We start from the raw sequence: 47,022 nt of genomic DNA, 5'->3' as shown, positions 1-47,022 counted from the left end.
GCCACGAGTGCCGCCCGGCCGACGGGGCGGTACCCGCGCGCCACCGGTCAGACCCCGGCGGCGTGCTCCTCCTGACTCCTTTCCCCCACCGACAGCAGAGGAGAACCAGAGATGAAGATCGCAGTGGACGAGGACAAGTGCTGCGGCGCCGGCCAGTGCGTCCTGCTGGCACCGGACGTCTTCGACCAGCGCGACGAGGACGGCATCGTCGTCCTCCTGCAGGGAATGCCCGAAGCGGAACAGCACGAGGCGGTTCGTGAGGCGGCCGCCGTCTGCCCAGCCGCCGCCATCGAGCTGAGCGAGGAGGCGTGAGCGCACCCCGCAGCATCCTGGTCGTCGGAGCGTCGGCGGCGGGGCTGGCAACAGCGGAGGCACTGCGCCGCAAGGGGTTCCACGGCTCGCTGAACCTGCTGGACGCCGACGCCCATCCTCCCTACGACCGGCCTCCGCTGTCCAAGCAGTACCTCGCCGGCACCTGGGAGACCGAACGGTTGCGATTGCGTGGAGACGAGCAACTCGCCTCCCTCGACGCGACCTTCGTACGGGAAGACACCGCCGTGGCACTCGACACCGGCGAGCGGCGTGTCCGCACAGCATCGGGACGCACGTACGGAGCCGACGCCGTGGTCATCGCCACCGGGCTCGTGCCCCGCTCACTGCCCGGCACCGCTGGTCTGGCGGGAGTGCACCGGCTGCGCGGACTCGACGACGCCGCCAGGCTGCGCACGGCCCTGACGGCGGACGGCCCGCTCGTGGTCGTCGGGGACGGCGTGCTGGGCGCCGAGATCGCCGCCACCGCGCGAGGTGCGGGCTGCGACGTCACGCTAGTCGGGCGGGGACCAGCACCCCTGCACGGCCGGTTCGGCCCCGCTGTCTCGGGGTTGCTCGCCCGTCTCCACGAAGAGCACGGTGTACGGCTCCGCTTCGGTGCCGGGGCCGATGTGCTGCTCGGCGACCGGGGCGTGGTGAGTGCGGTGGCTCTGGCAGACGGCCGCGTTCTCCCCGCCACCCGAGTCGTCGCGGCGATCGGTTCGATGCCGGCCACCGACTGGCTGACCGGCAGCGGGCTGACCCTGGCCGACGGCGTCGTCTGCGACTCCCGCTGCCGGGCCGTCGAAGGTATCTGGGCGGTGGGCGACGTGGCCCGTTTCCACCACGAAGGGACGGGCCGGCTGACCCGGCTGGAGAACCGCACCAACGCCACCGAACAGGCGCAGTGCGTCGCCGCCGACATCCTGGGCGACGGCCGCCCCTACACCCCTGTCCCCTACATGTGGACCGACCAGTACGAGGCGAAGATCCGTGTCCACGGTTTGCCGTCCGCGCACGACGAGGTCGACGTCATCGAGGGCGCCGTAGACGAACGCCGCTTCGTCGCCCGCTACCGGCGACTCGGCCGTGTCACCGCGATCCTCGGCTGGAACATGCCCAAGCAGTCCCGACTCCACCGCGCCGCCCACACCGACGACCTGGCCGGAACTCCTGCCACCGTCAGCTGATCAGGAAGGCACTCCCCCCATGGCCGACACCTTCCAGACCTTCCCCCCGGCACCGGAAGCCGCCCCGGACTTCCCCATGCCCCGCGCCGCAGGCTGCCCCTTCGACCCGCCCCCGGAATTGCTCGCCCTGCGCGAGCAGGGACCGCTGGTGAAGGTGCGCCTTTTCGACGGCAGCACCCCCTGGCTGGTCACCCGGCACGCCGAGCAGAAGGCGCTGCTCGCCGACGGCCGGCTCAGCGCCGACTTCAACCGGCCCGGTTACCCCAGGCAAGCCCCCATGAAGGGCAAGGCGCGCCTCAGCCTCCCCGGCATGGACGACCCAGAGCACGCCCGCCTGCGCCGCATGGTCAGCGGCGCCTTCTCCGTCAAACGCGTCGAGGCGATGCGGCCCGTCGTGCAGGACATCGTCGACCGCTTCATTGACGACCTGCTCGCCGGACCCAACCCCACCGACCTCGTCCAGGCCCTCGCCCTGCCGGTGCCGTCCCTGGTCATCTGCCAACTGCTCGGCGTCCCCTACACCGACCACGACTTCTTCCAGACCAACAGCAAGACGATCATCCTGCGCACGTCGACCGACCAGGAACGCCAGGACGCCAACCGGGCCCTCGCCGACTACCTCGACGATCTCCTCGCCGCCAAGCTGGACCATCCCGCCGACGACCTGCTCTCCGCGCTCGCCGAGCGCGTCCGGGCCGGTGACATCCCGCGCCGGGAGGCGGCCGAACTCGGAGTCCTCCTCCTGCTCGGCGGTCACGAGACGACCTCGAACATGATCGCCCTGGGCACCCTGCTGCTGTTCCAGCATCCCGATCAGCTCGCCCTCCTGCGCACCACCGACGACCCGCAGCTTGTTTTCTCCGCAGTAGAGGAACTCCTGCGCTACCTCACCGTCGCTCACACCGGACGGCGCCGGGTCGCCCTGGAGGACGTCACGATCTCCGGCCACACCGTCCGGGCCGGCGAGGGCGTCGTCCTGCCCAGCGACGCCGCCAACCGCGACCCGGACGCCTTCCCCGACCCGGGCCGCCTGGACATCACCCGCGCCGCCCGCCACCACCAGGCGTTCGGTGCTGGTACCCACCACTGCCTGGGGCAGCCGCTGGCCCGCCTGGAACTCCAGACCGTCTACGGCACCCTCTACCGCCGCATTCCCGGGCTGAGCCTGGCCACCGACATCGAGAAGGTCCCGTTCAAGCACGACGGGTTCATCTACGGCGTCCACGAACTGCCCGTCGCCTGGTAGCGAGCCTCCGGCAGCCGGTGCGGCCGTACCCGTAGGCCCGCACCGGCCGCCGACCCACAGCACTCGCCTGTCAGGCCCGACTGTCCCCCGCGGGGATCCCACCGGACCCCCGTCGTACCACACAGAACCACGGAGCACTCGCATGACCCGCACCACCGGGCCCGCAGGCCGCACTGTCATCGTCACCGGAGCCGGCGGAGGCATAGGCAGGGCCACGGCCCGCAAGTTCGCCCAGCAGGGCGCGCACGTCATCCTCGCCGACCTGGACGAGGCAGGCGCTGCCCAGACGCTCAAGGAGGTGGAAAGCGCCGGTGGCAGTGGGACAACGGTCATCGGTGACCTCAGCGACCAGCAGGTGGTCGACCGTCTCGTCGAGCGTGCCCTCGACCACTCCGGCACCGTGAACGTCCTGATCAACAACGCGGGCATCATGGACCGCATGTCCGCGCTGGGTGAGACCGACGACGCCGAGTGGGAGCGCGTGATACGGGTCAACGTCACCGCGCCCTTCCTCCTGACCCGTGCCGTGCTGCCGCACATGATCGACGCTGGGGGCGGCGCCATCGTATTCACCGCCTCCGAGGCCGGCCTGCGTGGCAGTGCCGCAGGGGCGGCTTACACGGCGTCCAAGCACGCGGTGGTCGGCCTGGTCAAGAACCTCGCCGTCATGTACCGGGGCCAGGGCATCCGGGCCAATGCCGTCGCCCCCGGCCCCACCGAAACCAAGATCCACGTCCAGACCCGTCCCGACGCGCACGGTCCGGCGGTCGTCGGCCCCCTGATCCGCGGCAACATCGGCCGCCGGGGCAGCGCCGACGAGCAGGCGGACGCCATCGTCTACCTCGCCTCCGACAACTCCTCCTTCATCAATGGTGCCGTGGTCCCGGTCGATGACGGCTGGGCCGCTGTCTGACCTGATCAGAGTCTGGCTCGGTCACCGATCAGGTCCTGCGTCGTCCTTCACCTGAGCCAGGCGGACCTCCTCGGCGTCCAACTGCTCCTGCACCCTCAGGAGTACGGTGTCGTCGATGCGGTGCCGGTCGCGCAGCGCGATGACGGCGGAGCGTTTGTGCTCAAGGAGGGCGAGTCGCAGAGATGTCTCCTGCCGCCGGCGCCGCAGGAGCGGCGCGGACTCCGGGACGCTCGCGGCGCCGGCGGCATCCATCGTGTGCAGGTGGGTCTCGTACTCGGCCTGCAGCCGTTCGGAGACTTCGGCGTCCGTGCCGAGGTCGGCGGCTGTCGCGGGGAGCGCGTCCAATGCGGCTTGCGATGCAGTGGTCCTGGCGAGTGCCAGCTCGCGCTCGGAATCCGTGTCCCGGGGCAGTCGTGCCCAGCGGGCGACGGCCGGGAGCACCAGGCCCTGCACGACGAGAGTGGCGACGACGACACCGGCGGTGACGAAGACGATCGTGTCGCGGTCGGGGAACGGTGCCCCGGAGTCGAGGGTGTAGGGCACGGACAGGGCCAAGGCCAGGGAAACGGCCCCCCGGAAACCGGCCAGAGCGCTGACCACCCGGGCCCGGTGACCCATCCGGCGTCCGCGCTGCTGCGGACGCCGGTCCACCGCCCGAATGGTGTAGACCGCGACGAACAGGAACAGGAAGCGGACGACGACCAGCGCGCAGCCCACCGCCAGCACCATGACCACCGCCTCGGTCAGGGCGGTGCCGGACAGTGCGCGGACCGCCGCCTGCGCTTCCAGTCCGACCAGGACGAACAGGGTGCCGTTCAGCAGGTACATCGCCAGCGACCAGAACGCCTCTGTCTGCCGCCGCGCCGCCGCCCGGCCCAGACTCGGCCCGGCCTGGCTCATGATCAGCCCGCACACCACCACCGCGAGCACCCCCGACGCCTCGACCTGTTCGGCCACCAGATAGGCGCTGAACGGAATCAGGATGATCGTGAGGTTGTCCAGCAGAGTGTCTCCCAGCCCGCGCACCTGGCGCCGCAGGAGGATGCCGAGCCACGCCACCACCGCTCCGGCCACGAGCCCACCGCCGTAGGACAGCACCACGAGTCCGCTCACGTGGGCCGCGCCGAGGTGTTCGGAGCCCACAGTGACGCCCACTGCCAGGCTGTAGACGACGAGCGCGGTGCCGTCGTTGATCAGGGACTCGGCGCGCAGCAGAATGACGTTGCGCTGGGGCAGCAGCCTGGACACGACACCGACGGCGGTGGCATCCGTAGGTGCTACGGCGGCGCCGAGGACCCAGGCCGGACCCCACGGCAGGCCCAGCGCGTGGGCGAGGGCCGCCACGGCCCAGGCGGTGACGGCGACCAGGAGCGTGCCGGTCAGCACGATGCCGCGCAGGTCCCGCCGGATCGCGCGCAGGGAGGTCGTCACACTTTCCCAGTACAGGAGAACCGGGAGGAAGACGAGCAGCAGTACGTCCGGTGGCAGCTCCGTCTCGCGCAGGGCGGGTGCGAAGCCCAGCAAGACGCCGGCGGCGAGTTGGAGTACAGGGGCGGCCACACGGAGACGGTGGGCAAGGACCCCGCTCACGAGCAAGGCGCACCCGAGGATCACGACGAACTCGAGCGCGGCCATGGGGCTACCTCCGATGGTCTGTCGGGCAGGCGGGGTGGGGCGGGCCGAGCCGCCGGTCGGTCACATGGCCCGTGGCCCCGCGCCATGCTCACATGCGGTCTGGCTCCTCGCAGCCGGGGGTACGGGAGCGCGGTGACGGGGGAAGGTTCAACAGGCTGCCGGGGTGCAGCTCCGGAGGTGGGACCGCGACGTTCCGGCGACACTGAACGCGGCGTTATCGACAGCTACTGCGAGGAGACGATCGTGACGACAGAACCCTTGACGGTACTGGTGGTCGGCGCCACCGGCAGCATCGGACGGCTCGTCGTGACAGAAGCGGTCGACCGCGGGCACGAGGTGCGGGCTTTGGTGCGTGACGCCGTGAAGGGCGCCCAGGTCCTTCCCGAGGCGGCCGAACTCGTCGTGGGCGACGTGACCCGGCCCGACACCCTGACCGGGGCGGTGGCCGGCGTCGACGCGATCGTGTTGACCCTCGGTTCCTTCGGCGCGGCCGGCTCGTCGCCGGAGGCCGTCGACTACGGGGGCGTCCGCGCTGTCCTCTTGGCGCTGCAGGGGCAGCGGCCTCACCTAACACTGATGACCTCGATCGGTGTCACCGGACGCGGTAGCGCCTACGGTCATCTCTTGGAGTGGAAACGCCGCTCGGAGCGTCTGGTCCGGGCGAGCGGGCTTCCTCATACCATCGTGCGCCCCGGCTGGTTCGACATGAACGGTCCGGACGATCACCGCCCGGCCTTCCGACAAGGCGACCGCCATCGCTCCGGGGGGCCGGCCGACGGGGCGATCGCCCGCAGCCAGATCGCAAGGGTTCTGGTGGAGACGCTGACCGTCCCGGCGGCGGCAGGCCGAACCTTCGAACTGGTCGCCGAACGGGGAGACGCGCCCGACGATCTGGCACCGTTGTTCGCGGCGCTGGACCAGGATGAGCCGGGCGCGTTGGACGCGGTCCACGACGAGGCCAACATGCCGCTCGCGGACGAGCCGCAGCGTGTACGGGAAGACCTCGAAGCCGTCCGGCCCTGAACGCGTCCTCGTCCTGAGACCCGGGCCGACCACCCGGGGGTACGCCGTGACGGGCGTACCGGGGCGGCGCACACCGCGACGGTCCCCTCCGGCACCAGTTCACCGCTACGAAAGGAGCCGACGTGCAGTTTTCTGACGTCCCGCTTCCCGAGGACCTTCGCGACGTTCACCGCGCATACCTGGACGGTATGCGCGAGGGCGACACCGAGGCGCTCGACGGCTTGCTCGCCCGGGACTTCACTCTCACGCACATGACCGGGTACGTGCAGCCGAAGGCCGAGTGGCTGGCGCAGATGCGGGAGGGCCGGTTCGTCTATCACTCCATCACGGAGGAGGACGTCACCTGGGACGTCGAAGCCGGCGGAAGGGTTCATCTGACAGTCAGGACCGTGACCGACGCGACGGTGTACGGAACCCGCGCCGACTGGCGCCTGCGCCTGTCCACCGACTACGCCCGGCATGACGAGGTCTGGACACCACAGAGGACCGTCGCCACCACCTGGTGACCACAGGGGCACAGGGGCCGTCGCTTGTACGGGTCTGCGCTGACCTGATGATCACTCGCCGGGTGGGAAGTCCGTGGACGCAGCGAGTTCGCGCTGGCTCTCGAACCCGTCGATCCGCCTGCGCAGGACGTCGATCGTGGAGTCCAGAGCCTGGGAACCCAGGACCAAGCGCAGCGGGGCGGGTTCGGCGTCGGCGGACTCGATGATGCGGGCGGCCATGCGCTGCGGGTCGCCGGGCGCAAGTCCGCCGGCGGGATCGAGCATGGCCTGGAAGGCGTGCGCCGGAGTGCCGTCGTAGGCGTCCATGAGGTCGGCGACGCGGGCGCTGCCGTAGCGGAACTCCGTCCGAGCGCCGCCGGGTTCGACGATGGTCACTCCGATCCCGAAGCCTGCGACTTCCTGCGCGACCGCCTCGGCGAATCCCTCGATGCCCCATTTGGTCGCGTGATAGGCAGAGTTGCCAGGGAAGGCGACCTGGCCGCCGTAGGAGGAGAGCTGGATGATCCGTCCGCCGCCCTGGGCCCGGAGGTGTGGGAGGGCGGCGCGGATCAGGGTGATGGAGCCGGTGAGGTTGGTGGCGATGATGTGGTCGACCTGGGCGTCGGTGAGTTCCTCGGCTGCGCCGAACAGGCCGTACCCGGCGTTGGAGACGACCACGTCGACCCGGCCGCCCGCGAAGGATTCGTCCACGGTCTTTCGTACGGCTGCCGTGTCGGTGACGTCCAGGACGGGTGCGGTAAATGTGTCGGGGTGCTTCTCCAACAGGCTGGTGACCTTGTCCGGGGTGCGGACGGTGCCGACGACGCGGTCGCCGCGCTCCAGGAGCCGGGTGGCGAGGGCGTGGCCGAAGCCGCTGCTGACGCCGGTGATGAGCCAGGTGCGCGGGGTCATGCGTCGTCCTCCTGCGGTGGTGGGGTGGTGCCGGCGTTGACTGCGCTGAGGGCGTTGAGGGTGCGGGGGTAGCCGATGAAGGGCAGCAGACCGGTCAGCACGGCGACGAGTTGTGCGCGGGTGTTGCCGACGTTGAGATTGGCGGCGACGTGCCCCTGCACCTGGCGGTCGGCGCCGCCCAGGGCGGCGAGCAGGGCGAAGGTGAGCAGTTCGCGGGTGGGTACGTCGAGGCCGGTGCGGGTGTAGTGGTCGCCGAAGCAGTTGGCGCTCAGGAACTCCTGGATGTGCCGCTGGTCGGCGGGGGCGTTCGCGTACATGGCCGTGACGGCGTCGTCGCCCACAATGTGCTTCTGCACGGCCAGTCCGTCCGCCGCTCGCGTTTCGGGTGTCGTGGTCGACTGGCCTTCGAGAGGAAGCGAGACGCCCTGCTCGGTAAGGACGTCGTTGGTGGCGTGGAGGAAGTCGAAGACGCGGGCCATGCCGGAGTAGGGCACGGCCTGGTAGACGATCTCCTTGGCCTCCAACGGCGTGACTCCGACGGTGAGGGCGGCACCCAGCATCACCCGGTACTCGGCTACCGCGCCCACCGCGATCATCGCGGCGAGCTGGGTCATGAGCCGGATGCGTTCGGGCAGGTCGCCGGTGTGCCGCAAGACCTCGTCGAAAGCGAAGTTGTCGAAGTGCTCGATCAGCTCCGGGTCGGTGACGGCGAGCGTGGAGACGTGACCAGGGAAGAGCCGGTCGTGGGCGGCCGCGGCCTCGGCGTTGGGCTTGCGGTCGGTCACGGGCGCACCAGCGCCTTGAGGGCCTCGCGGTCGTTCATGGCGCGGTAGCCGTCGTCGATGTCCTCCAGCGAGACCGTGCGGTCGAAGACGCGGCCGGGCCGGATCGAGCCGTCGAGGATGTGCGGCATGAGTTCTTCGATGTAGGCGCGGGCGGGGGCGACGCCGCCGGTGAGGGTGATGTTGCGCAGGAAATCGGTGAAGCCGAAGGGCACGTCGGTGAACTGTGGGGCACCGACCCGGCTGACGATGCCGCCGTCGCGCACTACGCCGAAGCCCGTCACGAGGGCTTCCTTCAGGCCGACGCATTCGAGGACCTTGCGGGTGCCCTCGCCGTCGGTCAGCTCTCGGACCCGGGCGACGCCTTCGTCGCCGCGTTCGGCAACCACATCCGTCGCGCCGAACTCGCGGCCGAGGTCGGTGCGGGCCTGGTGGCGGCCCATGAGGATGATCTGTTCGGCACCGAGCAGCCTGGCGGAGATCACGGCGGACAGTCCGACGGCGCCGTCCCCGATCACGGTGACGGTGTCGCCCCTGCCCACGCCTGCGGTGCGGGCGGCGTGATAGCCGGTGCACAGCACGTCGGAGAGAGTGAGGAGGTCCGGGAGGAGGTCGGAGTCCTCGGTGACGGGCAGTTTGACGAGGGTGCCGTCAGCTTGGGGAACGCGGGCGGCTTGGCCCTGACCGCCGTCGACGCCGTTCACGCCCCATTGGCCGCCGTGCGGGCAGGAGGTCTGAAGGCCCTCACGGCAGTATGCGCAGGTGTTGTCGGCCCAGACGAACGGGGCGACGACGACATCTCCCCGCTGGACGCCGCGCACCTCGTTGCCGGTCTCCTCGACGACGCCGAGGAACTCGTGGCCCATGTGGCGAGGGCTGTCGGTGGACTCCAGCGACTTGTAGGGCCACAGGTCGCTGCCGCAGACGCAGGACAGCACGATGCGGACGACGGCGTCGGTGGGCTGCTGGATCTTCGGGTCAGCGACGTCCTCGACGCGAACGTCCCCGGCGGCGTACATCAGGGTGGCGCGCACGGTGGTGCTCCTTAAGAGGCTCGCATGTGGGTTCAGCGCGGTTCGAGACACAGAGTGGAGGCGCGGGCCCGGTCGGTCAGGACGTGTTCGACGATGCTGGTGTAGCGGCCGTACTTCCGCCGGTAGGCGGCGTCCACGTCGACGTACTCACCGGGCTCGGCGTCACGGAAGGTGACGTCGGCCCGGACACCGCCGGCCTCGATGCGGCCCTGGTGGCGGGTGCGGGTACCCCGGTACCAGGGGCCGTCGACGCCCTTGACGGAGCGGACGTAGAGCCGGTCGCCGGCCTGTACGACCCACATGGTCACGGGGGCGCGCAGGCTGCCGTCCGCACGTTCGCTCTCCAGGTCGAGTTCCTCGGCCGTGCCGATGCTGGTGAGGTCGGAGTCGTTCCAGGCGGTCATGGTTCCCACCTTCCCTGTGCGGGGGGATCGCGGCATCCGCGGGGCGCCCGGTGGAGTAGCCGGGCGTCCCGGAGATGCGGCTTCGCTTACGTGGCTGGGTGCGTCACGCCTTCAGATCGGCGAAGGTCGCGCCGTCCACCACAAACCGGTAGCGGACGTCGGAGGCGTGAATCCGCTCGTAGGCGGTGTTTATGTCCTGCGCGCCGATCAGCTCGATGTCGGCCGTGACGCCGTGCTCGGCGGCGAAGTCGAGCATCTCCTGGGTCTCGGCGATGCCGCCGAACAGTGATCCGACATACGAGCGGCCGTTCTGGCAGAGCGTGAAGACGTCTACGGGCATCGGTTCCGTCGTCACGCCAACGTTCACCATGGTGCCGTGCAGGCGCAGCAAGCCGAGGTAGTCGGGCAGGGGCACTGGTGCGCTGACGGTGTTCAAGATGATGTCGAAGGTGTTGGCCAGCTCGGTGAACGCGGTGCCGTCGCCGGTCACGGCGTAGTGGTCGGCGCCGAGGGCTGCCGCTGCTTCGCGCTTGTTCGCCGACTGGGAAAGCACAGTCACGTCGGCGTCCATGGCCTTGGCCATCTTCACGCCGAGGTGGCCGAGTCCGCCGAGGCCGACGACCGCGACCTTGGTGCCGGGGCCGGCGGCGAACCGCTTGAGCGGGGCGTAGACGGTGATGCCGGCGCACAGCAGGGGAGCGGCGGCGGCAGGGTCAAGGATCTCCGGTACGCGGACGACGAAGTCCTCGGGGGCGACGATCGCCTCGGAGTAGCCGCCCTGGGTGTGGGTGCCGGGTTCGGCCGGGTCGGGGCTGCCGAAGACGAGGGTGTGGCCCTTGAGGCAGTACTGCTCCTGGCCGGCCCGGCAGTTGTCACACTCGCGGCAGGAGTTGACCATGCAGCCGATGCCGACCAGATCGCCGACCTGGTGACGGGTGACGTCGGAGCCGGTCTCGGTGACCCGGCCGACGATCTCGTGGCCGGGAACGAGCGGGCTGACCGGGAGGGGGCCGAATGAGCCGTCGACGAAGTTGATGTCGGAGTGGCAGATGCCGCAGTACAGGATGTCGAGCCGGACGTCGTGCGGGCCGACGTCGCGGCGCTCGACGGTGACGGGAGAGAGCGGTCGGCCGGCCTCATGGGCGCCGAACGCGTTGACGGTGGTGGGCACGCTGGTTCCTTCTTGCGGGGCGTACGGGGTGGGAGGTCAGGCTTCGGGGATGGCCCGGCCGAAGTCGGTGAGCGTGACGGCCTCGGGTTCGGGGCCGCCGCGGCTGCCGGTCTCCAGGGCGTCCAGGGCGGCCAGTTCGTCGACGGTGAGGTCGAAGTCGAAGACGTCGATGTTCTCGGCGATGCGGTGCCGCTTGATGGACTTCGGGATGACCGAGCGGCCCTGCTGGATCCCCCAGCGCAGCAGCACCTGGGCCGGGCTCTTGCCGTGGGTCTCGGCGATGGCGGTCACGGCCGGGTCTTCCAGGACGCTGCGGCGGTGTTCGCCGTAGCCCGGGTAGAAGGTGATGCCGCCGATGGGGGACCACGCCTGGTTGAGGATGCCGTGGGCGTCGTCGAAGTCGAGGACGGCGCGCTGCTGGAAGTATGGGTGGATCTCCAGCTGGTTGACAGCCGGTACGACATCGGTGGCGTCGAGCAGCCGGGTGAGGTGGTCGACCATGAAGTTGCTGACGCCGATCGCGCGGACCTTGCCGTCGGCCAGCAGCTTCTCCAGAGCGCGGTAGGCGGCGAGGGTCTTGTCGAACTCGGACGGCAGGGCCTGGTGCAGGATCAGCAGGTCGATCCGGTCGAGGCCGAGCTTGGCGGCGCTCTTGTGGAAGCCGTGCAGCGTCTCGTCGTAGCCGTAGTCGCTGATCCAGATCTTCGTCTCGACGAAGACGTCGTCGCGCGGGACGCCGGAGTCGCGGATGGCCTGGCCGACCTCGCGTTCGTTTCCGTAGGCGGCGGCGGTGTCGATGTGGCGGTAGCCGAGGTCGAGGGCGTCCTGCACCGCGGCGATGGTTTCGTCGGGTGGTGTCTGGAAGACGCCGAGTCCGAGGGCGGGCATCTCGACGCCGTTGTTGAGGGTGAGGGTCTTCATCACAGGGACCTTTCGGTGCGGGGTGCCCGTGGGGACACGACGAGGGTCAGGACGGTTGCGACGGCCAGCGCCAGGAGGACGGCCGAGCCGGTCAGGGCCGCTGCGGAGCGGCCGGCGATGTCGGCCGGTGTGTGGCCGGTGGAGACCCTTGCGGCGACGGCCGTCAGCAGACTCAGAGCCAGCGCGCTGCCGATCTGGTGCACGGTGTTGACCAGGCCGGAGGCGGCCCCCGCGTCCGAGGCGGCGACGCCGTCGACGCCGCTGGAGGTCAGTGGTGCCAGCGTCAGGCCCTGCCCGGCGCCGATGAGCACCATCGGCAGGGCGATGCCGGTCAGGTAGGGGGTGTGCAGGCCGAGACGGCTCAGCCACGCCATGCCCACCGTGGTCAGCGCGACTCCCGTCACCAGGACCAGTGGCCGTGCGGCCCGCTCCAGGAGGCGGGGCACCTGGACAGCAAGGGCGAAGTTGACCAGCGTCATCGGCAGGAACGCCATCCCCGCCTGCAACGGAGTCCAGTGGTAGACGCTCTGCACGAACTGCGCGGTGAAGAAGAAGAACCCCATCATCGCGCCCATGTAGAGCATCCGGGTGACGTAGGCCCCACCACGCTCCCGGCTGATGAACAGCCGCAGCGGCACGATCGGCTGGGCGGCCCGCCGCTCCACCGCCACGAACGAGCCCAGCAGCACCACGCCCGCCGCCAGCGGCAGCAGAGTGGCCGGTGCCGTCCAGCCGAAGTCGGCCGCGTCCACGATACCCAGGACCAGGGCGGTGGAACCCAGGGTCGCCAGCAGCGCCCCGGCCACGTCGAAACGGCCGCCGCGCCGTTCGGTCTCGGGCAGGAACCGCACGGCCAGCACCATCATCACGGCGCCGACGGGCACGTTCAGGAAGAACCCGGCCCGCCACGAGACCAGGTCCGCGGCCAGCCCGCCGACGACCAGGCCGAGCGCCGCGCCGAGGCCGGCGACCGCGCTGTAGGCAGCCATCGCCCGATTACGGGCCCGGCCCTCCGCGAAACTGCGGGTGAGCAGCGACAGCGCAGAGGGGGCCAGGACGGCGGCGCCAACGCCCTGGAACGCGCGGGCACTGATCAGCCACCACTGGGTCTGCGCGGCGCCGACCAGCAGTGAGGCCAGCGAGAACACGACCAGGGAGAACAGGAAGACCCTGCGGTGTCCGAACAGGTCACCGGCCCGCGCCCCCAGTAGGAGCAATCCGCCGAAGACCAGGACGTACGCGTTGGTGATCCAGGACAGGCCGGTCTCGGAGAAGCCCATGGCCGAGCGGATCTGCGGCAACCCCGTGAACACGATCGAGTTGTCCAGGATGACCATGAAATAGCTGACGCAGACGATCAGAAGGATCAACGTCGGGTGAGCCGGTGACCTGCCCGGCCGCTTCGCCGCAGGCGTCGACGTGAGCTGAGCGGTGGTGGTCATGACGTCACCAGCCCCATCGTCAGCTCCTCGTCATCGGCCGCGGTGATCGGCTGCCGACCTGCCGGGGCAGTGCCGCTCCCGCGCGCGACGGCAGCCGTCGTTCTGCTCGCAGACTGCCTGCTCACGGCCGGACCAGCACCTTGAGCGCCTCGCGGGCGTCCATGGCCCGGTAGCCCTCGGCGACCTCGTCGAGAGCGACCGTGCGGTCGAAAACCCGGCCGGGTTCGATCCGGCCCTCCAGGACGTCGGGGAGGAGTTCCTCGATGTAGGCGCGGGCCGGGGCCGGGCCGCCGGTCAGGGTGATGTTCGGGCCGAAGAGGCTGCCGAAGCCGACCGGGGCCTCCTCGTACTGCGGCACGCCCACACGGCTGATGGTGCCGCCGACGCGGACCACTCCGTACGCCTGTTCGTAGGCGGGCCGGTGCCCGACAGCTTCCAGGACGATCGGGCTGCCGCCGCCGGTGAGCTCGCGGACCTTCTCGATGCCCTCGCCGCCGCGCTCGGCGACCACGTCGGTCGCTCCGAAGGCGCGCCCCAGGTCGGTGCGGGCGGTGTGCCGGCCCATGAGGACGATCTGCTCGGCGCCCAGTCGCTTCGCGGCGAGCACGGAGAGCAGGCCGACCGCGCCGTCGCCGATGACGGTCACGGTGCTACCGCGGCGCACCCCGCCGCGCACGGCGGCGTGGTGTCCGGTGCCCAGTACGTCCGAGAGGGTCAGCAGGGACGGGATCAGCGCGTCGTCTGTGCCGACGGGCAGCTTGACCAGGGTGCCGTCGGCGAGCGGCACACGGGCTGCCTCGCCCTGCCCGCCGTCGACGCCGTTCACGGCCCAGAAGCCGCCGTGCACGCAGGAGGTCTGCAGCCCCGCCCGGCAGTGTTCGCAGGTGCCGTCGGAGTAGGCGAACGGCGCGACGACCAGATCGCCCTTCTTCACGGTGCGGACCTCGCCGCCGACCGCCTCGACCACGCCGATGAACTCGTGTCCCATCCGGACCGGACCGTCGGCGCCAGGCATGGACCGGTAGGGGTGCAGATCACTGCCGCACACACAGGCGGTAGTGATGCGTACGAGGGCGTCGGTGGGCTCCTTCAGAGTCGGGTCGGCCACGTCCTCGACACGGACGTCGCCTGCTTCGTACATGAGTGCTGCGCGCACGTTGCTCCCTCGGATCGGTAAGAGTGAGGTCAGGGGCCGATTCCACGGGGTGGGGCCCTGTTCCTGTTCCAGGGAACACCGCGCGGCACCGCAGGTGGGAGTCACCGCTCTTCCAGGTACTGGCAGTACCTCGCAGGCCCTCCGAGGCCGTCCTACGGTGGAGAGGCCGGCACTAGATTCACGCCGATCCGAAAGGTCCCCCCGTGTCACTGCCATCCGCAGCAATCACCATCCCTCCCGCTCCTCGCCGTACGGCACTCCGCCAGGAGAGCGACCATGACCGGGCCTGACAGAAGGAGCCTCGCCGGCGAGGTGCGCGAGTTCCTGAGCACCCGCCGGGCCCGGATCACCCCTGAGCAGGCCGGGCTGCCCGTCTACGGCGGCAACCGCCGGGTCGCGGGGCTGCGCCGCGAGGAGGTCGCCCTGCTCGCGGGCATGAGCGTGGACTACTACGTCCGGCTGGAACGCGGGAATCTCAGCGGCGCCTCCGACTCCGTTCTGGAAGCCCTCGCGCACGCCCTGCAACTGAACGAGGCCGAACGTACCCACCTGTACGACCTGGCCCGCGCCTCCACTCCGTCCGGACGACGACCGGCGGTGACCTCCTCGCGGGTACGGCCCACGATCCTGCGGATGCTCGACTCGATGACCGACGTGCCGGCGTTCGTCCGCAACGCCCGCTTTGACGTCGTGGCCGCCAACGCGCTCGGCCGGGCACTGTACGCGCCGCTCTTCGACTCCCCGCTGTTCGCGCAGCGCGGGCCGGTCAACAGCGCCCGCTTCCTGTTCCTGGACCCCGCGGCCCAGGACTTCTGGGTCGACTGGGACAAGGGCGCCGACGACGCCGTCGCCTTCCTGCGCACCGAGACCGGCCGGGCGCCGCACGACAAGGCGCTCACCGACTTGGTCGGGGAGCTGACGACCCGCAGCAACGAGTTCGCCCGCAGGTGGGCCCGGCACGACGTGAAGTTCCACCGCTCGGGCGTGAAGAACTTCCACCACCCGCTCGTCGGTGACCTCGCGCTGCCCTACGAGGCGCTGGACCTCCCCTCCGACCCGGGCCTGCGCCTCAACTTCTACACACCCGAGCCGGACTCTCCGGAACGCCAGGCGCTGGACCTGCTCGCCAGCTGGACGACCACCGGCACTGTTGTGCCCGCCGACACCGACTGACCCCACACGAACGAGGAGAACCCACCTCATGCAGTACCGACCGCTCGGCCGCACCGGCGTCCAGGTCAGCCCCCTCTGCCTGGGCGCGATGATGTTCGGGCCCTGGGGCAACGAGGACGAGGCGGACTCGATCCGCATCATCCACCGCGCCCTCGACGCGGGCATCAACTTCGTCGACACCGCCGACGTCTACTCCGCCGGCGTCAGCGAGGAGATCGTCGGCAAGGCCCTCAAGGACCGCCGCGAGGACGTCTTCCTGGCGACGAAGTTCTTCATGCCGATGGACCAGGACGACCCCAACCAGCGTGGCGGCTCCCGCCGTTGGATCATCCGGGAGGTGGAGAACTCCCTGCGCCGTCTGGGCACCGACCACATCGACCTCTACCAGGTCCACCGCCCCAGCCCCGACACCGACGTCTCCGAGACCCTCGGCGCCCTCTCCGACCTCGTCCGCCAGGGCAAGGTCCGCTACATCGGCTCCTCGTCCTACTCCGGCTCCCAGATCGTCGAGGCGCAGTGGGCCTCGCGTGACCGGAACCTGGAACGGTTCGTCACCGAGCAGCCCCCATACTCCCTCCTGGTCCGCGGCATCGAGGAGGACGTCCTGCCCACCGTGCGCCGACACGGCATGGGCACCCTTACCTACAGCCCGCTCTCCGGCGGCTGGCTCTCGGGCCGCTACCGCAAGCACGCCACCGAGGGCCCCGCCTCCGCCGCGCGCCCCCAGGCCCGCTTCGACATGAACACCCCCGCCAACCAGCGCAAGCTGGAGGCCGTCGAACAGCTCGCGGTCCTGGCGGAGAAGTCCGGCCTCACCCTGATCGAGCTGGCCGTCGCCTTCGTGATCAACCACCCCGGCGTGACGTCGGCGATCATCGGTCCGCGCACCATGGAGCAGCTGGAGGCGTTCCTGCCCGCGGCCGACGTCACCCTGTCCGCGGACGTCCTCGACGCCATCGACGAGATCGTCGCCCCCGGCGTCACCGTCAACCCGGTCGACAACAGCTACGGCGACTTCGAGCTGCGAGCCGACCAGCGGCGGCGCTGACGCGACCCGGCCCACCCCGGTCAGGCGAGGTGGGCCAGGGCCGGCGGTGTCGGGGCTTGAGTCCGGTCGAGGACCTCGATGCCCAGCCGGTGTCAGGTGCTGGACTCATGCGCCCGGATCGGACGGTGGCCATGACGCCGCCGTCGACGAGGAGGTCGTTCTCGGTAATGAAGGACGATCCGGGGCGGAGCAGGAAGGCGGCGGCGCCGGCGATGTCGTCGGCCGTTCCCAGGCGCCCGGTTCCGGAAGCCTTGACCATGGCCTGCGTCCTCGGGCCGCTCTCGCCGTCGAGTTCCTGTTGTCCCACGGGAGTGGCGATCACCCCCGGGCTGATGGAGTTGACGCGAGCGCCCCGCTCTCCCCTCCCGGGGGTGCCGGTGCGGGTGACCGCCCGAACCGACCTACGGCCGTGACGCTCATTTGACGCTCTGGGTGCCCCTCCGGCCCGCACGCAGGACGCGAGAGCCCCCTGACCTGGTGCTTTACCGTCAGTATCCAGGCCGACATCTTTTCGATGACGCATCATGTGGAGTGTGTCGCGATTCTTGAGCCTGCTGCAAAGGGCCGCTGACCTGCGGCTTTACGAATGCGCATGACGCGCGGGGTGTGCGTTATGGGCGAATTTTTGACGCTGGTTTGACGCTCGTCGGGCGGTTTTTCCGACGGGCCGTCAGGAGTATCTGACGGGCCGTCAGGTGTCTCTGAGTGGCTGTGCAGGACGGCTCGTGGGCGAGGTCGGCTCAACCGTGCCGGTGATTACCTAGAGTGATGCTCGGAAGGGGCCTGAGCGCTCTTCACGCTCGTCCTCGCCACCGCTCCAGCCGATGGCGAGTTGCGCCGCGTCGGCTCGGCCGGTGCGGTCCCGGAGCGCTGCGCTGTTATCGCCCGGCCGGAGGTTCTGGCCCTTCCGCAGAGCCGCTGACGGCCGTCCGGCCCGGACTCGCCCATCGTGTTGAGGGTCATGCATGCCGGCATCTTGCTCCCGGCTATTGGGTTCGGAGACGCGGAGGCCCCGATAGTTCGGCATGGAAGCGAAGCGAACCTTCACGCGTTCTTCACCGTCTTGGAAGTGCTGGCGGAAACAAGCTTGCGGTTGCTCGATGTTGGGGGTCTCCAGGTGGAGGAGGGGATCGTGTCGGGTCTGAGGCTGTTCCGAGCGACGACGGACGGGGCGACTGAGGTGGCTCCGCGTCTGGCCGAGGTCGAGGCGGGTGTCAGCGGCTCATCGAGGCCAACATGGAGACGCTGCTGGGTGTCAGGTTCCTCGCGAGTGAGTACGTCATCGACTGTGTGGACGGCGGGCGTATCGACTCCCTGGGGATCGACGAGACTGGTGCCCCTGTGGTCGTCGAGTACAAGCGTGGAACGGATCCCGGCGTGTTCTCTGAACTTGGCGAGTGAGCCTTGGCGTTGGACATGCGGGTGGTGGGGCCTCCGGCTCGGACGACTCGACCTGCGCCGTCGGCTGATGGCGCAGGTTGGTCGTCTGGCCGGGTCCCGCCGCTTAGCTCACTGCATCGAGCAGGGTCGCCGCTGCGACCAGTGAGAGTGCACAGCCCAGGAGGTCACTGCACGGGCAATCAACTTGTACTTCCGGGTAACCAGTAGGGACAACTCGACGAGCTGGGTGCACCGTTCCAGTTCGGCGTCGGTCGTGGTCGACAGGTGGGTGACAAGGTCGGCCACACGCCCCTGGTACTGCGCGTAGGAGGCGAAGTATCCTCCTCCGCCGAGCCGGGAGACGCCGCCGGGCCGGACGCAGAAGAGCAAGTGGATGAGGCTGGCGGCCATACAGCCGATGCCCAGCCAGGGGAGCCACTCAGCGCCATTCCATAGAGCGAGGATTCCTGACTTGAGCTTGCTCCGCTTTGACGGACACGGTGACTGTTTTGGTCAGGCCGCGAAAGCGGTCTCGTAGTCGGCTGGGCTGCGATAGCCCAGGCTGCTGTGCAGGCGGCGGACGTTGTACCAGCCTTCGACGTACTCGAAGATCGCTGTGCGGGCGGAGGCTCTGCTGGACCACACGTGGCCGTCGGCGGGGACAAGTTCGCGTTTGAGGGTAGCGAAGAAGGACTCGGCGAGAGCGTTGACCCAGCAGACTCCGGCCCGCCCCACGGACAGCCGTATGCCTATGCGATCGGCGGCGGCTGCGAGTTCCCGGCTGGTGCACTGACAGCCCCTGTCGGCGTGAAAAATCAGCCCTGGCCTGGGCTTTCGTGTCTGGCAGGCGGCGGTGAGGGCCTCGGTGACGAGGGAGGTCCGCAGGTGGTCGGCCGTGGCCCAGCCGACCACCTTGCGGGAGGCGATGTCGATGACGGTGGCCAGGTAGAGCCAGCCCTCCGAGGTCGCGATGCAGGTGATGTCACCGCACCACCGTGTGTTCAGCCTGGTGGAGGGTGCGAAGTCCCGCTGCAGGAGGTCGGGCCGGTGGCCGGCCCCGGGGTCAGGGACGGTGGTGCGGACGCGGCGGTGGCGGCAACGGCCGGTGAGACCTGCCTCGCGCATGAGCCGGGCGACCCGGCGCCGTCCGCATAACGCGCCCGCCTGCCTGAGTGCTGCGTGGATGCGTGGGGAGCCGTAGGCGCCGCGGGAGCCGGCGTGGACCTCGATGATCCGGTCGGTGAGTTCGGCGTCCTGGCGGCGGCGTTCGGAGGGCTTGCCGGTGCGGCGGGCGTAGAAGGCGGCTCGGGAGACCTTGAGCAGGTCACAGGCTTGTTTGACGCTGTGACCTGCGCGTTTCTCCGCCTCGATGAACGGGTGCACGTTCACCGGGTCTCCTTTGCGAAGAAAGCAGTGGCTCGCTTGAGGACCTCGACGTCCTCGCGCAGGCGGCGGTTCTCCCGCCGCAGCCGGGCCAGCTCGTCCCGCTCGGCACTGGTCAGACCGTCCTTCTCACCGGCGTCGACCTGGGCCTGGCTGACCCACAGCCGCACCGCGGTCTCCGGCAGGTCGAAGTCCCGGGCGACCTGCCCGATCGTGCGGTCACCGCGACGGCACAACTCGACGATCTCGGCCTTGAACTCCGGTGTGAACGAGCGACGAGGGCGTGGCTTCTTCTTCCCCATGCTCTCCATGGTGGACATCCTTCCGGGGACTCAACCCCTGATATGGGATGTCCGTCGAACCGAAGCAAGCTCAGACACCCGCGAATCACCCCCGCATGGACAGTTCCTGTAGCTCTCACGGGGCATTCGGTACGCCGGTTGCCAGGGCCGAGCGGATGCGGTCCTCCGCGCGGGCACGCAGCCGGTGACGGACCTCGAGCTCGGCGATCAGCCGGCCGGCGGTGTTGGTCGCGAAGCAGGTGAGCCGCACGCCGTCAGCGTCGGTGTTCCTCAACCGGGCCTCGGGATGGGGCCGTTCGCTGCGGACGATCAGTCGCATGCCCTGCGGCCAGCCGGCCAGTTCTCGACGGCCGGGGTCCAGGCCGGTCCGGGGATCTTCAGCACGTGCTGGTGGATTGTCTCGGTGATCGTCATTCCGACGGAATACGTCAGCCATCTGCCCTGCCGGGCGAGCCAGGACACGAACGCGTGGGTCCCGCCGGCGGAGTCTGCGTGGATCGGCGTCCGCCGTCCGCGTCTGTATTTCCTGGATAGTCGGGCCCAGAGCTCGATCAGGTTCCGAGGCTCACAGGGCTCTGGCAATATTTCCACCATGGATTATCAAAGGCAGTTCCGGCTCGTGGCCCTCGAGCGGGGCGTTCCTGAGAACGAGGTCGGCGAATTCGCCGAGTTGCTGCGGTTCGGGATCTGGACGAACCCGACCTACGGCGGCGACCTGGTCGGGCAGCAGGGCGGGGTGCCACGGCTGCCGGTGGGCATGGAGTGGCCGTCCTCCGATTTGGGCCCGCTGCCGTTCGTCGCCTCGTACGACTGTGCGGCGCTGCCCCGGGTCGACGGCCTCTCCCTGCCCGTGGACGGTTCGCTGCTCTTCTTCCTGCACCACAGGAACGCGCAGGAGGTCCACCTCGACTGCGGCGAAGAGGCCGAGAACATCGCCCGCGAGCAGCAGTACGCGCGGGCCGTATATGTGCCGGGCGGAACCGAGACCGTGACGCCGGAGATACCGGAGTACGGCGATTACAAGGGCGACACCGGGGACCCCTTCGCCGAGGAGGAGGTCAAACTCTTCGCCGCCGTGATACCGGTCCTGCCCTGGTCCGAATACTGGCCGGATGTGTCGGACAGCGAGGAGTACGTGGACTGCGCTCTGCCGCACAAGGAGGAGCTCTGCGCCTTGGTGGAAGAGTTGTGGCCGGAGCCCAGGGGCGGCTCCTTCGTGACCATCGGCGGATACACCCGGGACAACGGCTATCCGTACGGCACCCCGGAGGAAAGGATGGAGGTGGACAGGCGCGAGTGGACACCGCTCGCCCAGTTCAGCAGGGGCCGCGAGATCTACGCGGGGCGTTTCCTGATCCGCAACGACCACCTCACCGCCCGTCGTTTCGGCAAGGCCCTTTCTTTCACGGTGTTCACCGAGTGACGACAAGTCACCGACTGCCTCGATCCTCCGGAACGGGCCGCCGAGGAACTCGGCGGCTTCATGACAGGGGAGGGCGCCCGACGGCATACGCCGGACGGCCGGGGTGGGAAGGGGGGCAGCCGATCACCCGGTCACCAGCCGGTGCCGACAGCCTCGTCGAAGGGTGGCCCGGCCCTGTCGGTGGCCACCTGTTTACTTGGCACATGCCCGACAAGATGAGTCGCAACGATGCCCACCAAACCACGGCTCCCACTGACGACACCGAGATGGTCGAGCCGTACGGAGGTGGGACGGGACTTCGGTTCAAGATCCGTAACGTGAAGATCGATGGCCAGGCCGACGTGGCACACGTCCGCGGAGGAGGCTCGTACAAGGTCAATTTCGACGTGCTGCACGATTGCTCGGAGTGCGGCAACGCCATCAACCAGGTGATCGTCGGTCTGGCGGGCCAGGATCGTGCCCAGGCGTCGGTATGGAACGGTAAGCGGCGCAGCGGGGGCGGCTTGAAGGTGGTCAATGCCGGCACGCGCGTCGAGGCGCTGGCGGAAGACAACCCTGGTCCGGCGGAGTGGGTGAATGTGTCGTGCGATCTCGTTGTTCCTGGTGAGCCCGGCGTCTACTCGGTTCGAGCGCGTTATGCCCAGGCGTATCAGGGACGCCTGATGACCGCCGAGGGGCGTGCGGTTCCCCAGCCGGAGTACCAGGACGCGCTGGGCTGGTGGAAGGTCGACCGTCCGGAAGGGCCCGGCCCGGAATCGACCATAGGCACCATCGTCGTCGAGGCGTAAAGCAGCCGGCCGGCGCGCTGGTCCCTGCGGAAGATCCACGGCCGGGTGGGGACATCGGCGTGCGTCGCGGGGGGTGCGACGACATGCCGTCTATTCAGTGAACGCGGTGAAGGAACGCGCCCTGTCGAATCGGCCGGCGGCGAGGTCGTCGTAGCGGATCATGAAGCGCCCGATGTAGTAATCGTCCGGCGAGAACTCGGCAAGCACTACCCACTCACGCATCACCCGAAGAGTTTCCTTCTCGATCTGCGGATCCTGCTCGTCCAGCGGGTCGGCGAGATCGCCGGCCTTTCTGCGCGCCGTGACAATATCCAGTGCCATCATGGTCTCCGGAATGCTGTACATGTGGTCGGTCATCACCTCCCTGATGTCACTGGAGTGACCACCGAGAGAGATGGCGCCGCCGTCTCCCGGGTAGAGCTCTTCGGCCAGAGCGCAGAGCTCCTCTCTGTGGGTCAGGTTCCAGCCCAGGTGCTCCAGGGCGCCGGACTGCTGGGTCTTGCCATTGACCTCGAGCAGTTCGTCGTCATCAAGCAATTCCTCGTCGAACCAACTGGGCAGTTCGGCGCCTACCGTGGCGAAGAGCTTGCACTTCGGGCCGACGAAATCGAGCTCCGAATTGTAGAACATCTGCCCGGTATGGTCGGGCTCCTCCGCCGTTGTGGTTTCTGTGCCGGCCGGCACGTACACAACCCGCGCGTACTCCTGCTCGGCACCGTTGAAGTAGGCCCACTCGTGGTGCAGGAAGAAGAGTAGCGAGCCGTCCGCCGGCAGGGGGAAACTGTCCACTCGGGGGAGCGTCGCGCAGTCCAGGGAGGCGATGAACGGCAGCGGCCCCTCGTCGGAGGACGGCCACTCCATGCCCACCGGCAGCCGGGGCAGCCCGCCGAATTGTCCGACCGGAGCGCTGTTGGGGCGCACGTCCGCATGTACCGCGAATCGTAGGAATTCGGCGAACTTTCTGATTCCTTCCTCCGGAATGCCCCGCTCGATCGCCGTGCACCGGAATTGCTGGTGGTAGTCCATGTTCCGGCATGGTAGTCGGCGGGCGTCCTGCTGCGGTGTGCAGGGGGTCCCCGTGGTTGAGTGCGCGGGTTCGTGCATAACCGACGAGACCACCCCCGCCCACGGACGCGACGGACGAAGCCTTCTGGAAGCGGTTCACCACCGCGTCTCCCCGGCGAAATTCTTGCCCGCCTTCCGCAGGATCTCGCGCTTTTCCTCCAGTTCACGGACCTTCGTGCGCAGGGCCGGGTTCTCGGCCTCCAGCGGCGTGGGCCACCGGCGTCAAACCCGCCTGTCAACCGCGGCGAACTCCGGCCTCCCATCGTGGGGTCCCGGACGGAACAACATGAAGGCAGTCCAGCGGGACGCCAGTCAGTGGGCGGGCCGTGACCACCAAAACCCGCTACCGATATCGATGTCGATGGGTGTGCCTAGTCTTTCGCCCACATCACAGCGGGGGCGAACCGGGCCGTCTCGTGCAATTGCGCCGAGTTCTGAGAGTGGGGAGAGGTCGAGAGTCCATGGGCTGGTTAGCGGCAGGCGGCGCCTACGAAGTCGCGCTGGTGAAGGGGCGGGTGGTGGCACGGCGAGCGTCGGGCGCGTCGCCGGCCGGGCAGGAGGACAAGCAGGAGAGGACCCTGCCCGCGGAGTTGGAGGACCGCCCCGAAGTCGTCGAGCTCCAGCGCTTCGCCGAGTGGCTGGACCGGCACGCGGCCGAGTGTGCGGTACAGGTCGGCAACTGGATGGTGTCCTCGCTTCCGGTGTCGACCGGTCTGCTGGCGCGGGTCCGGAGCCGACGAGGCATGACAGGCGGCGCTCCGCGACATCCTCGTCGTCGGCGACGGCCCGCACGAAGTCGGCTTCCTGTGCGATGCGGACGAATCGGGCGAAGTGCGGGTGATGAACCTGGACGGCGAGATCGTCCGCGTATCGGCCCGGTCGGTGACCATGCCCCACCCGGTCCTCCTCCCCGGCCTGGAGGACCTCCGGGCCTTCGCGGCCGAGTCGGGCGTGGTCCAGGGTGTTGAACAGATCCACCGGGCTACCTGGCGCAAACCCGCCGGATCCGACGGTGCCCGCGCCGTGGTCACCGAGTTCGCCGGCGCCGAGTACCGCTCGTGGTTCCACCTCTCCTCCCGTGCCATGTCTCTTGGCTACAGCATCGCCGGTGGCAACGTGGTCGACCGGATCCGGGACGCCGGGCGCGTCGTTCACCGCCACGGTCGGCATGAGCAATCCCTACGCCGAGGAGCAGGCCTGGACCGGCGAGCTGACCTGCTTCGACGAGAGCGGGCACCGCAGGCTCCCGCTGGCCGAGGTCGGCCCCGTGGCCTCGTCCGAAGGCATGCGCATGGCCGCGGCCCTGCACGCCGGCCGCACGGAGCCCAAGGACGACACCGCATGAACGACGGCGGTACGTACATCCACGAAAGGCACGCGGTCATGAGCGACGGGAGGACACGGGACAAGGCAACGGCGGAGACGGAGGAGCTGCTGCGCGCCGACGCGATACTGCCGCCGGGCACCCTCCACGGGGGTGACCGGGCCGTCCCCGTGTTCGCCCGGACCTATCGGCATCCGGGGCTGGAGGGCCGGATCGCCGTGCGCCTGATGGCCGAGGACCGGACCGGGGACACGGACACGGGCTTCCTCGGACTCGAACTTAGGGCGAGCCGGTGGAGGTCGGCGTCGGGCAGCACCGTGCCATGGGCTTCCCGGAATGGATACTGGTCCGTCACCCTGTGGACGGCCACCTGGCGATGTCCCTGGTGGAGGAGATGGACAAGGTCGCGCGGACGGTGAGATCCCGGGCGAAGAGGGCCCGAGCCGCCTACGAGATGATCGGCGAGCGGCTCGCGGGCTCCGTACCGCACTTCCTGCCGACCTTCTACGAGCAGGCCGGCCGGGTGTTCCTCGCAGCCGGCCAGACCGCGTACGCGTCCCAGAATGTTCGTCAACGCCCGCAAGGCCGAGACCGCGTACGCGCTGCCGTTCGACGAGGCGCGCATGGACGCGGTGTTCCTCGAGTTCGCCCTGGCCGGAGCCGTGCCGACGAAGATCCTCTCCCGCTACGCCAAGGGGCTGTCGTCCCGGGTCCCGGCCGCGACCGCGTTCCGCCACCTGCGCGGGCTCTTCGTCCGGCTCGCCGCGCACGGTGTGCCGCCGTCGAGCCCGGGCGCGTCCGACCTGCGCAGACTGGCGAAGGCGGCCGCGGGCAAGCACGCGCTCGCCGAGGAGATGGCCTACCTGCGCGAGATGCTGCCCCTGCCCGGCACCGTCAAGGCGTCCCCCCGCCTGGTGGAAGGCGCACCGGGCCGCGCTGCTGGAGCTGGCCCGGGAGCCCGCCGTCCGCGGCATGCTGCCCGAGGGATGGAAGGGGGATGAACTGTCCCAGTGGCTGGACCTGCTGGAGCGGGCCGGGGCCACTGCCGGGCTGTGCGACGCCACGCTGCCCGCCGAGGAACGTTCCCCCGACGGCACGGCCGGATGGACGCACAGGTTCGTCGCCCTGTGCGCGGCCGACTACTTCCCCGCCCCGCCGCCGGAGCTGTACCCCTCGTCGATCGCCTGGCCGACGCGCTGCGCGCCGAACTCCTGGCGCACGGGGAGGAGCTGAAGCCCCCGCTCAGCGACGTGAACCTGCTCGACCAACTCCTGTCCCTGGGCATCCGGGTGGCGGAACCTGACGGCGCCCTGTGTCTCAACACGGACAGGTGGGCGGCCGGCGCGTACAAGCGGGATCTCCTCGCGCTGGCGGCCGACGCCCGTTTCCTCCCGGCGTTCCGACCGGGAAAGAATCTCACCGAACTGGCCGAGTCCCCCGGCGGACGGCCGATGCTCGCCGCCTGGGTGGCAGCGGGCAGCCGCGCGTACCTCGACCGTGAACTGCCCGGGCTCCCCGACGCCTTGCGCGCTCTGACGCGGCTGCCCGTGGAGATTCCGGCCATCGCCGCCGACGAGGTACGGGCAGCGCTGGACGTCGGCGTCGCACCCGCGCTGGCCCGTGCCCTGCGTACCGGCGTCCTCGACGAGCTGGGCTGGCCTGCCTGGGAGGAGGCCCTGCGATCCGCCGCGGCCCAGGCGCAGGACACGGTGCCGGACATCAAGGTCGTCGACGCCTGGCCGCATCTGATTGTCGTGTCCGGCCGGGAGATCCGGGAGATCCGGGAGATCCGGGAGATCCGGGAGATCCGGGAGATCCGGGTGATCGGGGCGGAGGGCACGGTTCTCGTACATGAACCACCGTTCGGATCGGACCAGCCCTCGTCGTTCGGCTGCCAGTACGTCGACGGAGAGCTGTTCATCTGGTGGGAGTCGCCCACCCACATCGCCTGGCGGGGCTACTGGCACGGTGTCACCGACTCGTCGCACACGACCGTCTTGGGGGACCACGACGGCTGGTGGCCCTGCGTGGTGGACGGGCGCAGGGTCGAAAGGGGCATGGCCCCCGCGTCGGCTGCCTCTTCCCGGAGGTGGCCGGACCACCGCGTACGGTGTGCTGCGCCGAGGGGACACCTCGGTGCCGCAGGCGCGGCGTCCGTGCCCCGGCGGGTAGACGTCGTACCCGGAGCGGCTCCACGAGGGCGGTGTGGCCGGTGACGGCACGTCGTACTGGGTGTGGGTGCGGGAGGACGGGCGGCGAAGGACCGCTCACCTGGCGCACGTACGATCCCGCCACCGCCACCGTGGGCGCACCCGGGGCACCGCGGTGGATCGAGGAGGCCCTGCGCGGCGAGCCGGAGGGAAGCACCCTCGAGGCCGCCTGGTTGCTGCCCGCTCCCTCCGTCGTGCGGGGCCCGCTCTGCGCCCCGGTGGACAGGGTGCTCGGCCGGCGGGTGATGAGACTGCCCGACGGCACGCGGCGCTGCGAGGACCTGAGCGGCCGCACGGTCGTCGTACCGGCCGACAGGGGCGGGGATCCGGAGCACGCGCTGGTGTTCCCGGGCACCGACCGGCTGGTGACCGTGTGCCAGTGGTGGGAAGGCACGGTCCGGCTGCACGACCCCGACGGCGCGCTGCTCGCCGAGACCGGGACCGGTTACCGGGCCGGACCCTTCAACGCAGGTACGGCCCTGCTGCCGCACCTGCGGTACTGGCGCCATCTCCAGCCGCGCGACCCGCAGGAGTCCGCCGCGCTCCGCCGGCTCGACGAGGCCACCGCGGCGGCCCTCCTGACAGGGGCCATGGCCGCCTTGGAGGACGAGAAGGCCGACGACCAGGGCGGCCTGCCGGCCCTGGTCGGTACGCTCCTGCCGGAGGTCGGCCACCAGGCACTGCGCACGGGCATCACCGGGGTGGTGCGGTTCGCCGCCGAGCAGCAGCGCGTCCTGGACGCGCCGCGCACCCGGCTCGACGCGGCGATCGCCGGAGGCGCCCGGCGGGAATCACGGCCCGAGCCGGGCGACGAACTGCTCGAGGCCGCGGTGAACGGTGTCGGCCTGACGGGCCGGAGCTCGTTGTCTCTCTATACCAGCTATTACTCTTCCGGCCACGACCTCTACGGCCTGCCGCGCCTGTTGGGCCGGTCGATGCGGAGCCCGGCCGAGCCGGCTCCCCCGGCCCCGGCCCACGTCGAGCTGGTAAGGCAGAATCCGCTGAGGAAACTGGACGCCCTGGCCCTGCCGGAGCTGCCCACGATTCTGGCACTGCGGGCGGGCTCGGAGTGCACCGTGGAGGAGCACCGGGAAGCGCTGGACGCGTTCCTCGAGGTATTCGACACCCAAGGGCTCACGGAGCTCGACCCCGGCCACTGGCGCAGTGTCCGGCTGCGACTGGACCGGAGCCTGCTCGTAGGGCCCGACGCGCTGAGCGGCGCGAGGGAAGAGGCCGTGCTGGACCTCGCCGGCGGCGCGTTCCTGCTCTTCCCTTCCCGCCCGTACCACTTCCTCATCGAGTGGGACTCCGGTGAGGACCCCGGGGGCGTCCGCTTCGGGGCGCTCTTCCACGATCCGTCCGGTCGGTTCGAGGTTCCCGAGCCGTACACCCTCATCGCCTCCGGACCGTTCGTACCGGAGCCGACACGGTCGCCCGGCTGGGTGGCGGCGTTCCGCGCCGAGCTCGCCGAACGCGGCCCGGCCACCTGGTTCCCGTCGGCCGCCGAGGAGTTCGCGCGGCGCACCGGTGTCACCCCGACCATGGCCGGTGCACGCTCGTCGGGACGAGGCCCGGAGAGGAGCACGGACGTATGAGTGAGCCTGTGCACCAGGCAGCCGACGTTCCGCAGCCGCCCGTGCAGGTGGAGGCGATTCGCTCGGCCCTCGCGCAGGTAGCGCCGGACTTCCTGCCCCGTTTCGACGAGGCGCGGGTGGCGGCCATGGCCAAGGCCCGGCTGAGTGTCTCCGCGACGCCGCTGCGGAACTCCGTGCAGGGCTGGGCCGAGGCGGCCATAGCCCGCAGGTCGGGGACCTCCGCCCGCCTTCGTGACCTGGAGGCGCGTGCGGCGAGGGCTACCAGCCTGGACGAGGCACGGACGATTGCTGCGGAGAGCAGCCGCATCCGTCGTCGCGCGGCGGTCGAGGTGGGCCTCCGTGAGGCGGACGTTCGGTGAGTTTCGACGACCTCCGGGTGTGGGAGTACGCCTTCCATGCCGAGGACGAGATCAGCTGTCCGTAACTCGTCCGCGACGAAGTGAAGACCTTGCCGATCAGCTCGTCGAGATGGTGAACCTCGGTATCGATCCGGCCGAGCTGGGCGAGCCCACCTCGGGGACGGCCCGTCGGCATGACTTGCCGTGCGGAGGCTGGTTCACGACCCAGTCCCTGCCGTAAATCCGTCCGCCCCTCCTTGCCGTGGTCGAAGTGGTTCCACCGTTCTCAATGCAAGTCGGCTGCTGCGAAGCGCGGGGCAGCTCACTGCTCAGATCTTGATCACGGTGGTGCGTGCGCCGCACAGTGTGGCGATGTCCTCTGGGTCGGAGGTGAGGATGGTGATGGGGCCGGGTGCGGCGAGGGCGGTAGCGCTGAGCATGGCGTCGATGGCGTACTTGTGCCCGTGCAGCCCCGAATCGGCGAGCAGTGCGCCGGCCTGGCGGGCGATCAGCTCGGTGACCGGCTCGACCGCGAGGCGGGAAAGTGTCCATTCCAGGGCAGGGCGGTTGATCCGGGGGTGGACCACCTCGACGAGGGTGGCCGCAGATGTGATCACCCGCAGGTCGTCGGCGCGGGCGAGGGCCAGCCACGCGGTGACCGTGCGGTCACGTAGCACGGCCTTGGCCAGCCCTTCGCTGTCCAGGACGAGGGTGCCGCCCGGTGTGGCGGCGGGGGAGCGGGTCACGCTGCGTTCGCCCCGCCCTCCGCCTGCGCCTGGTGGAGTTGACCGCGCAGAGCCTGGATCTCCTCATCGGTGATGGCGCCATGTTCGGCCTCGGCGACCGTGATGAGTTCGTTGAGGTTGTCGCGTTCGATTTGGCGGGCGACGGCGGCGGCGACGTAGGCGGACAGCCCGGAAGGGCCGCCGCGAGCGCGGGCGGCTTCCGCGATGTCACGGGGCATCGTGATCGAGTACTTGCCAGTGGCCTCACTCATGCTACCTATCCTACCTCCCATCCTACTCTTGGCGTGTCGCGTAGACGCCCTCCGGCGGCAGCTGGACACCGACCGCGAACGTCAGCGTCTGCTGTTCCCCGCCTCGACCGCCTCCGCCATGTTCGTGCCGCTGGTGGCCCGTGGGCGTGTGCTGGGCGTCCTGTCCGTGTGACGGGGCCCGGACCGACCTCCCTACGGCGATGGGGACGCCCCGCTGGCCGAATCCATCGCCTCCCGGGCGGCGCTGAAGCCTGGACAAACGCCCGCCGGTACACCCGTGAACGCCGTACGGTCGAAGCCCTCCAGCGCAGTCTGCTGCCCCCACCGGTCAGGACCGGCGCGGGGCTGCAGGTGGCAGGTCTGTCCCTCGAACATCACGCGAAGACGGGCGAGGCCGCGGTGGTCCTGCTGCTCGCCTTTCCGACCGGCCTCTTCCCGCTCACCGTCCACGGGCTGTGGGCGCTGCTGCTGTCCTGGTGGGACCGCTTTCACCTGCTGGCGACCTTCCCGCCGCTGGTGGTTCTGGCCGCCGCGGTCCTGATGGCGGCGGCGGGCGCGAGTGTCGCGGTCTGCGTGCTGGTCGTCATGGTGGCGTCCTTCGTCCCAATCCTCTTCCACGAGACCGCGGGCCGCCACCACCAGCGCTGCCTGCTTCACCGCCTGTACGCCGACACCACGCAGTGAGGGGTGGCATCTGCGGGAGCATCCGGGCACGCCGCGTCCTGCCGGCGCCGGGCGGAACCTGGGCGAGCGGGATCTGCTGCCGCCCACGGACGACCGGACCCGGTGACACGCTGGCGGACATCCGCCCGCGGACGCCGCCCGGTCCCTCACCGTGGGGTCGCCGGCGCCGCCGGTGCCGCGGCCGGTGTTGTCGGCGTCGGCGCGTACCGCAGCAGTACCAGCGCCGAATCGTCCTCGATGGTCGGTGCCCAGTCGGAGAGGTCCCGCCGGATCGCGGTCAGGACGTCCTGCGGCGAACAGCCACGAGGCGCGTGCGTGAAGGAACGCGCGAGCGGAAAGAAGGTTCCGTCCGGGGCGCGGGCCTTCGATGACCCCGTCCGTCATGAGGAGCAGTTCGCCGCCCTCTTCGAGCCGCACCTCGACCGGTTCGGGCGTTACCGGCGCCAGCCCCAGGCCGAGGGGCGTTCCCGTCCCCAGCGCCACCTCACGGACCGCCCCGTCGGCGGTGCGCAGCAAGGGCAGGGGGTGGCCGAAGTCGAGCCCGGTCCACACCCCCTTTCCGGTGACGCTGAAGACCGTGGCGGTCGTGAAGCTCTCCGGGCCGGTTTCGCGGTCCAGACTGCGGTTCATCCAGTGGGCGACCGAGGCCAGATCTTCCACTTCGCAGGCCGCCTCCCGGAACACGCCCGTGGCCATCGCGGTGGTGCGTACGACGCCGAGCCCGTGGCCGCTGACGTCGCCGATCACTCCGCGGACGCCGAAGCGGGTCAGGATGACCTTGTAGAAGTCACCGCCGACCTTCGCCTTGTCCGCCGCAGCGGCGTACGAGGCCGCCACATCGAACTGCCCGACACGAGGCTTCGGCTCGGGCAGCAGTGCCTGCTGGACGGTGTCCGCCACCCACGTGATCTGTACCAGCTGCGACTCGCGCTTCACCCGTTCGCGCCACGCCCACACCGCGAGCGCCGTCACCAGTGCGACGGCGCCGACGCGGGCGAAGGTCTCCACGTACCACAGGTTGGGACTGCTGCAGGGTTGGGTGACATCTGAACCTGGCTCGCCGTCAGGCGGCCTGGAAGGATGAAGCAATGCCCAAGCCGTATCCCCAGGAGTTCCGCGAGGACGTCGTGCGGGTGGCGCGTAACCGCGAGCCCGGCGTCACCCTGGAACAGGTGGCCGCCGATTTCGGTGTTCACCCGGCCTCGCTGACGAAGTGGCTGCGCCAGTCGGCGACCGAGAACAGCACCGGCACCAGGCCCGCGACGGCGTCGGCTGAGTCGACGGAGTTGCGTGAGGCCCGCAAGCGGATCCGGATGCTCGAGCAGGAGAACGAGGTTCTCAGGAAGTCCGCGGCCTATCTGTCGCAGGCGAACCTGCCGGCCAAACGACGTACCCGCTCGTCCGCGAGCTGGCCGCCGCCGATGCCCCTGTGAGGGTGCCGGTGGCGGCGACGTGCCGGGTGCTCGGGCTGGCCCGCCAGCCCTACTACTGGTGGCTGGCCTCACCGGTCACCGACCCGGAACTGACCGAGGCCCACCGGGCCAACGCCCTGTTCGATGCCCACCGCGACGATCCCGAGTTCGGCCACCGCTTCCTCGTCGACGAGGCCTGGGCCGCCGGCCAGGTGATGGCCGAGCGGACCGCATGGCGGATCTGCCGTGACAACGGCTGGTGGAGCGTGTTCGGCAAGCGCAAGGGACGTGGCAAGAACGCCAAGGCCGGCCCGCCGGTGCACGACGACCGGGTCCGCCGCGACTTCACCGCCCCGGCACCGAACCGGCTGTGGCTGACCGACATCACCGAGCACGCCACCGGCGAGGGCAAGCTGTACCTGTGCGCGGTCAAGGACGTGTACTCCGGGCGCATCGTGGGCTACTCCATCGACTCCCGGATGAAATCCCGCCTTGCCGTGCCAGCCCTGGAATCCGCGGTGGCCCGTCGCGGCCAGGCCGCCGGATGCATCGTTCACTCCGATCGCGGATCGCAATTTCGCTCACGGAAATACGTGGCCGTTCTCGCAGGTCACAGCCTTGTCGGCTCGATGGGCAGAGTCGGCGCGGCTGGCGACAATGCGGCCATGGAGAGCTTCTTCGCACTGCTGCAGATGAACGTCCTCGACCGCCGCACCTGGCGGACCCGGAACGAACTGCGGATCGCGATCGTGTCCTGGATCGAGCGCACTACCACCGCCGACGGCGCCAGATCCGCCTGGGCCGATTGACGCCCGTCGAGCACGAAACCATCATGGCCCCTCACACAGCACTCGCTGCGTAAACCCCAACTGTCACCCGATCGCGCAGCAGTCCCAATCGAGCAGGGGTGGTCTCGCCGGAGCGTTGCGCGAGTGGCGCACCCGGCGGCGCGGAAGCCAGCTGGAACTGGCCGTGCGCGCCGGAACCGCACAGCGGCACCTCAGCTTCATCGAGAGCGGACGGTCAGGCCCCGGACGATCAATGATCATCCGGCTGGGCGAAGCCCTGGAGGTGCCGCTCCGCGAGCGCAAGACCTGCTCCTGGCGGCCGGATTCGCGCCGGTCTACCCGCGCTCCCGCCTGGACGACCCCCAACTCGCACCGATTCGCACCGCCCTCGAACGGATCCTGCACGGCCACCTGCCGTACCCGGCGGTGGTCGTCGACCGACACGGTGACCTCGTCTCGGCCAACGTCGCCTTCCACGGCCTCACCGCCGGTGTGGCTCCGCATCTGCTCGTACCACCGGTGAGTGTTTCCCCGGGTGCTGCTGCACCCGCAGGGCCTCGCGTCGCGCATCGTCAACCTCGACGAGTGGGCGTGGCACATCATCGACAGCATCCAGGCCGAGAGCGTGCGCAACCCGGACGACCAACTCCAACGCCTGGCCCACGAACTCATCGGCCCGGCACCACCACGTCCGTGCGTGTCACCGCACCACCTCGGCTTCGCCGTGCCGCTGCGCCTGCGAACACACGATCCGGCCGACGACAGGGAGCTGACGCTCATCACCACGCTCACCCAATTCGGCACCGCCATCGACGTCACCATCGCCGAACTGCGCCTCGAGGCCTTCCTGCCGGCTGACCAAGCGACGAGTGCCCTGCCGGCCGAACTCCTCGAGCGGTGATCGACCCCTTGCGACGTCCTCGTCGTCCCGAAGGCCCTCGCCGAATTCCTCCGACGACCGTTCTCGAATCGGGCTGAGGGGGTTAGGGGGTCCGATCGTGAACTCGCACTGCATGATGGCCGAATGAGTGATCGCGAGGAACTGCCGAGGGCAGTGGACACGGAAGAACTGCTCGCCCTGGCCCAGGGGCACCACGAGCGCACCGTACGGACTGCAGGCACCCGAGAGGTCGCCGGCCACCTGGTGAAGACCTACGCCCTTCAGGCGCCAGGGCGCACGGTGACGGAGCAGGACATCGCCGCCGCCCTGCGGATCACCGCGGCGCACCTCGAACTTGGACGCACCCGCGGGTCGCTCGGACTCGCTGTCCTGATCGTGCATGCCGGCGGCGACGGCGACTACGTCCTGGTCCACAGCTGGATCGAGGGGCACATGTCAGACCTGGCCGTCTTCACCGGACCGGCCGGGCACCCCGACCAGCTCCGCCCGGGCCGCACCGGCCTTGCCCCCTGCGTCTGGGAGGCCGCCATCCTGGCCCACGAACGCGACGCGTTCTCACGGCATGTCCTCGACGGCAGCAGTTCGATCACCAACCGCCTGGCCACCTGGGGTGCGGACACCCTGACGGGCAGCGTCCGGTGAACGGCGCCCCCACGGTGCGGCATGCTCGCCCCGACGATCTGCCGCGGATCGCCGAACTGGCTGCCGAGCACGCCGCCTACGAACAAGCTCCGCCACCCGCCCCCGACCTCGCGCACCGACTCGAGGCCCTGCTCTTCGCCACCCCGACACCACGGCTGCGCTGCCTGGTGGCAGAGCTGCCCGACGGACAGGTCGTCGGCTACGCCACCTGCATGCCCGAACTCTCCACCTGGGAAGGCCGCGAATACCTCCACATGGACTGCCTCTTCCTGAACTCCGACAGCCGGGGCTCAGGCATCGGCGCGCTGCTCATGGATGCCGTGGCGGCGGAGGCGCGCGATCTCGGTCTCACCGAGGTCCAATGGCAGACCCCCGCCTGGAACGAAGGAGCCGTCCGTTTCTACGACCGCCTCGGCGCGGACTCCAAGGCGAAGCTCCGCTACAGCCTCACAGTCCCCGACTGACCTGACCGAACGCCTCGCAGCGCACCACCGCACCATCCCGGCCCACTCCCGGCCCACTCCCGGCCTACTCCCGGCCTACTCCCGGTCCTCACCGGTCCGCGGGCGTCACGGAGTGCCGGAGCGGAAGGCGCCGCGGCCCGCGGAGAGCAGGGCGAGGATGCGGACGCCGACCTCGGAGGGGTCGTCGGCCGGGGTGGGGAACGGCAGGCGTACGTCGTTCCACGCGGCCGCGCGCTCCAGGCGCAGGGTGACGCCGTAGCGGTCCAGCCGGACGGGCAGCACGCGCACCGGGCGGTCCCGCTCGGCGTCCGGGACGACGAGGCGCGCGAGTTCCGCCACGTGGTCGGCGTGGGCGCCGGCCAGATGGTGCAGCAGGGAGGCCTCGCAGGTGGCCAGGGGGTCGGGTTCGGCCGTCTCCAACTGGCCCCAGGGCACGAAGGTGTGGCCGTCGACGTCCTTGATGACCGCATGGTGGAGCAGGACGCAGGCGCTCCCGTCACCGTCGGGGTCGAAGGGGCCGGCCGTCACGCCCGTGAGCGACACCCGCGCGCGCAGGCGGTCGCGTACCGGGGTGGGAGCGATGTCGGTGAGCTCCACCCTGATCGGGACGTCGGACATGCGGGTGCCGGACGTCTCCTCGGCGTCGGGGCCGTGCAGGTGGACGCGGTGCATCACCGCCGTCCCGTCGAGGCGGTGGATCTCGTGACGCCGGCCGCCGGTCACCACGCTCATGGAGTGGGCGGCCGCGAGGATCGACCGCATGCGCTCGGCGGGGGTCGGGCGCGAGGTGGGGACACTGCGAAGGCGCATGGGGGCTCCCGGGACGGCGTCGCTTCGGGTGGTTAGGTGAGGCTAACCTAACTTATCGCTTCGCGGTGTCGATGTGCACCCCTTCCGGGTCCGTGTCGCTCGTCGTGTCGCACCCGGCTTCCGCTGTCCTGCCATGGCACGACCCACTCCCTCCGGTGCGCCCGGCGGCGGCACAGGCGGAGGCGCGAGGGGGAGCTGTCCCCGTCCGCGGCGGAGGTGCGTTCCGAGGGAGACCATGGCCTGGAGCCCGTGACGCCGATCCGCGTACCCGACGACCGGCCGTCGGCCCGGCCGGCCGTCGGGCGCGCGGACGCCTAGCGGGCCGCGCCCTCGGTCACGGGCGCCTGGCGGCCCAGCCCCTCGAAGAGCATTGCCGTGAGCGCGTCGGCCACCGTGGCCACCGGGAGGTCGCCGTCGGGGCGGTACCACTCGATGAGGGAGTTCACCGTGCCGAACAGCAGGCGGCTCGCCAGGTGGGGGTCGATGTCGTCGCGCACGCCGCCCTCGGCGGCGGCGCGTATGACCAGGCCGGCGAAGCGGTGGTCGAACTCGCGCCGCCGCTCCAGGGCCCGCCGCTCGGTGTCGCTGTTGCCGCGCAGCCGCAGCAGCAGGGTGACGTAGGGCAGTTCGGCGGCCAGCACCTCGACGCTGCGGTGCAGGACGTGCCGCAGCCGGGCCGTCGCCGACGCGCCGGGCGCGGGGTCCTCGTCCAGCACGGCGAACACCGCGTCCAGGGCGCGGGTGACGGCCAGGGAGAGCAGGTCCTCCTTGCCGGAGACGTGGTGGTAGATGCTGGACTTGCTCAGCCCGAGGCGCCGCGCCAGGTCCTCCATGCCGGTGCCGTCGTAACCGCGCTCGTTGAAGACGGCCACCGCGACCGCCAGGAGGGAGTCGCGGTCGTAGGCGGGCCGCTCTCCGCGCCGGGCGGGGCGGCCGGGAGGTGTGCCGCTGGGTGTGTCGGTCATCCGCTCATTGTGGCAAGCGGACGCGGCGGGACCGGACGGGTCAGGCTCCACGCAGGTCCTCGATCCGTCGGAGCTTGCCCAGCGAGCGCTCCAGGGTCTCGGGCTCCACGATCGCCACCTCCACGCTCACGCCGACGCCGTCCTTGACGCCCTTGGCGATCGCGCGGGCGGCCGCCTCGCGCTGTTCGGGGCCCGTGCCGCGGGCGGACTCCACACGGACGGTCATGTGGTCCATCCGGCCCCGGGTGCTGAGCCGGATCTGGAAGTGCGGGGCGACGCCGGGCGTGCCCAGCACCACCTCCTCGATCTGGCTGGGGAAGACGTTCACCCCACGCAGGATGATCATGTCGTCGCACCGGCCGGTGATCTTCTCGATGCGGCGGAACGCCGGACGGGCGGTGCCGGGCAGCAGCCGGGTGAGGTCCCGGGTGCGGTAGCGGATCACCGGGAGCGCCTCCTTGGTGAGCGAGGTGAAGACCAGCTCACCGCTCTCCCCGTCGGGCAGCAGGGCGTCGGTGACCGGGTCGACGACCTCGGGCAGGAAGTGGTCCTCCCAGACGTGCAGGCCGTCCTTGGTCTCCACGCACTCCTGCGCCACGCCCGGGCCCATCACCTCGGACAGTCCGTAGATGTCGACGGCGTGGATGCCCGTACGCTCCTCGACCTCGCGGCGCATCGCCTCCGTCCACGGCTCGGCACCGAAGATGCCGATCCGCAGGGAGGTGGAGCGAGGGTCGACGCCCTGGCGCTCGAACTCGTCGAGCAGGGTGAGCATGTAGGAGGGGGTGACCATGATGATCTCGGGCTGGAAGTCCTGGATGATCTGGACCTGTCGCGCCGTCATGCCGCCGGAGGCGGGGATCACGGTGCACCCGGCACGCTCCGCGCCGTAGTGGGCGCCCAGGCCTCCGGTGAAGAGGCCGTAGCCGTAGGAGATGTGGACCTTGTGCCCGGCACGGCCGCCGGCCGCGCGGATCGAGCGGGCGACCACGTCGGCCCAGTTCGCGAGGTCCTTCTCGGTGTAGCCGACCACCGTGGGGCGGCCGGTGGTGCCGCTGGAGGCGTGGACGCGACGCACCTCGGACATGGGGACGGCGAACATGCCGAAGGGATAGGTCTCCCGCAGGTCGGCCTTGGTGGTGAAGGGGAAGCGGGCCAGGTCGCCGAGGGTCCGGCAGTCGTCGGGCGTCACGCCCGCCCCGTCGAACTTCTTCCGGTACAGCTCGACGTTGTCGTAGGCGTGCCGCAGCGTCCGGCGGAGCCGGTCCAGCTGGAGCGCCTCCAGCTCCTCCCGCGGTATCCGCTCGACGTCGTCCAGGAGGTCCGCCGGAAGGGCCTCGCCGTGGCGGCGTGTGGCGTCCACCGGTGCGCTCGGTTCGCTGGTCATTGCGGCTCCTCGCATTCCTTGCTCCCATCAGTGCGGCCGCGGTGGCGGAAAGCGCCCGCTGCCCCGCCTGACGACCGCCCTCGCGCCGCGGGTCCCGGCCGCGGCCGACGGGGCCGTGCACGCCGTCCACCCGGAGGGAGGGCGGCGTATGTGTCATGACTTGTACCACCTTGTGGACCGACCGAACATTCGGTTAGCGTGCGGCGAGGCCAGTAATTCAAGCCATGCCAGTGCCTGTCAAGGGGATGAGCCACATGCAGAACGCAGCCGCCGAGGCGCCCGACTTCTTCGCACGCCACCGGACCCTGCTGGAGAAGGCGGTGTCCGCGGCGGTGAGCCGGGAGCACTGGACGCCTTACCCCGAGTCGCCCAGCAAGTCGGTCTACGGCGAGGACGCCGCCCCGCTCGGCGAGGCCTCCTTCAAGGAGCAGATCGGCAGGCCGTTCGACCTCCCCGGCCACCCGGCCGAGGGCAGGGTGGCACCCGAGGAGCAGTCCCCGTACGGCTTCCCGCTGGGGATCAGCTACCCGCGCCTGACGCCCGACGCGGCCGTGGCCGCCGCCAGGAAGGCCGTCGCGGCATGGCGCGCGGCAGGCCCGGACACGCGCGCCGGCGTGGCCGCGGAGATCCTCGCCCGGCTGAACGCGGCGAGCTTCGAGATCGGCCACGCCGTGCAGCACACCACCGGGCAGGCCTTCGTCATGGCCTTCCAGGCCGGCGGCCCGCACGCCCAGGACCGCGGCCTGGAGGCCGTCGCCTACGCGTGGGCGGCGCAGAAGGCGCAGCCGGCGGCGGCCCGCTGGAGCAAGCCGCAGCGCAAGGGTGGCGCCCTGGTGCTGGACAAGAAGTTCACCCCTGTCGGCCGGGGCGTGTCCCTGCTCGTCGCCTGCAACACCTTCCCCACCTGGAACGGTTACCCCGGCCTGTTCGCCTCGCTGGTCACCGGCAACCCGGTGCTGGTCAAGCCGCACCCGGGCGCCGTGCTCCCGCTGGCGCTCACCGTGCGCGTGGCCCGCGAGGTGCTGGCCGAGGCGGGCTTCGATCCCGACCTCGTCCTGCTGGTGACCGAGGCCCCCGGCGGCCGCGACGCCGCCACGCTCGCGCTGCACCCGGACGTGCGGATCGTCGACTTCACCGGCTCCACCGAGTTCGGCGACTGGCTGGAGGAGAACGCCCGGCAGGCCGCCGTGTACACCGAGAAGGCCGGCCTCAACACCGTCGTGCTGGACTCCACCGACGACTACCGCGGTCTGCTCGGCAACCTCGCCTTCTCGCTGTCGCTGTACAGCGGGCAGATGTGCACCACCCCGCAGAACCTGCTGATCCCGCGTGAGGGCATCGCCACCGACCAAGGCCCGCGCACGGCCGACGAGTTCGCCGCCGACCTCGCCGCCGCCCTGGACAAGCTGCTCGGCGACCCGGCCCGCGCGGCGGGCACGCTCGGCGCGATCGTCAACGACGGCGTGCGCGGGCGGCTGAAGGAGGCCGCCGAGGTCGGCCGCACGGTGCGCCCCTCGACGCCCGTCGAGCACCCCGAGTACCCGCGGGCCGACGTGCGGACGCCGCTGGTGGCGCGCCTGGACGCGGAGAGCGACCGGGAGGTGTTCACCCGCGAGTGGTTCGGGCCGGTGTCCTTCGTGATCGGCACCGACTCGACCCGGCACAGCCTCGAGCTGCTGCGGGAGACGGTGCGTGCCCATGGTGCGCTGACCGCCGCCGTCCACTCCACCGACGAGGAGGTGCTGGCCGCCGCCGAGGAGGCCGCCCTGGACGCGGGCGTCCACCTCTCCGAGAACCTCACCGGCCAGGTCTTCGTCAACCAGTCCTCCGCGTTCAGCGACTTCCACGGCAGCGCCGCCAACCCCGCGGCCAGCGCCACCCTCTCCGACGCGGCCTTCGTCACCGGCCGCTTCGCCGTCCTGCAGTCCCGCCGTCCCGTCGCCGCCGCTGCCGAGGAGAACGCCTGATGCCCGAGGACGTCTATCTGGTGGACGGGGCGCGCACCCCGCAGGGCCGCTACGGCGGCGCCCTGGCCTCCGTGCGCCCCGACGACCTGGCCGCCCTGGTGGTCGGCGAGGCCGTGCGCCGCGCCGGCGTCCCGGCCGAGGCCGTGGACGAGGTGATCCTCGGCGCGGCCAACCAGGCCGGCGAGGACAACCGCGACGTGGCCCGCATGGCCGTCCTGCTGGCGGGGCTGCCGCACACCGTGCCCGGCTACACCGTCAACCGGCTCTGCGCCTCGGGCCTGACCGCGGTGGCCTCGGCCGCCCAGGCGATCCGCTCCGGCGAGGCCGACCTGGTCGTGGCCGGCGGCGCCGAGTCCATGACGCGCGCCCCCTGGGTGATGCAGAAGCCCGGAACCCCCTGGGCCAAGCCGGGCGAGGTGCACGACACCTCGCTGGGCTGGCGGTTCACCAACCCCCGCTTCACCGCCGCCGACCGCGCCGTGCCCGCGGGCGCCGGACCGGAGACGGTCAAGCACACCCTCTCGATGGGGGAGACCGCCGAGGAGGTGGCCGCGCTCGACGGCATCACCCGCGCCGAGTGCGACGCCTTCGCGCTGCGCAGCCACCGGCGGGCGGTCGCCGCCCAGGAAGCCGGCCGCTTCGACCGCGAGATCGTGCCCGTCGCCGTGAAGGACGGCCAGGTCACCCGTGACGAGGGCCCGCGCCCGTCCACCACCCTGGAGAAGCTCGGCACGCTGCGCACGATCTTCCGTGAGGGCGGCGTCGTCACCGCCGGTTCCTCCTCGCCCCTGTCCGACGGCGCCGCCGCCCTCGTCGTGGCGAGCGGGACGGCGGTGGAGCGCCACGGCCTCACCCCGCGGGCGCGGATCGTCACCTCCGCCTCGGCCGGCGTCCAGCCCCACCTCATGGGGCTCGGGCCCGTCCCCGCCACCGAGAAGGCCCTCGCCCGGGCCGGCTGGGAGACCGCGGACCTCGACGCCGTCGAGCTGAACGAGGCGTTCGCCGCCCAGGCGCTGGCCGTGACGCGGCGGCTGAAGCTGGACGAGGACAAGGTCAACGCCGACGGCGGGGCCATCGCGCTGGGGCACCCGCTCGGCTGCTCCGGCGCCCGCGTCCTGCTGACCCTGCTGGGCCGGCTGGAGCGGGAGGACGCCCGCAGGGGCCTGGCGACCCTGTGCGTCGGCGTGGGCCAGGGCGTCGCGATGCTGGTGGAGAGGGTGTGAGCGCCATGGGCGCGAACACGTACGAGACCCTGCTGGTCGAGGAGCGCGAGGACCGGGTCGTCGTCACCCTGCACCGGCCCGACGCTCGCAACGCGATCAGCGGGCAGATGATCGACGAGCTGCACCAGGTCTGCGCCGAGCTGGAACGCCGGCCGAGGCTGCTGCTGCTCACCGGCCACGGACGGGTCTTCGCCGGCGGCGCCGACATCGCCGAACTGCTGGAGCGCGGCCGCGACGAGGCGCTGCAGGGCATCAACAGCCGCCTGTTCGAGCGGGTGCGCCGCCTGCCCATGCCGACCCTCGCCGCCGTCGACGGCTGGGCCCTGGGCGGCGGCGCCGAACTCGCCTACGCCTGTGACCTGAGGATCGCCGGGCCCGACGCGGTCTTCGGCAACCTCGAGCCCGGACTCGGCATCCTCGCCGCGGCGGGCGCCTGCTGGCGGCTGCCCGAGCTGGTCGGCGAGTCGGTCGCCAAGCAGGTGCTGCTCGCCGGACGCAACCTCGACGCGCGGGCCGCGCTGGCCGCCGGGCTCGTCATCGACGTCGTCCCGGCCGAGGAGCTGCCGGCCGCGGCGCACGCGCTGCTCGACCGCATGGCCCGGTCCTCCGCCACCGCGCTGCGCCTGACCAAGCTCGTCGTCGACTCGCCCGGCGCCCACCCGGTCGCCGACGACCTCGCCCAGGCCGTGCTCTTCGAGGGCGCGGACAAGAAGGACCGCATGACCCGCTTCCTGGAGAAGAGGGGCAGCCGCGCATGACCGCCGCGGCACCCGCACCCGGGGGTTCTACGCGTGGCAGTGACCGCGCGGCCATACCGGAGTCAGCCGTAGCGGACCCCGTTCGCCGCGGGAACCGACGGGTCCCGGGCACTTGCCGAAGGGAAGAGGGTCGGCATAACATCGACCGAACGAACGGTCGGTTGGGTTGGCAGGGAGAGGTGACACAGGGATGACGGCACAACAGGCCGCCTCGTCGGCCGTGATCGGTGCTTCCGAGGCGGAGACGGAGCTGCAGGAGCGGTTCGACGCGACGATCGCGCGCGACCAGCGCATCGAGCCGCGCGACTGGATGCCCGAGGGCTACCGCAGGACGCTGATCCGCCAGGTGGCGCAGCACGCCCACTCGGAGATCATCGGCATGCAGCCGGAGGGCGAGTGGATCACCCGGGCGCCGTCCCTGCGGCGCAAGGCGATCCTGTTCGCCAAGGTGCAGGACGAGGCGGGCCACGGCCTGTACCTCTACTCGGCGGCGGAGACGCTGGGCGTCGACCGCGCCGACCTGACCGAGCGGCTGATCGAGGGCCGGCAGAAGTACTCGTCGATCTTCAACTACCCGACCCTGTCGTTCGCCGACGTCGGCGTGATCGGCTGGTTCGTGGACGGCGCCGCGATCTGCAACCAGGTCCCGCTGTGCCGCAGTTCCTACGGGCCGTACGCGCGGGCGATGGTGCGGATCTGCAAGGAGGAGTCCTTCCACCAGCGGCAGGGCTACGAGATGCTGATGACGATGATGCGCGGCACCGAGGCGCAGCGCGAGATGGTGCAGGACGCCGTGAACCGCTGGTGGTGGCCGTCCCTGATGATGTTCGGCCCGCCGGACGACAACTCGCCCAACTCCGCACAGTCGATGGCGTGGAAGATCAAGCGGCACAGCAACGACGAACTGCGGCAGCGCTTCGTCGACATGACCGTCCCGCAGGCGGAGAAGCTCGGCGTCACCCTGCCCGACCCGGAGCTGCGCTGGAACGACGAGCGCGGCCGCCACGACTTCGGCACCCCCGACTGGTCCGAGCTGATGCGGGTCATCAAGGGCGACGGCCCGTGCAACGCCGAGCGGGTCGAGCGGCGGCGCGCCGCGCACGAGGAAGGCGCCTGGGTGCGGGAGGCGGCTGTCGCGCACGCGGCCAAGCAGGCGGAACGCGCCGGGAGCGGCGCGGAGAAGGGAGTGGCGGCATGACCGGCGAGAAGCGCGACTGGCCGTTGTACGAGGTGTTCGTGCGGGGCAAGCGCGGGCTGAACCACGTCCACGTCGGATCGCTGCACGCGGCCGACGACCGGATGGCGCTCACCCACGCCCGGGACCTCTACACCCGGCGCAACGAGGGCGTGTCGATCTGGGTGGTGCGCAGCGAGCACATATCCGCCTCCACCCGTGACGAGAAGGACCCGTTCTTCGCGCCCAGCGCGGACAAGGTCTACCGCCACCCCACCTTCTACGACATCCCCGACGACGTCCCCCACATCTAGGAGCAGGGCATGAGTGACGACCACGTCTACACGGCCCTCGCCGAGGAGCACGAGGACGACACCCGGTGGGCCTACGGCACCGGCTTCGAGGACCCCCTGCACGGCGTGGACACCGCCGTCCCGGCGGGCGTCGACGGGGCGGAGCTCGCCGCCCTGTGCCTGGCCCTGGGCGACGACGCGCTGGTGAGCGCGCAGCGGCTGGCGGAGTGGACCACCCGTGCCCCCGAACTGGAGGAGGAGGTGGCGCTCGCCAACATCGGCCTCGACCTGCTCGGGCAGGCCCGTCTGCTCTACGCGCGGGCCGGACAGGTGGACGGCACCGGCCGCGGTGAGGACGCCTACGCCTACTTCCGTGACGCCGGCGACTTCCGCAACGTGACCCTGGCCGAACTCCCCAACGGGGACTTCGCGTTCAGCACGGCCCGGCTGCTGGTGCTGTCCAGCTGGCGGCTGGCCCACCTCCAGGGCCTCACCGCCTCGCCCGATCCGGTGCTGCGCGCCGTCGCCGCCAAGGGCGTGAAGGAGCTGAGTTACCACCGTCAGTACGCGGCCGAGTGGGTCGTCCGGCTCGGTGACGGCACCGAGGAGTCGCACCGCCGGATGCGCGCCGGTCTTCAGCAGGTGGGCGCGTACCTGGGCGAGCTGTTCGACGCCCACGACGCCCGCGAGGAGGTCCTCGCCGTCCTCGGGCAGGTCGCCGACGCGGCCGGTCTCGCCGTGCCGGAGGTCGTCCCCGGAGGCGGGGGAGCGGGCCGGCTGGGCCGTCACACCGAGCACCTCGCCCCGCTGCTGGCGGAACTGCAGTCGGTGGCGCGCGCCCACCCGGAGGCGACGTGGTGACCGTCCTCGGGGACGCGCGGCGCGCCCGGCACGTGGCCGAGCAGGTGCCCGACCCGGAACTGCCCATGCTGACCCTGGCGGACCTCGGGGTGCTGCGCGAGGTCGAGCTCGGTGAGGACGGCACGGTCGTCGCCAGCCTCACCCCCACCTACTCCGGCTGCCCGGCGATGGCCGAGATGCGGGCCGGGGTGGCCGCCCGGCTGAGGGACGCCGGTTTCGGTCGGGTCGAGGTCCGCACGGTGCTCGACCCGCCGTGGACCACGGACTGGATCACCCCCGAGGGCCGGCGCAAGCTCGCCGAGCACGGCATCGCCCCGCCCGGCCCCGCGCCGCGCCACGCGTCCGGCCCGGTCCCGCTCACGCTGACGCCGACGCGGCGCCGGGTGTCCTGCCCGCGCTGCGGATCGGCGGACACCGAGGAGACCTCCCGGTTCGGCGCCACGTCCTGCAAGGCGCTGTGGCGCTGCCTCGCCTGCCGCGAGCCGTTCGAGTACGTCAAGGAGATCTGATGGCCGACCAGTTGGCCCCCGCCGGCGAGGCCCCCGCTGCCGGACGGCGCGTACGTCGCCGCCCGGCCTTCCACCCCCTGCGGGTGTCCGCCGTCCAGCGGTTGTGCGAGGACGCGGCCGCGGTGAGCTTCGACGTCCCCGAGGAGCTGGCCGAGGAGTTCGCCTTCGCGCCCGGCCAGTCGCTCACCCTGCGCCGCCAGGTCGACGGGCGGGACGAGCGGCGCTCGTACTCCATCTGCTCGGCGGCCGGCGCCCTGCCCCGGATAGGGGTGCGGGTGGTGCCCGGCGGGCTCTTCTCCTCCTGGCTGGTGCACGCGGTGCGGCCCGGCGACGTCGTCGAGGTGATGGCCCCCACCGGCGTCTTCACCCCCGACCTGTCCGCCCCCGGCCACCATGTGCTGGTCGCGGCCGGGTCAGGTGTCACCCCGATGCTGTCCATAGCGGAGTCGGTCCTCGCCGCCGACCTCCGCTCCCGCGTCACGCTCTTCTACGGCAACCGCCGCACCGACTCGGTGATGTTCGCCGACGAGCTGGCCGACCTCAAGGACCTCCACCCGGGCCGCTTCCAGCTCGCGCACGTGCTGTCCCGTGAACCCCGCGAGGCGGAGCTGCTGTCCGGGCGGCTGGACGCGGAGCGCTTCGCGGCCCTCGTCGACGGCCTGGTCGACGTGGAGGAGGCGGACCACTGGTGGCTGTGCGGCCCGCACGGCATGGTCCTCGACGCCCAGAAGGTCCTCGCCGACCTGGGCGTGCCCGACGAACGGGTCCACCAGGAGCTGTTCTTCGCGGGCGACGAGCCGCTCGCGCCGGTGCGCCGGGAGGAGCGGGGGCCCGACGGGCCGGTCAGCGAGGTCACCGTCGTCCTGGACGGCCGTTCCACCACCTCCGCGCTCTCCCGGGAGGAGACCCTCCTCGACGGGGCCTCCAGGATCCGCCCCGACCTGCCCTTCGCCTGCAAGGGCGGCGTCTGCGGCACCTGCCGGGCGCTGGTGAGCGACGGGGAGGCGGACATGCGGCGCAACTACGCGCTCGAGGCGGCGGAGGTCGAGGCGGGGTACGTGCTGACCTGCCAGACCTTCCCCTGCTCCGACACCCTGACCGTCGACTTCGACAGCTGAAGGACGCGCCCGGAAATCCTGCGCCGGCCACCGCCGGGCAGGGTTTCCGCGCTGCCTCCGCCGCGCCGCGCCGGGGTCGCGCTGCGCCGGCCTCGCGCAGCGCCGGGGCCGTGCCGCGGTCGCGCTGCGCAGGGCTCGTGCCGGGCCTGCGCCGGGCTGGGGTCGTGCTGCGCAGGGCTCGTGTCGTGCGGGGTAGTACCGCGCCAGCGCAGTGCCGGGCTCGTGCGGCTTGTGCCGTGCCGGGGTTGTACCGCGCCGCGCTGGGCTCGTGCCGCGCCGCGCCGCGCCGCGCTGGGCTCGTGCCGCGCCGCGCCGGGCTCGCGTCCTGCCGGCGCCGCGTCGACACCGGCAGGCACCGCCCCGCGCCCGCCGTTCGGAGCTCCCGGCGGGCACTCGCTGTCACGAGTGGTGACGCCCCGCGCGGGGCGGGGCACCGGCGCGGGCGGGTGTCGGCACCGTGGCCGACGGCCGCTGATTCTTCACTTATTATTCAAGCGGCCGCGGGGCGGTCACGCGTTGCCGCACGCGGCGTCCGCGGAACGGTCGGTCCGACCGGACGAGGAGCGTGGCCTGCGCCGGAACCTGGGTCCGGGCGGGGACCACATGACGCCGATCATGCGAATCTCGGGGAATCGAGTGTCCGCCGACACGTGCCTGAGTGGTGTGGGACGCCCAGCCCACCCATCCGCGAACGGAAGATCCCCAGGGAGAAGTGAGGTATGCCAGTGATCTGCGTCGGAGGCATGATCGGCACCGGCAAGACGAGCGTCGCCGAGCTGCTGGCCAAAGGACTGGGGAGTCAGGTCTTCTACGAGAGCGTGGAGGACAACCCGATTCTCCCGCTCTTCTACACGGCGAGCCCGGAGGAGATCCAGGCGAGGCGCTACCCCTTCCTGCTCCAGCTCTACTTCCTGCAGACCCGGTTCGCCTCGATCAAGGAGGCCTACCGGCAGGGCGACAACGTCCTCGACCGCTCCATCTACGAGGACTGGTACTTCGCCAAGGTCAACCACGAGCTGGGCCGGATCAGCTCCCTCGAGATGCAGGTCTACGAGGGCCTGCTCGACGAGATGATGCGCGAGATCGACGGCCTGCCGTACCGCAAGGCGCCCGACCTCATGGTGTACCTCAAGGCGTCCTTCCCGACGGTGCTGTCCCGGATCGGGATGCGCGGCCGCGACTTCGAGCAGGACGAGAGTCTCGTCGAGTACTACCGCACCCTGTGGGCCGGTTACGACGACTGGGTCCACAAGCACTACTCGGCCAGCGAGGTCCTGGTCATCGACATGGACCGCACGGACGTGGTGAACAACCCGGAGGACGCGGACCGCGTGCTGCGAGAGGTCGAGACGGCCCTCGCGTCCGCCCGCTGCCTGACCTGAGCCCGCACGACGAAGAGGCGCACCCGGCCCACGGC

The 47,022-nt window shown here is 70.8% G+C and carries 47 protein-coding genes and 6 pseudogenes; 32 read left to right on the top strand and 21 right to left on the bottom strand.

Annotated features, from left to right (window positions below; genetic code table 11):
- Positions 1–111 precede the first annotated feature (111 nt).
- From ACFRAV_RS24525 to ACFRAV_RS24510, 4 genes are all read left to right on the top strand, one after another.
- Positions 112–312 carry a ferredoxin gene (locus tag ACFRAV_RS24525; protein WP_382558416.1) on the top strand — a complete coding sequence of 67 codons (201 nt, stop codon included), beginning with the start codon at positions 112–114 and terminating at the stop codon, positions 310–312.
- Positions 309–1,499 (top strand): NAD(P)/FAD-dependent oxidoreductase, encoded by a 1,191-nt coding sequence (locus tag ACFRAV_RS24520; RefSeq protein ID WP_382558415.1) that lies wholly within the window; start codon positions 309–311, stop codon positions 1,497–1,499. The genes ACFRAV_RS24525 and ACFRAV_RS24520 overlap by 4 nt, the downstream gene beginning before the upstream one ends.
- A 19-nt stretch (positions 1,500–1,518) precedes the next feature.
- On the top strand, positions 1,519–2,745 hold the full coding sequence (locus tag ACFRAV_RS24515) for a cytochrome P450 (RefSeq protein WP_382558414.1): 1,227 nt from the start codon (positions 1,519–1,521) through the stop codon (positions 2,743–2,745).
- Positions 2,746–2,887: 142 nt separating this feature from the next.
- Positions 2,888–3,658 carry an SDR family NAD(P)-dependent oxidoreductase gene (locus ACFRAV_RS24510; protein ID WP_382558413.1) on the top strand — a complete coding sequence of 257 codons (771 nt, stop codon included), beginning with the start codon at positions 2,888–2,890 and terminating at the stop codon, positions 3,656–3,658.
- A 21-nt stretch (positions 3,659–3,679) separates the two neighbouring features.
- On the opposite strand, the gene ACFRAV_RS24505 is transcribed toward ACFRAV_RS24510, so the two are convergent.
- Positions 3,680–5,293: a Na+/H+ antiporter gene (locus ACFRAV_RS24505; protein ID WP_382558412.1), complete on the bottom strand. Its 1,614-nt coding sequence runs from the start codon at positions 5,291–5,293 to the stop codon at positions 3,680–3,682.
- 243 nt (positions 5,294–5,536) lie between these two features.
- On the opposite strand from ACFRAV_RS24505, the gene ACFRAV_RS24500 reads away from it, so the two are divergent.
- Positions 5,537–6,316 carry an SDR family oxidoreductase gene (locus ACFRAV_RS24500; protein ID WP_382558411.1) on the top strand — a complete coding sequence of 260 codons (780 nt, stop codon included), beginning with the start codon at positions 5,537–5,539 and terminating at the stop codon, positions 6,314–6,316.
- Positions 6,317–6,438: 122 nt separating this feature from the next.
- Complete coding sequence (locus tag ACFRAV_RS24495) at positions 6,439–6,822, top strand: nuclear transport factor 2 family protein (RefSeq protein ID WP_382558410.1); 384 nt, start codon at positions 6,439–6,441, stop codon at positions 6,820–6,822.
- A gap of 51 nt (positions 6,823–6,873) precedes the next feature.
- Here ACFRAV_RS24495 and ACFRAV_RS24490 read toward each other — a convergent pair whose 3' ends face one another.
- The 8 genes from ACFRAV_RS24490 to ACFRAV_RS24455 all read right to left on the bottom strand — a co-directional run bounded on the left by ACFRAV_RS24490 (position 6,874) and on the right by ACFRAV_RS24455 (position 14,623).
- Positions 6,874–7,713 carry an SDR family oxidoreductase gene (locus tag ACFRAV_RS24490; protein WP_382558409.1) on the bottom strand — a complete coding sequence of 280 codons (840 nt, stop codon included), beginning with the start codon at positions 7,711–7,713 and terminating at the stop codon, positions 6,874–6,876.
- Positions 7,710–8,498: a carboxymuconolactone decarboxylase family protein gene (locus tag ACFRAV_RS24485; RefSeq protein WP_382558408.1), complete on the bottom strand. Its 789-nt coding sequence runs from the start codon at positions 8,496–8,498 to the stop codon at positions 7,710–7,712. Before ACFRAV_RS24485 ends, ACFRAV_RS24490 begins: the two co-directional genes overlap by 4 nt.
- On the bottom strand, positions 8,495–9,529 hold the full coding sequence (locus tag ACFRAV_RS24480) for a zinc-dependent alcohol dehydrogenase family protein (RefSeq protein WP_382558407.1): 1,035 nt from the start codon (positions 9,527–9,529) through the stop codon (positions 8,495–8,497). Before ACFRAV_RS24480 ends, ACFRAV_RS24485 begins: the two co-directional genes overlap by 4 nt.
- A gap of 32 nt (positions 9,530–9,561) precedes the next feature.
- Positions 9,562–9,933, bottom strand: a complete 372-nt coding sequence (locus ACFRAV_RS24475; protein ID WP_382558406.1) for a DUF2255 family protein — start codon at positions 9,931–9,933, stop codon at positions 9,562–9,564.
- Between the two features lie 103 nt (positions 9,934–10,036).
- Complete coding sequence (locus ACFRAV_RS24470; RefSeq protein ID WP_382558405.1) at positions 10,037–11,104, bottom strand: NAD(P)-dependent alcohol dehydrogenase; 1,068 nt, start codon at positions 11,102–11,104, stop codon at positions 10,037–10,039.
- A 36-nt stretch (positions 11,105–11,140) separates the two neighbouring features.
- Positions 11,141–12,025, bottom strand: coding sequence for an aldo/keto reductase (locus ACFRAV_RS24465; RefSeq protein WP_382558404.1), 885 nt, complete (start codon positions 12,023–12,025; stop codon positions 11,141–11,143).
- On the bottom strand, positions 12,025–13,467 hold the full coding sequence (locus tag ACFRAV_RS24460; RefSeq protein ID WP_382558403.1) for an MFS transporter: 1,443 nt from the start codon (positions 13,465–13,467) through the stop codon (positions 12,025–12,027). The genes ACFRAV_RS24465 and ACFRAV_RS24460 overlap by 1 nt, the downstream gene beginning before the upstream one ends.
- A gap of 121 nt (positions 13,468–13,588) precedes the next feature.
- The gene (locus tag ACFRAV_RS24455) at positions 13,589–14,623 is read right to left on the bottom strand and encodes an alcohol dehydrogenase catalytic domain-containing protein (RefSeq protein WP_382558402.1); all 1,035 of its coding nucleotides are present in this window, start codon (positions 14,621–14,623) and stop codon (positions 13,589–13,591) included.
- A 276-nt stretch (positions 14,624–14,899) separates the two neighbouring features.
- On the opposite strand from ACFRAV_RS24455, the gene ACFRAV_RS24450 reads away from it, so the two are divergent.
- Both ACFRAV_RS24450 and ACFRAV_RS24445 read left to right on the top strand, forming a co-directional pair.
- Complete coding sequence (locus tag ACFRAV_RS24450; RefSeq protein ID WP_382558401.1) at positions 14,900–15,796, top strand: helix-turn-helix domain-containing protein; 897 nt, start codon at positions 14,900–14,902, stop codon at positions 15,794–15,796.
- Between the two features lie 28 nt (positions 15,797–15,824).
- Positions 15,825–16,844, top strand: coding sequence for an aldo/keto reductase (locus ACFRAV_RS24445; protein WP_382558400.1), 1,020 nt, complete (start codon positions 15,825–15,827; stop codon positions 16,842–16,844).
- A 97-nt stretch (positions 16,845–16,941) separates the two neighbouring features.
- Here the strand turns inward: ACFRAV_RS24445 and ACFRAV_RS24440 are convergent.
- A pseudogene (locus tag ACFRAV_RS24440) lies at positions 16,942–17,367 on the bottom strand (SDR family oxidoreductase); the annotation flags it as partial.
- A 609-nt stretch (positions 17,368–17,976) separates the two neighbouring features.
- Here ACFRAV_RS24440 and ACFRAV_RS24435 point away from each other — a divergent pair.
- Positions 17,977–18,233: pseudogene (locus ACFRAV_RS24435) on the top strand (transporter); the annotation flags it as partial.
- Positions 18,234–18,353: 120 nt separating this feature from the next.
- Here ACFRAV_RS24435 and ACFRAV_RS24430 read toward each other — a convergent pair.
- The 4 genes and pseudogenes from ACFRAV_RS24430 to ACFRAV_RS24415 all read right to left on the bottom strand — a co-directional run.
- Positions 18,354–18,635, bottom strand: coding sequence for a Pycsar system effector family protein (locus ACFRAV_RS24430; RefSeq protein WP_382558399.1), 282 nt, complete (start codon positions 18,633–18,635; stop codon positions 18,354–18,356).
- Positions 18,636–18,737: 102 nt separating this feature from the next.
- Positions 18,738–19,613, bottom strand: coding sequence for an IS3 family transposase (locus tag ACFRAV_RS24425; protein WP_382558398.1), 876 nt, complete (start codon positions 19,611–19,613; stop codon positions 18,738–18,740).
- Positions 19,610–19,918 carry a transposase gene (locus tag ACFRAV_RS24420; protein WP_382558397.1) on the bottom strand — a complete coding sequence of 103 codons (309 nt, stop codon included), beginning with the start codon at positions 19,916–19,918 and terminating at the stop codon, positions 19,610–19,612. Before ACFRAV_RS24420 ends, ACFRAV_RS24425 begins: the two co-directional genes overlap by 4 nt.
- A 109-nt stretch (positions 19,919–20,027) precedes the next feature.
- Positions 20,028–20,449, bottom strand: a pseudogene (locus ACFRAV_RS24415) (transposase); the annotation flags it as partial.
- Between the two features lie 52 nt (positions 20,450–20,501).
- Between ACFRAV_RS24415 and ACFRAV_RS24410 the strand changes: the two are divergent.
- Together ACFRAV_RS24410 and ACFRAV_RS24405 are read left to right on the top strand one after the other, a co-directional pair.
- Positions 20,502–21,332, top strand: coding sequence for a DUF1963 domain-containing protein (locus ACFRAV_RS24410; RefSeq protein ID WP_382558396.1), 831 nt, complete (start codon positions 20,502–20,504; stop codon positions 21,330–21,332).
- A gap of 203 nt (positions 21,333–21,535) precedes the next feature.
- Positions 21,536–22,120, top strand: a complete 585-nt coding sequence (locus tag ACFRAV_RS24405) for a hypothetical protein (RefSeq protein WP_382558395.1) — start codon at positions 21,536–21,538, stop codon at positions 22,118–22,120.
- 90 nt (positions 22,121–22,210) lie between these two features.
- Here ACFRAV_RS24405 and ACFRAV_RS24400 read toward each other — a convergent pair whose 3' ends face one another.
- Positions 22,211–23,146 carry a DUF1963 domain-containing protein gene (locus tag ACFRAV_RS24400; RefSeq protein WP_382558394.1) on the bottom strand — a complete coding sequence of 312 codons (936 nt, stop codon included), beginning with the start codon at positions 23,144–23,146 and terminating at the stop codon, positions 22,211–22,213.
- A 500-nt stretch (positions 23,147–23,646) separates the two neighbouring features.
- On the opposite strand from ACFRAV_RS24400, the pseudogene ACFRAV_RS24395 reads away from it, so the two are divergent.
- The 7 genes and pseudogenes from ACFRAV_RS24395 (at position 23,647) to ACFRAV_RS24365 (ending at position 28,673) form a co-directional block, all read left to right on the top strand.
- Positions 23,647–24,530 (top strand): annotated as a pseudogene (locus tag ACFRAV_RS24395) (DUF4132 domain-containing protein).
- Positions 24,527–24,928, top strand: a complete 402-nt coding sequence (locus ACFRAV_RS24390; protein WP_382558393.1) for a hypothetical protein — start codon at positions 24,527–24,529, stop codon at positions 24,926–24,928. The pseudogene ACFRAV_RS24395 and the gene ACFRAV_RS24390 overlap by 4 nt, the downstream one beginning before the upstream one ends.
- Before the next feature lie 144 nt (positions 24,929–25,072).
- Positions 25,073–25,510: a hypothetical protein gene (locus ACFRAV_RS24385; RefSeq protein ID WP_382558392.1), complete on the top strand. Its 438-nt coding sequence runs from the start codon at positions 25,073–25,075 to the stop codon at positions 25,508–25,510.
- Positions 25,482–25,742, top strand: coding sequence for a hypothetical protein (locus ACFRAV_RS24380; protein ID WP_382558391.1), 261 nt, complete (start codon positions 25,482–25,484; stop codon positions 25,740–25,742). The genes ACFRAV_RS24385 and ACFRAV_RS24380 overlap by 29 nt, the downstream gene beginning before the upstream one ends.
- Positions 25,743–25,759: 17 nt before the next feature.
- The gene (locus tag ACFRAV_RS24375) at positions 25,760–26,725 is read left to right on the top strand and encodes a hypothetical protein (protein WP_382558390.1); all 966 of its coding nucleotides are present in this window, start codon (positions 25,760–25,762) and stop codon (positions 26,723–26,725) included.
- A gap of 86 nt (positions 26,726–26,811) precedes the next feature.
- Positions 26,812–28,314 carry a hypothetical protein gene (locus ACFRAV_RS24370; protein ID WP_382558389.1) on the top strand — a complete coding sequence of 501 codons (1,503 nt, stop codon included), beginning with the start codon at positions 26,812–26,814 and terminating at the stop codon, positions 28,312–28,314.
- The gene (locus ACFRAV_RS24365) at positions 28,311–28,673 is read left to right on the top strand and encodes a hypothetical protein (RefSeq protein WP_382558388.1); all 363 of its coding nucleotides are present in this window, start codon (positions 28,311–28,313) and stop codon (positions 28,671–28,673) included. Before ACFRAV_RS24370 ends, ACFRAV_RS24365 begins: the two co-directional genes overlap by 4 nt.
- Before the next feature lie 308 nt (positions 28,674–28,981).
- On the opposite strand, the gene ACFRAV_RS24360 is transcribed toward ACFRAV_RS24365, so the two are convergent.
- Together ACFRAV_RS24360 and ACFRAV_RS24355 are read right to left on the bottom strand one after the other, a co-directional pair.
- Positions 28,982–29,398, bottom strand: a complete 417-nt coding sequence (locus ACFRAV_RS24360; RefSeq protein WP_382558387.1) for a DNA-binding protein — start codon at positions 29,396–29,398, stop codon at positions 28,982–28,984.
- The gene (locus ACFRAV_RS24355; protein WP_382558386.1) at positions 29,395–29,649 is read right to left on the bottom strand and encodes a CopG family transcriptional regulator; all 255 of its coding nucleotides are present in this window, start codon (positions 29,647–29,649) and stop codon (positions 29,395–29,397) included. Before ACFRAV_RS24355 ends, ACFRAV_RS24360 begins: the two co-directional genes overlap by 4 nt.
- A gap of 28 nt (positions 29,650–29,677) precedes the next feature.
- On the opposite strand from ACFRAV_RS24355, the gene ACFRAV_RS24350 reads away from it, so the two are divergent.
- Positions 29,678–29,821: a hypothetical protein gene (locus ACFRAV_RS24350; RefSeq protein ID WP_382558385.1), complete on the top strand. Its 144-nt coding sequence runs from the start codon at positions 29,678–29,680 to the stop codon at positions 29,819–29,821.
- A 20-nt stretch (positions 29,822–29,841) separates the two neighbouring features.
- Here ACFRAV_RS24350 and ACFRAV_RS24345 read toward each other — a convergent pair whose 3' ends face one another.
- Positions 29,842–31,341, bottom strand: a complete 1,500-nt coding sequence (locus ACFRAV_RS24345) for a PP2C family protein-serine/threonine phosphatase (protein ID WP_382558384.1) — start codon at positions 31,339–31,341, stop codon at positions 29,842–29,844.
- Between the two features lie 80 nt (positions 31,342–31,421).
- Between ACFRAV_RS24345 and ACFRAV_RS24340 the strand changes: the two are divergent.
- The 4 genes and pseudogenes from ACFRAV_RS24340 to ACFRAV_RS24325 all read left to right on the top strand — a co-directional run bounded on the left by ACFRAV_RS24340 (position 31,422) and on the right by ACFRAV_RS24325 (position 34,540).
- Positions 31,422–32,607, top strand: a pseudogene (locus tag ACFRAV_RS24340) (IS3 family transposase).
- Positions 32,608–32,624: 17 nt separating this feature from the next.
- Positions 32,625–33,434: pseudogene (locus ACFRAV_RS24335) on the top strand (helix-turn-helix domain-containing protein).
- A 123-nt stretch (positions 33,435–33,557) separates the two neighbouring features.
- Entirely contained in the window at positions 33,558–34,076 is a 519-nt protein-coding gene (locus ACFRAV_RS24330; protein ID WP_382558383.1) for a hypothetical protein, read from the top strand.
- Positions 34,073–34,540: a GNAT family N-acetyltransferase gene (locus ACFRAV_RS24325; protein ID WP_382558382.1), complete on the top strand. Its 468-nt coding sequence runs from the start codon at positions 34,073–34,075 to the stop codon at positions 34,538–34,540. The genes ACFRAV_RS24330 and ACFRAV_RS24325 overlap by 4 nt, the downstream gene beginning before the upstream one ends.
- A gap of 105 nt (positions 34,541–34,645) precedes the next feature.
- Here the strand turns inward: ACFRAV_RS24325 and ACFRAV_RS24320 are convergent, their stop codons facing one another.
- The 3 genes from ACFRAV_RS24320 to paaK form a co-directional block, all read right to left on the bottom strand.
- Positions 34,646–35,350, bottom strand: a complete 705-nt coding sequence (locus ACFRAV_RS24320) for a DUF2470 domain-containing protein (protein ID WP_382558381.1) — start codon at positions 35,348–35,350, stop codon at positions 34,646–34,648.
- A 314-nt stretch (positions 35,351–35,664) separates the two neighbouring features.
- Complete coding sequence (locus ACFRAV_RS24315) at positions 35,665–36,315, bottom strand: TetR/AcrR family transcriptional regulator (protein WP_382558380.1); 651 nt, start codon at positions 36,313–36,315, stop codon at positions 35,665–35,667.
- A gap of 40 nt (positions 36,316–36,355) precedes the next feature.
- The gene (paaK, locus tag ACFRAV_RS24310; protein ID WP_382558379.1) at positions 36,356–37,702 is read right to left on the bottom strand and encodes a phenylacetate--CoA ligase PaaK; all 1,347 of its coding nucleotides are present in this window, start codon (positions 37,700–37,702) and stop codon (positions 36,356–36,358) included.
- A gap of 254 nt (positions 37,703–37,956) precedes the next feature.
- Between paaK and paaN the strand changes: the two genes are divergently transcribed.
- From paaN to ACFRAV_RS24265, 9 genes are all read left to right on the top strand, one after another.
- The gene (gene paaN / locus ACFRAV_RS24305; RefSeq protein WP_382558378.1) at positions 37,957–39,669 is read left to right on the top strand and encodes a phenylacetic acid degradation protein PaaN; all 1,713 of its coding nucleotides are present in this window, start codon (positions 37,957–37,959) and stop codon (positions 39,667–39,669) included.
- Positions 39,669–40,892, top strand: coding sequence for a thiolase family protein (locus ACFRAV_RS24300; RefSeq protein ID WP_382558377.1), 1,224 nt, complete (start codon positions 39,669–39,671; stop codon positions 40,890–40,892). Before paaN ends, ACFRAV_RS24300 begins: the two co-directional genes overlap by 1 nt.
- Before the next feature lie 5 nt (positions 40,893–40,897).
- Positions 40,898–41,650, top strand: a complete 753-nt coding sequence (locus ACFRAV_RS24295) for an enoyl-CoA hydratase/isomerase family protein (protein ID WP_382558376.1) — start codon at positions 40,898–40,900, stop codon at positions 41,648–41,650.
- A 190-nt stretch (positions 41,651–41,840) separates the two neighbouring features.
- Positions 41,841–42,848 (top strand): 1,2-phenylacetyl-CoA epoxidase subunit PaaA, encoded by a 1,008-nt coding sequence (gene paaA, locus ACFRAV_RS24290; protein ID WP_382558375.1) that lies wholly within the window; start codon positions 41,841–41,843, stop codon positions 42,846–42,848.
- Positions 42,845–43,138, top strand: a complete 294-nt coding sequence (gene paaB, locus ACFRAV_RS24285; RefSeq protein ID WP_108952091.1) for a 1,2-phenylacetyl-CoA epoxidase subunit PaaB — start codon at positions 42,845–42,847, stop codon at positions 43,136–43,138. Before paaA ends, paaB begins: the two co-directional genes overlap by 4 nt.
- A gap of 9 nt (positions 43,139–43,147) precedes the next feature.
- Positions 43,148–43,978 (top strand): 1,2-phenylacetyl-CoA epoxidase subunit PaaC, encoded by an 831-nt coding sequence (gene paaC, locus ACFRAV_RS24280; RefSeq protein WP_382558374.1) that lies wholly within the window; start codon positions 43,148–43,150, stop codon positions 43,976–43,978.
- A complete protein-coding gene (gene paaD / locus ACFRAV_RS24275) occupies positions 43,972–44,487 on the top strand; it encodes a 1,2-phenylacetyl-CoA epoxidase subunit PaaD (RefSeq protein WP_382558373.1) in 516 nt (171 codons plus the stop codon). The genes paaC and paaD overlap by 7 nt, the downstream gene beginning before the upstream one ends.
- Complete coding sequence (gene paaE, locus ACFRAV_RS24270; RefSeq protein ID WP_382558372.1) at positions 44,487–45,605, top strand: 1,2-phenylacetyl-CoA epoxidase subunit PaaE; 1,119 nt, start codon at positions 44,487–44,489, stop codon at positions 45,603–45,605. The genes paaD and paaE overlap by 1 nt, the downstream gene beginning before the upstream one ends.
- Positions 45,606–46,324: 719 nt before the next feature.
- Positions 46,325–46,987, top strand: coding sequence for a deoxynucleoside kinase (locus tag ACFRAV_RS24265; RefSeq protein WP_382558371.1), 663 nt, complete (start codon positions 46,325–46,327; stop codon positions 46,985–46,987).
- Positions 46,988–47,022: the final 35 nt, after the last annotated feature.

The sequence above is a fragment of the Streptomyces sp. NPDC056600 genome (genome assembly GCF_042792855.1).
Classification (GTDB): Bacteria; Actinomycetota; Actinomycetes; order Streptomycetales; family Streptomycetaceae; genus Streptomyces.
This window is presented reverse-complemented; position numbering and strand designations above follow the sequence as displayed.

Excerpts from the sequence above, each read along its gene's own strand:
- paaC (WP_382558374.1), top strand. The coding sequence starts at position 43,148 with ATGAGTGACGACCACGTCTACACGGCCCTCGCCGAGGAGCACGAGGAC.
- ACFRAV_RS24365 (WP_382558388.1), top strand. The coding sequence starts at position 28,311 with ATGAGTGAGCCTGTGCACCAGGCAGCCGACGTTCCGCAGCCGCCCGTG.
- ACFRAV_RS24465 (WP_382558404.1), bottom strand. The coding sequence starts at position 12,025 with ATGAAGACCCTCACCCTCAACAACGGCGTCGAGATGCCCGCCCTCGGA.
- paaB (WP_108952091.1), top strand. The coding sequence starts at position 42,845 with ATGACCGGCGAGAAGCGCGACTGGCCGTTGTACGAGGTGTTCGTGCGG.
- ACFRAV_RS24385 (WP_382558392.1), top strand. The coding sequence starts at position 25,073 with ATGTTCGTCAACGCCCGCAAGGCCGAGACCGCGTACGCGCTGCCGTTC.
- ACFRAV_RS24380 (WP_382558391.1), top strand. The coding sequence starts at position 25,482 with ATGCTGCCCGAGGGATGGAAGGGGGATGAACTGTCCCAGTGGCTGGAC.
- ACFRAV_RS24460 (WP_382558403.1), bottom strand. The coding sequence starts at position 13,467 with ATGACCACCACCGCTCAGCTCACGTCGACGCCTGCGGCGAAGCGGCCG.
- paaK (WP_382558379.1), bottom strand. The coding sequence starts at position 37,702 with ATGACCAGCGAACCGAGCGCACCGGTGGACGCCACACGCCGCCACGGC.
- paaN (WP_382558378.1), top strand. The coding sequence starts at position 37,957 with ATGCAGAACGCAGCCGCCGAGGCGCCCGACTTCTTCGCACGCCACCGG.
- ACFRAV_RS24450 (WP_382558401.1), top strand. The coding sequence starts at position 14,900 with ATGACCGGGCCTGACAGAAGGAGCCTCGCCGGCGAGGTGCGCGAGTTC.
- ACFRAV_RS24315 (WP_382558380.1), bottom strand. The coding sequence starts at position 36,315 with ATGACCGACACACCCAGCGGCACACCTCCCGGCCGCCCCGCCCGGCGC.
- ACFRAV_RS24420 (WP_382558397.1), bottom strand. The coding sequence starts at position 19,918 with ATGGAGAGCATGGGGAAGAAGAAGCCACGCCCTCGTCGCTCGTTCACA.
- ACFRAV_RS24505 (WP_382558412.1), bottom strand. The coding sequence starts at position 5,293 with ATGGCCGCGCTCGAGTTCGTCGTGATCCTCGGGTGCGCCTTGCTCGTG.
- ACFRAV_RS24490 (WP_382558409.1), bottom strand. The coding sequence starts at position 7,713 with ATGACCCCGCGCACCTGGCTCATCACCGGCGTCAGCAGCGGCTTCGGC.
- paaA (WP_382558375.1), top strand. The coding sequence starts at position 41,841 with ATGACGGCACAACAGGCCGCCTCGTCGGCCGTGATCGGTGCTTCCGAG.
- ACFRAV_RS24510 (WP_382558413.1), top strand. The coding sequence starts at position 2,888 with ATGACCCGCACCACCGGGCCCGCAGGCCGCACTGTCATCGTCACCGGA.
- ACFRAV_RS24330 (WP_382558383.1), top strand. The coding sequence starts at position 33,558 with ATGAGTGATCGCGAGGAACTGCCGAGGGCAGTGGACACGGAAGAACTG.
- ACFRAV_RS24515 (WP_382558414.1), top strand. The coding sequence starts at position 1,519 with ATGGCCGACACCTTCCAGACCTTCCCCCCGGCACCGGAAGCCGCCCCG.
- ACFRAV_RS24525 (WP_382558416.1), top strand. The coding sequence starts at position 112 with ATGAAGATCGCAGTGGACGAGGACAAGTGCTGCGGCGCCGGCCAGTGC.
- ACFRAV_RS24320 (WP_382558381.1), bottom strand. The coding sequence starts at position 35,350 with ATGCGCCTTCGCAGTGTCCCCACCTCGCGCCCGACCCCCGCCGAGCGC.
- ACFRAV_RS24400 (WP_382558394.1), bottom strand. The coding sequence starts at position 23,146 with ATGGACTACCACCAGCAATTCCGGTGCACGGCGATCGAGCGGGGCATT.
- ACFRAV_RS24430 (WP_382558399.1), bottom strand. The coding sequence starts at position 18,635 with ATGGCCGCCAGCCTCATCCACTTGCTCTTCTGCGTCCGGCCCGGCGGC.
- ACFRAV_RS24410 (WP_382558396.1), top strand. The coding sequence starts at position 20,502 with ATGGATTATCAAAGGCAGTTCCGGCTCGTGGCCCTCGAGCGGGGCGTT.
- ACFRAV_RS24355 (WP_382558386.1), bottom strand. The coding sequence starts at position 29,649 with ATGAGTGAGGCCACTGGCAAGTACTCGATCACGATGCCCCGTGACATC.
- paaE (WP_382558372.1), top strand. The coding sequence starts at position 44,487 with ATGGCCGACCAGTTGGCCCCCGCCGGCGAGGCCCCCGCTGCCGGACGG.
- ACFRAV_RS24295 (WP_382558376.1), top strand. The coding sequence starts at position 40,898 with ATGGGCGCGAACACGTACGAGACCCTGCTGGTCGAGGAGCGCGAGGAC.
- ACFRAV_RS24265 (WP_382558371.1), top strand. The coding sequence starts at position 46,325 with ATGCCAGTGATCTGCGTCGGAGGCATGATCGGCACCGGCAAGACGAGC.
- ACFRAV_RS24445 (WP_382558400.1), top strand. The coding sequence starts at position 15,825 with ATGCAGTACCGACCGCTCGGCCGCACCGGCGTCCAGGTCAGCCCCCTC.
- ACFRAV_RS24405 (WP_382558395.1), top strand. The coding sequence starts at position 21,536 with ATGCCCGACAAGATGAGTCGCAACGATGCCCACCAAACCACGGCTCCC.
- ACFRAV_RS24390 (WP_382558393.1), top strand. The coding sequence starts at position 24,527 with ATGAACGACGGCGGTACGTACATCCACGAAAGGCACGCGGTCATGAGC.
- ACFRAV_RS24300 (WP_382558377.1), top strand. The coding sequence starts at position 39,669 with ATGCCCGAGGACGTCTATCTGGTGGACGGGGCGCGCACCCCGCAGGGC.
- ACFRAV_RS24475 (WP_382558406.1), bottom strand. The coding sequence starts at position 9,933 with ATGACCGCCTGGAACGACTCCGACCTCACCAGCATCGGCACGGCCGAG.